The following is a 42,632-nucleotide window of genomic DNA, read 5'->3' on the forward strand; positions in this document are numbered from 1 at the left end:
GCAGATCAACCGCGAACAGCACCCCTCCCCAGCCCTCCCCTTGCCTGCGGCAAAGGGAGGGGGTGTAGTGCCGAGCCATGCTCGGCAGAGGACTTGCAGGCAATGTTGCAGGGGCTGCATATGCCGCGAAGCTGGCGTTGCATCCACCGCAGTTCAATCGCGAACAGCACCCCTGCCAATCCTCCCCTTGCCTGCGGCAAAAGGAGGGGCGTAGTGCCGAGCCATGCTCGGCAGGGGCTTTGCACGCAGTGCCGCAGCGCTGAAGCGCGCTTCAGCTCTGCTTGAACAGCTGGCGCTTGCCGGTCAGCGGCTTGTCGTTCGGGGTGAGCTTGGCGACGCCGGGAATCAGGAAGTCCACCGGGCTATGGCCGAAACGGATCTTGGAGGCCAGCCAGAGCGGCATCTTGCCGCGGCCGGTCCAGGTGTTCCACGGGCTTTCGGGGTCGCGGTACTTCGGCGCTACCTTGGGCCCCTTGCGGCGGCGGGGCTTGGCCTTTGCCGCAGAGGTGACCCCTTCGCCGAAGAGTTCCTCGATGGTGTAGCCAGACTTTTGTGCCAGTGCGGTCAGCTGGCGCCGGACCTTGTCCACAGGTTGCCGGCCATTGAGTGCTTTCTGCCTTTCCTTGGCGTCACGGATGAGGGTGGTCAGCTCGCGGAGCGAGAGAGGATTAAGGTCGATACTCATGGCCCTAGGGTTGTTTCTGAGGGCTGGGGTGTCAAGCGGAACAGCCAGGGGGACCCCGGTCCGGAACCGGGTTTCGGAACGGAATCCACGCTGTCCCCGCCTTTTGCTGCCGGTTCTGCTTTCGATCAGGAAGTTTCAAGGCATAGGCGCCAAACGTGTTGCCGATGAAGCCGCCTGCCGTGTCGGCGCTGAGCAGGCTGGCATCCAGGTCGCCGCCGATGCGCTGCCATTGATCAGGGCGGGGGGCGAACCAGGCCTGCGCCTTGGGGCCGTCCAGTACCAGGCGCAGGCCGACGGTGTTGGTGTCGGCAGCCAGCGGCACCGCCGCCAGCAGGCGACCGGTTGCCGGATCCTGGTCGCCGGCGCGCAGGTACAGGGCGAGCATGCGCTTGCCGCCACGTGCCTGCAGGCCCAGTACATAGTGATAGCGCTCGTTCTGTAGGAGCACCAGCCCGGCCAGTTCGTTGTTTGCCACGCTGGCGGCGTCCAGCTGCAGTTCCAGGGTGGCGGCGTGGTGCTGCAGGCGATGCGCCAGGTAGTGCGCCTGACCGCCGCTCTCCAAGGTTCCCAGCGCGGTATCGCCTGCCTGCAGTTGCAGGCCCTTGGCGCCGGTGCTGAACCATGCCGACTGTGGCGGGTGCAGGGTCAGCCATTGCGGGGGCAGGGTGGTGGCGGTGAAATCCTGTGTCCAGCTGAAGGCGGCACTGTCGCGTGGTGGCAGCGGCATGTCGGCGACGATGGGGCGGGGCAGCTGCGTGGGCAACCTGGCGCCGCGCGGCAGTACCTGCGGCCAGCCATCGTGCCACTGCACCGGCAGCAGGAAGGTTTCGCGGCCCAGGTTGTACTGGTTGCCGCGATAAGGGCGGGTGGCCAGGAACACCGTCCACCAACTGCCATCGGCCAGCTGCACGAACTGGGCGTGGCCGGCCGATGTCACCGGCTGCGGGCGATTGGGGTCGAGATCGCGTTGGGTCAGCACCGGGTTGGCCGGGCCGGGCTGGTAGGGGCCGGCCAGCTGGCGGCTGCGCCAGATCATCTGCGCGTGCTGCTCACCGGTGCCGCCTTCGGCGGCGGTCAGGTAATACCAGCCGTCATGCTTGAAGATGTGCGGGCCCTCGATGTGCTCGGGCCTGCTGGCCGGGTCGGCGCCGCCATCCACCAGCAGGCGGCGTGCGCCGATGGCCTTGCCGCTGGCCAGATCAATCTGCTGCAGCCAGATCGCGCGGTGGCCGTCGTAGCGCAGCTCGCCATCGGGGACGTCGTTGTGCACCACCCAGGTGCTGCCGTCCTCGTCGAACACCAGCGACGGGTCGATGCCGCGCACCTGCAGCCATACCGGATCGGACCAGGGGCCGGCGGGGTCCTTGGCGTGGACCAGGAAGTTGCCACCGTCGCAGTAGAAGCAGGTGTTGACGATGTAGAAGGTGTCGCCGTGGTGGCTGATGGAGGCGGCGAACAGGCCACGGGTCAGCTCGTCCTTGCCGTAGTTGATCTGGCCCGGGCGGTCGATGGCGTTGCCGATCTGCGTCCAGTTGACCAGGTCACGGCTGTGGTGGATCGGCAGGCCCGGGAAATAGCCGAACGTGGAATTGACCAGATAGAAGTCGTCGCCCACCCGCACCAGCGACGGGTCGGGGTAGAAGCCGGGAACGATGGGGTTGCGGAAGTTGCCCGGCTGCAATGGTGGCTGTGCGTCGTCGCCGTGGTAGCTGATCGCATGGATCAATACGTCGGCCGAGGCCGGCGCGGAAAGCGCGGATGCCAGGCAAAGGAGCAGCAGGGGCCAGGGTCTGGGTGAACGCATGCAGTGCTCCTTGTTCTTGCGGGCAAGGGGATGCGGGTCCGCCAGCTCCCGGCACGGGCCCGCTGCCATGGTGGGAAGGCTATGCGCGGTGCTGCCACAGCGCATGCATGCCGCGCGCGGCCAGGTCCTCGGGGTGGCGTTGCACGCCCACGCCCCAGGCGGTCAATGCCTGCGCATACAAGGCCAGCAGGCGGTCGTTGCCGATCAGATGCACCTGCGACAGGCGCGGGGTGTGCTCGAGTACGCCGCTGGCCAGGATCTCGTGACCGATCAACAGGCCCGACAGATACGACGGCAGCGCGCTGCCTTCCATCTGGTTGAACAGCCCCAGCGTGCGCACACCAAACAGATGGTGCAGCAGGCCGCCACCTTGGCGGCTGCGCTTGAGGCCGGTCTCGAAGGCCCAGGCGTCGAAGCGGCTGTCATCGGCAGGCATCAGTTTGCCGAGCAGGCTGTGGTTGCGCAGCACGGCATACAGTTCGCCGGTCATCGCCGTGCTCAGGCGCTGGATGCGGCCGTTGGCAATGGCCACCCACTTGCTGTGCGTACCGGGCAGGCACACCACGTGGTTGCCGCGCGGCAGCACCGCCAGCAGGGCGGCGAGCTGTGTTTCCTCACCGCGCATCACATCGGGCACGGCGTCGTTACCGGTGTCGCTGATGCCCGGCACGATCCACAGCGTGCGCTCGGCCAGCGTGGGGGCCTGCAGGGGCACCAGTGCGCCGGCAAGTTCGTCGATGCCGGTGGGGCAGGGCAGGTAGGGCACTTCGCGCCAGCCACCGCGGCTGCCCACCATGCCGGACAGCAGGATCAGTGCATCGTCCCAGCCTGCGATCTCCCGCGCCAATACTGCTTCGAACTGGCCGGCGCTGGCCTGCAGGCCCTGCTCGCTGCGGCGCCGCTCATAGACATGCCCTTCGGCATCCAGCCGGTACAGGCGCAGGCTGCTGGTGCCCCAGTCGACGGCGATCATGGCAGCTGCACCCGATCAACCCGCGCGCTTACGCCGCGCAAAGGCAGTTTGAAAACAGCGCCGGCAAGGGGCTGCTGTGCCAGCGCGGCGTCGTCCAGGCCGATGCGGGCGCTGGTGATGTACAACGCATCGCGGCCCAGCACGCAGCACGAGGCATGGCGGGCAGGCAGCAGCACCTGCGCCACGACGTCGCCGTTGTCGGTGTAACGCATGATCCGACCGGCGCCCCAGTGCGCATTCCAGAGATGGCCATCGTCATCGACCACCGCACCATCGGGTTCGATGCCCGGTTCGGCCAGCGTCGCAAATACCTCCACCTGCCCGGTGTGGGCATTGGCGGCACTGTAAGGCGCGCTCAGCAGGCGGCCATCGGGTGAATCACAGAAGTAGATGCGCTCGCCCCGCGGACTGAAGCAGATGGCATTGGGAATGGCGGCCGAGGGCAGGGGCAGCGGACGCAGGCCGTGGGCTGCGCTCCACTGGTAATAGCGGCCGGCACGGCGGCTGTCGGTATGCTCGCTTTTGGTGCCGAACACGAAGTTGCCATGGCGATCGACGCGGCCGTCGTTGATACGGGTGTGCGCGTCGTCGGTTTCTACCGGGCACAGCAGCTGCAGCGGCAGTTCATCCTGCTGCAGCGCGGCCTCGGGGTCGGCGGCATACAGGCCCTTGGCCAGGCCCAACAGCAGGCGGCCATCGGTGGCCAGGGCAAGGCAGCCCAGCGCCGCGGGCAGCTGCCAATACCGGCTGCGGTTGCTGTCCAGGTCGTGGCGCCACAAGTGGCCGGCAAGGATGTCCGTCCAGTACAGCACGTTGCGGCGATCACACCACAGGATGCCTTCACCCAGGCTGCAGCGGCTGTCCACCAGCAACTGCGCGGTGCTTGTCGTTACGTCCACTTCCACGTTGGCCGCACTCACCATTCGGCAACACTGCCGTCGCTGTGGCGCCACAGCGGGTTGCGCCAGCGCGGCGGTTGCCTGCTGGCTTCGACCAGGCGCGCCTCGTCTATCTCCACGCCCAGGCCGGGTTTGGGCAGGGCGGCAATGCAGCCCTGTGCATCACAGGCAAAATCGTCCTTGTTGATCACGTAATCCAGCAGGTCGGCACCCTCGTTGTAGTGGATGCCGATGCTCTGCTCCTGCAGCACCGCGTTGTGGGCGACAAAATCCACCTGCAGGCACGCAGCCAGCGCCACCGGGCCCAGCGGGCAGTGCGGGGCCAGTGCCACATCGTGGGCTTCGGCCATGGCGGCGATCCTGTGGCACTCGCTGATGCCGCCGGCATGCGACAGGTCCGGCTGCAGGATGGACAGGCCACCGGCGGCCAGCACCGGCTTGAACTCGGTACGCGAATACATGCGCTCGCCCGCGGCCAGCGGAATGCTGCTGACTTCCGACAGCGGGCGGTAATACTCCCATTGCTCCGGCAGCACCGGTTCCTCAACGAACAAGGGGCGGTAGGGCGCCAGCTCCTTCAGCAGCACGCGTGCCATCGGTGCGCTGACCCGGCCGTGGAAATCGATGCCGAAGTCGACCGTGTTGCCAAGTGCTTCGCGGATGGTGGCGACCTTTTCGATGGCCGCATCGACGGCGCGTGGGCTGTCGATCAGCTTCAGCTCTTCGGTGCCGTTGAACTTGAAGGTGTCGTAACCCAGGCCCTGGTAGTGACGCATCTGCGCCACGATGTCGGCGGGGCGGTCGCCGCCTACCCAGCGGTAGGTCTTCATGCGGTCACGCACCAGGCCGCCGAGCAGCTGGTAGACCGGAACGCCCAGGGCCTTGCCCTTGATGTCCCACAAGGCCTGGTCGATGCCGGCGATGGCGCTCATCAGGATCGCACCGCCACGGTAGAAACCACCGCGGTACAGCACCTGCCACAGGTCGTTGATGCGGGCCGGGTCCTTGCCGATCAAGTAGTCGCCCAGCTCATGCACGGCCGCTTCCACGGTGGCGGCGCGGCCCTCGATCACCGGTTCGCCCCAGCCGCTGATGCCCTCGTCGGTCTCGATCTTGAGGAACAACCAGCGCGGCGCGGCCTGGTAGGTGGTCAGACGCACGATCTTCATGCCGAGTAGTCCAGATAGGCCTGGCGGAAGGCACGCGCGTGCTCGCGCGTGGTCTGCACCGACTGGCCGGGTTGATAAAGGTCACCGCCGGTGCCCGCACCCTGACAACCAGCGGAAAGATAGCTGGCCAGGGTGGTGGGGGAGACGCCACCGACGGCGAAAAGGGGAACGGGCGGCAGCACGCTGCGCAGGGCGCGCACCAGGGCCGGGCCGTGGATGGAGGCAGGGAACAGCTTGAGCAGCTGCGCACCTGCGCGCAGTGCCTGGAATGCTTCACTGGCGGTGGCGAAACCGGCTGCCACCAGCAGCCCTTCGGCGACTGCACGCTGGATCAGCTGCGGGTCGGTATTGGGGGTGACCATCAAGCGCCCACCGCTGCGCAGCAGCGCATCGATATGCGCCGGCTGCACCACCGTGCCGGCGCCGATGCAGGCGTGCTGGCCGTGGCGGCGCACGCTGCGTTGCACACTCTGCTCCCAGTCCGGCGAGTTGGTCGGGATTTCGATGGCATCGAAACCTTCCTCGACCAGCGCATCCACGTGCGCGTCCACCTCGGCAGGGGTGATGCCGCGCAGAATGGCGATCAAGGGCAACTGGAAGGGCAGGGTAGTCATGTCAGTCGTGGTACACCTGTGAGCGGCCGCCATCGATCAGGATGTCGGTGGCGTTGATGAAGCGCGCTTCGTCGCTGGCCAGGAACAGGGCGGTATAGGCCACTTCTTCCGGCGTACCGATGCGGCGGGGGGGCAGCAGGGCGGTCTGGCGCTCACGGGCACCGGGCTCGCGCTCGAACCATGCCTCGATACGTGGCACCAGGATCAGCCCGGGCGAGATCGAGTTCACGCGGATGCCGTGCGCGGCGTATTCAATGCCCAGCGAGCGGGTCATGCCGATCAAGGCATGCTTGGCCACCGGGTAGGGGAATGCGCCGGGGATGATCTTGTGCCCGTGCACCGAGGCGATGTTGACGATGGCGCCGGCCTGCTGCGCCACCATGCCTGGCAGCACCGCGCGGCACAGCCGCCAGGCGCCGTCCAGGTTCAGCGCGAAGCAGCGCTGCCACTGTTCCTCCTGCAGTTGCAGGGGGTCGGAAAATACATCGGCACCGGCATTGTTGACCAGCACGTCGATGCGGCCGTGGCGGGCCAGGATGCCGTCGATGGCCGCCTGCATCGCCGGGCCGTCGGTGATGTCACCCTGCAGCAGTTCGACGCCGTCGATGCTGGCCGGGTGCAGGTCGATGCCCACCACCTGCGCCCCTTCGCGGGTAAACAGCCGGGCAATGGCGGCGCCTATGCCGCTGGCGGCACCGGTGACCACGGCCAGCTTGCCGGCCAGGCGACCGCTCATCGGCGGCCTCCCGCCAGTCTGGTGTTGCCGCGCGTGTCCCGGCCTGCGCGGTTGGCGCCGGCTGGCAATGCTGCCCTCATCCCGTTCTCCCGTTGGCGTTCTGTCGTTGCCGGCCCTGCAGCCGGGGGGCGGCAGGGGCGGTGACGGAAGCGTGGCATAGCCTTGCGTGAGAACCTATGCGCGACAAATGAAATTTTTGTCGTAATGTATTCGCTGGGCGAATAGCTACTCAGCCGAGGGGATCGGCACGCATGGTTCAACCCACCACCGGCTGGTTCAATGCCACCCGTTTGAAGACCCGCCACCTGTTGCTGCTGCTGCACCTGTACGAGCAGCGCTCGGTGCTGCGCGCGGCCGAGGCCGCCAACATGACCCAGCCGGCCGCGTCCAAGCTGTTGGCGGAAATGGAGGACCTGCTGGGCGTGCCCTTGTTCGAGCGGCACGCGCGCGGAGTGGAGCCGACCTGGTACGGGCAGGTCCTTATCCGCCGTGCGCGCTCGGCGCTGTCGGAGATCGGCCGCGCCCAGGACGAGATCGCCGCGCTGCGCAGTGGCCGCACCGGCCAGGCAGCCATTGGCACCGTGGTCAACCCCGGCACCAACCTGGTGCCGCAGGCGGTGGCCGCGCTCAAGCGCGACTTCCCCGACATCCTGATCCGGATCGAGATGGACTACAGCCGCCCGCTGGTGGCCAAGCTGCTCGATGGCCAGTTGGACATCGTGGTCGGCCGCATCATGGGCGCCGAGGGCAGCAGCGAGCTGGAGTTCGAACCGTTGGCCGACGAGCCGCATTCGGTGATCGTGCGTGCGGGGCATCCGCTGGCCGGGCGCAGCCGGGTCAGCTACGGCGACCTGGTCGAGCACGGCTGGATCATGCCGCCGGACGGCAGCGTGCTGCGCTCACGGCTGGACGCGGTGTTCCTGGAGCATGGCCTGGTGCCGCCGCAGAACATCGTCGAGACCACCTCGCTGCCGGTCACCATCCACCTGCTGCGCCACAGCGACCTGCTGACCGCCTTGCCGGCCGAGTCGGTGGCGCCCTACCTGCAGACCGGGCAGATGCTGGTGCTGCCGATCGCGCTGGACGTGCGCATGGAGTTCTTCGGCATCATCCGCCGCCGTGACCAACTGTTGTCGCCGGGTGCCGAGCGCGTGCTGGAGGCCCTGCGGCAGACCGCGCGGAGGTTGTACCCGCCGGCCGGCTGAAGCGGGGTATTCGCTTCCGATATACATCCTGCGCATTTTTTCATTGGTCGGGAATGAGTACCCCCGCCTATGCTCGCCGCCGTGGCTGTCATTGGTCACCGGTATCAGGGCCATGGCCTGCGTGCGCCAAGGGGGGCATGCGGCTCCATCGGCAAAGGATGTGGAGTGCGGTAAGTCGAGTGCCCGGTTGTGGCTGGGTGCTTTGGTACGCGGTTTTCAACCTGCTTCACCTGGTGCCAAAGGCGCAACGACGTCGGTGCTGGGACAACTCAATCGTCGCCATGTGTCCTGGGAGGGAACACTCATGTCAACGTTCCAGAGCCGCCTTACGGTGGCCAATAGCGCGCGTCGCCGCGCCGGTACTGGTCTGCACCCCACTGTCCTTGCGCTGAGCGTGGCGCTGCTGCTGTCGGCCGCCGCTCAAGCACAGGATGCCACCACCACTCCGAAGGCCACCGACCTGGATACGGTCGAAGTCACCGGTACCCGCGGCAGCCTGACCAAGGCCCAGATCATCAAGGAACAGTCCGACCAGATCGTTGATTCGATCGTGGCCGAGGACATCGGCAAGCTGCCCGACAACAACGTTGCCGAAGCACTGCAGCGCATCACCGGCGTGCAGATCACCCGCAACAAGGGCGAAGGCAGCGGCATCATGGTGCGCGGCCTCACCCAGGTGCGCAGCGAGCTCAACGGCCGCGATATCTTCACCGCCAACGCCGGCCGTGCATTGAGCTGGGAAGACGTGCCAGCCGAACTGCTCGGTGGCGTGGACGTCTACAAGAACCCCAGCGCGGAGATGATCGAAGGCGGCCTCGGTGGCCTGGTCAACCTGCGCACGCGCATGCCCTTCGACCAGGACGGCATGAAGGTCTCCGGCAGCTTCACTCTCAACAAGTGGGACCTGCGCGACTCGCTGCAGCCCTCGGCATCCATCCTGTTCTCCAACCGCTGGAACACCGACGCCGGTGAATTCGGCGTGCTGTTCAACGTTGCCCACCAGGAAGGCCAGTACCGCGAAGACCGCATCAACATGGGCAGCTACCTGTCCTATGACGATGTGCCCGGCTACGAAGGCCAGAGCGTTGTCATTCCCAGCGAAGTCGGCATGTACAGCCACTTCGGTGACCGTGAGCGTGACGGCCAGTACGTGGCGCTGCATTGGAAGCCGAACGACGACGTCGAGATCTACGGCACCGTGCTGCGCTCGGACTACAAGTTCCGCAACCGCGAATACAGCGTGCGCGTGGGCAACCTCAACAACAACACCCAGGACCTGGTGAACTGGTCCAACAACGGCTGGGGCTTCGTTTCGCCGAGCATCCCGGGCTATGAAGCGTTCAACGACCCGTTCGGCTTCGACGGCAACGGCGAGTTCCAGCACGGCACCTTCAACAATGCGCTGATCACCACCACCGCGCGCATGGACTGGCGCAACTCGGTGACCACCGACTATGCGCTGGGCGGCAAGTGGCAGGTCAATGACAACCTGCACCTGTCCACCGACTTCCAGTACATCGATGCCACCACCGAGAGCGTCAACTACTGGGTGGACCTGCTCGCCGGCCAGGTGGATCCGGATGACTGGCGTGGCTGGTCCGGCCTGTACGGCGTGCCGCCGGTGCGCGTGGACATGAGTGGCCGCTATCCGTCGGTGACCGTCCTGGACCGCGAGACCGGCCAGCCGATCAATGGCTATATGAGTGACATCAGCAACTACGGTGGCTGGTACTCGCACCTGGACAAGCGTGACAACAACGACGCCGACCAGTTCTCCTGGCGCGCCGACCTGCGCTGGGATTTCCTCGACAGCGACCTGCTCAACGACCTGCGCATGGGCGTGCGTTACACCGACCGCAGCGCCATCACCCGCAGCTCGGGCTGGAACTGGCAGAAGATCGCACCGGCCGGTACCGACAATGCCTGGGGCAGCTTCACCCCGGCGCCGTTCGGCGACTATCCCGATGCCTGCTACCGGCTGTTCCCGTTCAGTGACCACTTCCGTGGCAACAGCGGGCTGCCGACCGGCTACGTTGCCTGCGACGAGATGGTCGCCGACTACGAGAACACCGTGCGCATGTTCGGCCACGAGCCGATCGCCTACAACCCGATCACCGACATCCGCGAGTACACCGAGAAGACCTACGCCGCATACGCGATGCTGCGCCTGGGCAACGACTCGGCGCGCTTCCCGTGGGACGTCAATGTCGGCGCGCGCGTCGTGCGCACCGAAACCACGGTCAACGGTTATGAGCTGGCGCAGAATTCGGCCACCAATGACACCAACCAGGTCAACGCCAAGCACTCCTACACGGACGTGCTGCCGAGCCTGAACTTCCGCATATTCCTGACCGACAACCTGCAGTGGCGCGTGGCCGCTTCGCGGGCGATGTCGCGCCCGGACTTCAATCTGATGGACCCCTACGTCTATCTCAACGACACGTTCTTCGACTTCAACACCGGTGGCGTCTCCTACGCCAGCCGCGGTAATCCGAACCTGGACCCGATGTATTCCAACCAGTTCGATACCTCGCTGGAGTGGTACTTCGGCCTGGGCTCGATGATCTACGGCACCGCGTTCTACAAGCAGGTTGACGGCTTCTACTACTACGACACGATCGCCGCCAACTACTTCGATCCGAACTTCGACATGCCGCTGGAAGGTTCCACCACTGGTGAGACCCGTCCATGCGTGAGCATGGAGTGCGTGCGCGAGTTCCAGCTGCAGACCCGCGCCAATGGTCAGGATGGCAAGATCAAGGGCTTCGAAGTTGGTTACCGCCAGTTCTTCACCTTCCTGCCGGGCGCGCTGGACGGCCTGGGCTTCGAGGCCAACTACACCTACGTGGATAGCAAGGCGCCGGCACCGGATGCCGCCAGCACCGACGGCATCGAGATTTCCTACCTGCCGTTGGAAGGCCTGTCCAAGAAGAGCTACAACGTGGTGCTGATGTACGAAAAGGAACGTGTGTCGTTCCGTGCCGCCTACAACTGGCGTGATACCTGGCTGGTCACCACGCGGCCGCCGAACGCCGGCCACGTGCCGCAGTACCACGACGCAACCGGCCAGCTGGATGCCTCGCTGCGCATCAACCTCAACAAGATATGGTCGGTGACCCTGGATGGCACCAACCTGCTGGACGAGGTGCGCTCGGATTACTACGGCAGCAGCAGCCGTCCCAACGGCTGGTACGTCAATGATCGTCGTTATGGATTGAGCATCCGGGCCAACCTGGATCTTTGAACGGAGGTGCGGTGATGGCAGGTGTCGGGCGCTTCACTACAGGTGGTACGCAGCAACACGCGGCCACGGGCGCCGGGCTTCTGCGGCGGTGGATGCTGGCGGCGGCGATGCTGCTGCCAGCGACGGTCGCGCTGTCCGCACCCGCGGTGGCGCCAGCGGAGTACCAGTGGCACAACGTCGCCATCGGCGGCGGCGGCTTCGTAACCGGGCTGGTCTTCCACCCGCAGCAACAGGGGCTGCAGTACGCGCGCACCGATATCGGTGGCGCGTACCGTTGGGAGCCGGCGCAGCAGCGCTGGCAACCGTTGCTGGATTGGATGGATGCCAGCGACCAGGGCCGCTTCGGCGTGGAAAGCATGGCCGTTGATCCGGCCGATCCCGATCGCCTGTACATGGCGGTGGGTACCTATCTGCATGCGCGTGGCAGCAATGGCGTGATCCTGCGTTCGAGCGACCGCGGGCAGAGTTTCCAGCGCACCGAACTGCCGTTCAAGATGGGCGGCAATGAACTTGGCCGCGCCAATGGAGAGCGCCTGGCGGTGGACCCGAACGACGGCAAGGTGCTGCTGTTTGGCACCCGTGCAAACGGCGTCTGGCGCAGCGGCGACGGAGGCATCAGCTGGAGCGAGTTGAAGTCGTTTCCGGCAATCGCCAAATCCTCGGCGGCCACGGCACCGAGCTGGAACGGTGCGCAGGCCATCGGCGTGGCCTTCATCAGTTTCGAACCAGACAGCAAGGGGGGCGACGGTGCATCGCGCACGGTATACGCCGGCGTCTCCACCCAGCAGACCGCGCTGTACCGCTCCGACGATGCAGGCAGCAGCTGGCAGGCAGTGCCGGGCCAGCCGACCGGCTTGCGCCCCAACCACATGGTGCGCGACAGCCTGGGCCGCTGGTTGCTGAGCTACGGCGACCAGCCCGGCCCCAACACCATGAACAACGGTGCGCTGTGGCGCTTTGATCCGCGCGACGGTGCATGGACCGACATCACCCCGGCACCGCAGTCCAGCGACCTGCAGGGCGATGGTTTTGGCTGGGGTGCGGTGGCGGTGGACCCGCAGGACCCGCAGCGCATTGTCGCCAGCACCTTCAACCGCTTTGCGCCGCACGATGACATCTTCCGCAGCGTCGATGGCGGCCGCAGCTGGACTGCCTTGTCCACACGTGCCGACTTCGATCATTCGTATGCGCCGTGGACCGCGGAGGCGCGGCCGCATTGGATCGGCGTGCTGGCCATTGACCCGCACGATGCCGGCCACCTGCAGTTCGTCACCGGCTACGGCATCTGGGATACGCGCGACCTGCGCAGCTTCGACGAAGGCAAGCGCCTGACCTGGCGTTTCCCGCTGGCCGGTTTCGAGGAGACCGTTCCGCTGGCGCTGGTCAGCCCGCCGCAGGGTGCGCATCTGGTCAGTGGCCTGGGCGACATCGACGGCTTCGTGCATGACGATCTGGACACACCGCAGCAGCGGTTTGCCGGCGTGCGCTTCTCCAATACCGAAAGCCTTGCCTATGCCGGGCAGGCACCGCAGCTGATGGTGCGTACCGGCTACTTCCATGACCGCCCCGAAGGCGCGGTGCGTGCGGCCTGGTCGAAGGATGGCGGCCGCAGCTGGACGGCATTCGCGCACGAACCGCCCGATGGCGAGGGTGCGGGCCGCATCACCCTGGCCGCCGATGGCAAGCGGGTGATCTGGCAGACCCGTAATGGCGGCCATTGGCTCAGTGCCGATTTCGGCGGCCGTTGGCAGGCGGTGAAAGGCCTGCCGAAGAATGCGGTGGTGGAAGCGGACAAGCGGGAGGCCGGCGTGTACTACGGCTTCGATCCGGTCAGCGGCGCGCTGTATGTCAGTGGCGACGGCGGCGTGGAATTCCGTCAGGCCGAGGCCGGCGTCGGGGCGGTGGGTGATTGGTTCCGTGCCGAGATCCGACCGAATCCGTGGCAGGCCGGTGAGGCCTGGGTTGCCGCTGGTTGGCGAGGCCTGTTGCACTGGTCGCCGGGCAAGCTGCGTCGAGTGGAAGGCCTGGACAACGTGTTTTCGGTCGGGCTGGGCAAGCCGCTCAAGGACGGTGACACGCCGGTGCTGTTCGCATTCGGCGAGATGGCCGGCAAGCGTGGCCTGTACCGCTCGGACAACGGTGGCCGCCGCTGGACCCGCATCGACAACGACGCGCAGCGCTTTGGCGGCGTGATCCGTCACGTCACCGGTGATACGCGTATTCCCGGCCGCGTCTATTTCGGCACCGAAGGCCGTGGCATCTGGTACGGAGAATCGAATTGAAACCGTTGTTCGCAGTGATTGGCCTGGCAGCGCTTGCCAGCAGTGCACAGGCAGTTGAGCTGCCGCGCGTGTTCGCCGACGGCATGGTGCTGCAGCGTGACCAGCCCGTGCCTGTATGGGGCAAGGCGGCACCGGGTGCACAGGTACGCATCGATTTCGCGGGCAGACAGGTGACGGTGAAGGCCGCTGCCGACGGCAACTGGCGTGCACCGTTGGCCGCGCTACCGGCTGGCGGCCCGTATGTGCTGAGCATCGACGACAAGGCTGCGCCAAAGCAGTTGCATGACGTCTACGTCGGTGAAGTGTGGCTGGCCTCGGGCCAGTCCAACATGGAATGGCCACTGGCCCAGACCGATGGCGCCGAGGCAGCGATAGCAGCTGCCAATGATCCGCTGATCCGCCATTTCAAGATTCCCAAGTCGTGGGCTGGCGCACCGCAGTGGCAGCTCACTGGCGGTGACTGGCGGCAGGCAACGCCGCGTACCGCCGGCGACTTTTCGGCTGTGGCCTATTACTTCGCGCAGCAGCTGCGCGCGCGCACCGGTGTAGCGGTCGGCATCATCGACAGCACCTGGGGCGGCAGCACCATCGAAGCATGGACCGACGCAGCAACGCAGGGCCTGGACAGCGCCGCACTGGCCGCGCAGGCGGCCGCACTGCGCGACGCCGATGCCAAGGCCTTGCAGGTAACCCACGCCAACCTCGCGCGCTGGCCGCAGCTGCCGGCCGATGCCAGCCACTGGCATGAGGCTGATGTCGATGCGGCGCAGTGGACCACCATCACTGTCCCCGGCCTGTGGGAAAGCCAGGGCTGGAATGGCATGGACGGCGTTGCCTGGTACCGCGCCAGCTTCCGCCTCAGCGCCGATGAAGCTGCCAGGGGCGTGACCCTGGGCGTTGGCCGCATCGACGACAGTGATACCACCTGGGTCAACGGCCAGCAGGTTGGCGAAACCAAGTTGCAGTACAACCTGGCGCGTCGCTACAGCGTGCCCGCGTCCGCTTTGCATGCCGGCCTCAACCATGTCGCGGTGCGCGTGCAGGACTTCGGTGGCGGTGGTGGCATCCACGGCGAGGCCAGCGAAGTGTTCGTACAGCCGCAGGGCGCGGCCGCGCGTGCGCTGGATGGCTGGAGCTTCCGCGTCGAGAGCGCACAGGTCGCGCTGGTCGATGACAAGAACCAGCACCCAACCCTGCTCTACAACGCGATGATCCATCCACTGCAGGACTACGGCGTGCGTGGCGTGCTCTGGTACCAGGGCGAATCCAACGCCAACACCCTGCCGCAGGCACAGAAGTACCGCCAGCAGTTCCCGGCCTTGATCGGGCAGTGGCGTGCGCAATGGCATGCACCGGACCTGCCGTTCCTGTGGGTGCAGCTGGCACCCTTCTCGTCCGGCGCGGACAGGCGCGATGCCGACGATGTCGCTATCGAAAGCCCTTGGGCACTGCTGCGTGAATCGCAGAGCGCGACGCTGTCGCTGCCAGCCACTGCACAGGTGGTGATCACCGACGTGGGGGATGTGCACGACATCCACCCGCGCAACAAGCGCACCGTTGGCGATCGCCTGGCGCTGGCCGCAGGAAAGCTGGTTTACGGCGATGACACGGTCATCGCCTCCGGCCCGGGCTACGTTGGCCATGACGTACAGGGCAGCAACGTGGTGCTGCGCTTCGACCCCGGTGCTGCACCGTTGCAGGCAGGTGGCGGCGGTGAACCCAAGGGCTTTGAAGTTGCAGGCAGTGATGGGCGTTTCCATCGCGCGCACGCACGCATAGATGGCAACCGGGTGATCCTGCAGAGCAGTGCAGTGAAGGCGCCGGTAGCCGCACGTTACGGCTGGAGTGATACCGCGCAGGCCGCGAATCTGACAGGCGCCACCGGCTTGCCGGCGTCGCCTTTCCGCACCGGGCCATGAGGGCCCGTGTTCCCTGCAAGAAGCAAGAGGAAACGACCATGAAGTTGACTATCCAACGCACCCCGTCGATCAACACCGGCTTGTTTGCCGCTGCAATGGCCATGCTGTTGGCGGCCTGCGGCGGTTCGAGCCCGAATGCGTCCGTGCCGCAGGCTGGCGACGTCAAGGCTGCAGCGGCAAGCCCGGCGAACACGACGGAACTGCCCAGGCTGGTTACGGAAAACGGTCGTCATGCGCTGTTTGTCGATGGCAAGCCGTTCCTGATCCTCGGCGCACAGGTCAACAACTCCAGCAACTACCCGCAGGCGCTGGACGACGTATGGCCGGCGATAGAGCTGGTCAAGCCAAACACGGTGATGGTGCCGGTGGCCTGGGAACAGGTGGAAGCCAAGGAAGGTGCGTTCGATTTCGCCTTCGTCGATACCCTGTTGGAGCAGGCCCGCGAAAAGAAGGTGCGGCTCATCCTGCTGTGGTTCGCCACCTGGAAGAACAACGGCCCGAACTATGCGCCGGAGTGGGTGAAGCTGGACAACCAGCGCTTCCCACGCGTGATCACCGCCGACGGCCGCACCCTCAACTCGCTGTCACCGCATGCACCGGCGACCCTGGAGGCCGATCGCAAGGCCTTCGTGCAGCTGATGCGTCACCTCAAGGCCAAGGACCCGCAGCACACGGTGATCATGGTGCAGCCGCAGAACGAGCCGGGCACCTATGGCAGCGTGCGCGACTTCTCGCCGCTGGCGCAGAAGGACTTTGATGCGGCCGTACCCGAGGCCCTGCTGAAGAAGCTGGGCAAGCAGCCGGGGACGTGGCGTGACGTGTTCGGCGCCGATGCCGACGAGTTCTTCCATGCCTGGCATATCGCTCACTACATCGACCAGGTCGCCGCCGCCGGCAAGGCCGAGTACAACCTGCCGATGCTGGTGAACGCTGCGTTGCGTGGCCCCTTCAATCCCGGCCAGCCCGGCCAGTACGCCAGCGGGGGCCCCACCGACAACGTGCTGGACGTGTACAAGGCAGCAGCGCCGAACATCGATCTGCTGGCGCCGGACATCTACATGCCCGAGTACACGATGTACACCACGGTGCTGGAACGCTATTCGCGCGCCGACAATCCGCTGTTCGTCGCCGAAACCGGCAACCGCGAGGAGTACGCGCGCTACTTCTTCTCCGCGTTGGGTCACCAGGCCATCGGCTGGTCGCCGTTCGGCATCGACTACTCCAAGTACTCCAACTATCCGCTCGGCGCACGGGCCATGAACCCGGAGACGCTGGAGCCTTTCGCGCTCAACTATCGACTGGTGGCGCCCGCTGCCGGGGTCATCGCCAAGGCCAGTTTCGAGGGCAAGGTGCGTGCCACCGCCGAGCAGCCAGGGCAGGCAGTGCAGACCCTGAAGATCGATGACAAGTGGAACGCGGTGATCACCTATGGCGTGCCGCAGTTCTGGTTCCAGGGCGAGCCGCCGGGCAACCCCGAGCCGATTGGGCGGGCGCTGGTGGTGCAGTTGGGCGCGGATGAATTCCTGGTCACCGGCGCCCACGCACGCATCAGCCTGGTCGCCGCCGATCCGGCGGTTGCCGAGCGGCAGATCTACCACTCGGTGGATGAAGGCACCTATGTCGACGGCGAATGGACGTTCCGCCGCCGCTGGAACGGTGACCAGACCGACTACGGCCTCAATTTCTCCAGCGCCCCGCAGTTGCTGCGGGTGAAGCTGGCCACGTACTGAGCAGTCGCATACAGCAAGGCGCCAACCAGGCGCCCCGACGGAGGGAGATCCAATGAGTTTGCAGAACAAGCCCGCGCGCCTGCGCACCCGCCTGCTGGTACTGGCCGTGGCCGCCGCGATGGCGCCGCTGGCCGGCGCGCAGACCGTGCAGAAGCAGGCCGATGGCGTGGTGGTTGCGCCCGCCGATGCCAAGGCGGCCAAGGTCCGCCTGCAGTTGGTGGACCAGAACATCATCCGCGTCAGTGCCGACGTGGACGGTGACTTCCAGCGCAGCCCCAGCCTGATGCGGGTGGCCAGCACCACCCCGGTGCCCAGCTTCGATGTCAGCCAGGACGCCACTGCGGTGACCTTGAAGGCCGCCGGCATTTCCGCCCAGGTGGCCTTGGCCGATGGCCGCGTCAGCTTCTTCGATGCGGCCGGCAAGCCGCTGCTGGCCGAGTCTGCTGCCGCCCGTGGCTTCAGCGCCGAGCAGGTCGAAGGCAAGCCGATGTACAGCGTGCGCCAGCGCTTCGATTCGGTGGAAGGCGAGGGCCTGTACGGCACCGGCCTGCACCAGCAGGGCTGGATGAACCTCAAGGGTCGCGATGTCGAACTGCTCCAGCACAACATCGACAACGCCATTCCGTACCTTATCTCCAGCCGCAACTACGGCATTCTCTGGGACAACAACTCGATCACCCGTTACGGCGATCCCAAGGGTCTGCGACCGCTGCAGGAAGACCTGGTGGTCTATGACGCGCAGGGCAAGCCGGGGGCATTCACCGCGACCTATTCCTTCGATGGCCAGCAGCGTGTGGTACGCCGCGAGAACGAGATCAACTACCAGTACATCAAGGACCTGAAGGCGCTGCCCACCGAGGGCTGGAACACCGCCCAGGGCGGCCGTACCCAGGTGGTGTGGGAAGGCGCCATAGAAGCGAAGCAGGGCGGTCGCCACACGTTCTCGATGTACAACAGCGAGTACGCCAAGGTCTACATCGACGGCAAGCTGGTGATCGACCGCTGGCGCCAGAACTGGAACCCGTGGCACCACGAGTTCGCGCTGGACCTGCAGGCGGGCCAGAAGCACCAGGTGAAGGTGGAATGGGATGCGATTGACCCGTCCTACATCGCGCTGCTGCACCGCGACCCGCTGCCGGCGGCCGAAGCCAATGATCTTTCGATCTGGTCCGAAGCCGGGCAGATGATCGATTACTACGTGGTAGCCGGCAGCAATGCCGATGAACTGATCGCCGGTTACCGCGAACTGACCGGCAAGGCGGTGCTGCTGCCCAAGTGGTCGTATGGCTTCTGGCAGAGCCGTGAGCGCTACAAGACCCAGGACGAGCTGACCGGTGCGCTGGACGAGTACCGCCGCCGCAAGCTGCCGATCGACGCCATCGTGCTCGACTGGTCGTATTGGCCGGAAGACGCCTGGGGCTCGCACGACTTCGACAGCAAGAACTTCCCGGACCCGACCGGCATGATCAAGCACGTGCACGAGCAGAACGCGCAGATCATGATTTCGGTGTGGCCGAAGTTCTACCCGACCACCGCCAACTACAAGGAACTCGACGCCGCCGGTGCCATGTACCACCGCAACGTAGAAGTCGGCGAGCTGGACTGGATCGGCAAGGGCTACCTGAATTCCTTCTACGACCCGTACTCGCAGAAGGGCCGCGACATCTTCTGGCGGCAGGTCAACGAGAAGCTCAACAGCCGTGGCATCGACGCCTGGTGGCTGGACGCCTCCGAGCCGGACCTGCACAGCAACATCGACATCGGTGAGCGCAAGGCACGCACCACGCCGACCGCGATCGGTAGCTCGGTGGAGTACTTCAACTCGTATCCGCTGGTGCATTCCGAAGGCGTGTACGAAGGCTCGCGCGAGGTCGATCCGGACAAGCGCGTGTTCATCCTCTCGCGTGCCTACTTCGCCGGCCAGCAGCGTGCGGGTGCCGCGTTCTGGAGCGGTGACATCGTGCCGCGCTGGGACGACATGCGTGAGCAGATCTCCGGCCTGGTCAATGCCTCAATGGCCGGTGCACCGAACGTCAGCTTCGACATCGGTGGCTTCTCGCCGGAGCAGCGCTTCATCGACAAGGACCCGGCGCACCTGCCGGAGTGGCGCGAGATGAGCCTGCGCTGGTTCCAGTACGGCGCCTTCGTGCCGGTGTTCCGCCTGCACGGCCAGTTCCCGTACCGCGAGATCTGGGAAATCGCCCCGGAAGGCACGCCGCACTACAACAGCTTCGTGCACTACCTGAAGCTGCGTTACACGCTGCTGCCCTACATCTACACCCTGGCCGGTGATACCTGGCAGAAGGACGGCACCATCCTGCGCGCGATGGCGATGGACTTCCCGGCCGACCCCAAGGTGCGTGACATCGCCGACCAGTACCTGTTCGGCCCGGCCTTCCTGGTTGCGCCGGTGACCGAGTTCAAGGCCACCAGCCGCCAGGTCTACCTGCCGGCCGGCACCAGCTGGATCGACTTCAACACCGGCGAGCGCCATGCCGGTGGCCAGACCATCACCGCCGCCGCGCCGCTGGAGCGCAGCCCGCTGTTCGTGCGTGCCGGCTCCATCGTGCCGCGCACCGTGGTCCAGCAGTACGTGGACGAGCAGCCCAACGCACCGGTCACCCTCGAGATCTATACCGGTGCCGATGGCAGCTTCTCGCTGTACGAGGACAACGGCCGCAACTACGGCTACGAGCGGGGCCAATCCAGCCGTATCCCGCTGCAGTGGGACCAGGCCAAGGGCGTGCTGAGCATCGGTGCACGTGAGGGCAGCTACCCGGGCATGCAGGACAAGCGCGAGCTGCGCGTGCGCTGGGTGGATGGTCCGCGTGACGGCGTGGGTGCGCTGGAGCCCAAGGCCGATGTCGTGATCCGCTACGACGGCAAGGCGCAGGCCATCACCCGGCCGACTGCCCGCTGACAGACGCCGACTAGTCCGGCATTATGGAAACCGGTGGACATTTGAGTCTGGGAGGGCCGGAATGAACGCTGCAAACGGTCCTGTCCCGGTCGTCGGGATGACCACTGAAAGCGCCGGGCTGGTACAGCCCGGCCGCCGTGCGCTGTTCAAGGGCGCGGCGGCCGCGTTGGCCGTCGGCAACCTGCCGCTGGCCGGCATGCTGCAGGCCGCGACGCCGGAAGCCGCGGCGTCGGCCGCCGACCTGCTGTGGTATCGGCAGCCGGCGCGCAGCTGGGTGGAAGCCTTGCCGCTGGGCAATGGCCGGCTTGGCGCGATGGTGTTCGGTGGCGTCGCCAACGAGCGCCTGCAACTCAATGAAGACACGCTCTATGCCGGTGGCCCGTACAGCGCGGTCAACCCGCGTGCGCGCGACAGCGTGCAGCGCGTGCGTGAGCTGGTCTTCGCCGGTGACTATGCCGCCGCAGAAGCACTGGCCAACGAGACGCTGATCTCGCGGCCGGTCAAACAGATGCCGTACCAGCCGCTGGGCAACCTGTGGCTGGAGTTCCATCGCCTGGAAGGCATCAGCGATTACCGCCGTGAGCTGGATCTGGATGCGGCCATTGCCCGCACCAGCTTCCGTGCCGGTGCCGGCCTGCATCGCCGCGAGGTGTTCATCTCGCCGGTCGATCAATGCCTGGTGTTGCGCTACTCCGTGGAAGACGGTGAGCCGATGGGCGGTTTCATCCGCACCGCCAACGAGCACGCAACCAGTACGACGGCCACCGACGATGGTTGGCTGGTCAGCGGCCACAACGTGTCGCGCGACGGAGTGCCCGGCAAGCTGCGTTTTGCGTTCCGTGTGCAGGTACGCCACGTTGGCGGCAAGCTGCGCATCAACACCGATCACATCGCCTTCGACGGCGTGCGTGAGCTGGAACTGCGACTGGTCGCCGCCACCAGCTACCGCGCCTTCGATGACGTCGGCGGCGATCCGGAAGCGATCACCGCCGCACAGTTGTCCAAGGCCGCAGGCAGAAGCGCCGCGCAGCTGCGCGCCGATCACCTGGCCGAACACCAGCGCCTGTACCGGCGCATGCACCTGGACCTGGGCCGCACTGTTGCCGCCGACAAGCCTACCGATGAACGCATCGCGGCTTTTGCCAGCGGTGATGATCCGGCACTGGTCGCGCTGTACCACGCCTATGCCCGTTACCTGTTGATCTGCAGCTCGCGTCCCGGCACCCAGCCGGCCAACCTGCAGGGCATCTGGAACGATCTGATGGACCCGCCGTGGGAGAGCAAGTACACGCTCAACATCAACACGCAGATGAATTACTGGCCGGCCGAAGCGGCGGCCTTGCCCGAATGCGTGGAGCCCTTGCAGCGGATGATCGGCGAACTGGCCCGCAGCGGCGCGCTCACCGCGCAGCAGATGTACGGCGTCGATGGCTGGGTGGTGCACAACAACACCGACCTGTGGCGCGTCAGCACGCCGCCAGATGGCGCGCAGTGGGCACTGTGGCCGACTGGCGGCGCGTGGCTGCTGCAGCAGCTGTGGGACCGCTGGGACTATGGCCGCGACCCGGCTTACCTGCGCCAGGTCTGGCCGCTGTTCAAGGGCGCGGCGCTGTTCTTCGCCAACAGCCTGCAGCGCGATCCGAACACCGGCCACCAGGTCACGGTGCCGTCGATCTCGCCGGAGAACCAGCATCCGCACGGCGCGGCGATCTGCGCCGGGCCGACCATGGATGCGCAGCTGCTGCGCGACCTGTTCGGCCAATGCATCGAAGCCGCCCGCCTGCTCGATACCGATCACGCCTTCGCCGCACAACTGGACACGCTGCGTGCGCAGCTGCCGCCGAACCGGGTCGGCCGCGCCGGCCAGTTGATGGAATGGCAGCAGGATTGGGACATGCAGGCGCCGGAGCTGCAGCATCGGCACGTCTCGCATCTGTACGGCCTGCACCCGTCCAGCCAGATCAACCGCCGCGACACACCCGAGCTCAGCGCCGCCGCACGCCGCACCTTGGAACTGCGCGGTGACGAAGCGACCGGCTGGGGCATCGCCTGGCGCCTGAACCTGTGGGCGCGGCTGGGCGAAGGCCAGCGTTGCCTGCAGATCCTGCGCCTGCTGCTGGCACCGCAGCGCAGCTATCCAAACCTGTTCGACGCACATCCGCCGTTCCAGATCGACGGCAATTTCGGTGGCGCCGCCGGCATCGTCGAGATGCTGGTGCAGAGCTGGGGCGGGGCGGTGTTTCTGCTGCCTGCACTGCCGGCCGAACTGGCGCAGGGCACCTTGCAGGGCGTGCGTGTGCGCAATGCCGGCGTGCTCGACCTGCAGTGGAGCGCAGGCCGCCTCCAGCAGGTCAGCCTGCTGGCCGAACGCGGCGGCGCCTTCAACCTCGTCTACCAAACCCACGAACTGAAACTGGACCTGCGTGCCGGCCAGCGCATCACCGCGCAGCTGCACGACGGTCAATGGAGTCTTGCATGATTCACCTTGCTTCCCGTTGGTGCGCGGCATGAGCATCGTCGCCGGTATCGACGCGGGCACGCAGAGCCTGAAAGTCGTGGTCTACGACGCCGCGCAACGGCAGTTGCTGGCCACGGCCAGCGCGCCGCTGCAGCTGCACAGTGCCGATGACGGCAGCCGCGAGCAGGAGCCGGCCGCCTGGGTCGCGGCGATGGAGGATTGCTTCGCCCGCATCGACCCGCAGCTGCGCCAGCAGGTGCAGGCGCTGGCGGTATCGGGCCAGCAGCATGGCTTCGTCGCGTTGGATGCGGACGGCAAGGTGCTGGCCCCGGCCAAGCTGTGGTGCGACACCAGCAGCAGCGCCGAATGCGCACAGATCATGGACGCGGCCGGCGGCGCGCAGCGCTGCATCGAACTGGCTGGCAACCCCATCCTTGCCGGCTACACCGCCTCCAAGCTGCCATGGACGGCCAAACACCGGCCGGATGCCTACGCAAAGCTGGCGCATATCCTGCTGCCGCACGACTACCTGAACTTCGTGCTGACCGGCCAGTACTACTGCGAGCACGGCGATGCCTCGGGCACCGGCTGGCTGGATGTGCGCACGCGCCAGTGGTCGCCGGAACTGCTGAAGGCGACCGATGCCAACCGCGATCTCGCTGCCTGCCTGCCGCCACTGGTGGACGCCGATGCCCTGTTCGATATCGCGCCCGGGGCTGCAGCACGCCTGGGCTTGCCGGCCACGGTCAAGATTGGCGCGGGCGGCGGTGACAACATGATGGCTGCGATCGGCACCGGCTGCGTTGCGCCGGGCAAGCTGGCGATGAGTTTGGGTACTTCGGGCACCTTGTTCGCCAGTTCCGATGTGCCGGTGGTGGATGCCGGTGGCGCATGGGCGGCATTCTGCTCATCCAGCGGCGGTTGGTTGCCGCTGATCTGCACGATGAACTGCACCGTGGTCACCGAGCAGGTGGCGCGTATGTTCGGCTTCAGCAGCCGCGACGGCGATGCGCATATCAATGCGACCACGCCGGGCGCAGATGGGCTGGTGATGCTGCCTTTCCTCAATGGCGAGCGCACCCCCGACCTGCCGCTGGGCAAGGGTGTGCTGGCTGGCCTGGACGCCACCACCATGAACCCCTCGCACTTCTACCGCGCAGCGATGGAGGGAGCGACCTATGCCCTGAAGTACGGCTTTGATGCCTTCGTCGGCGCCGGCATGCGCTTCGACCGCATCGTGCTGACCGGTGGCGGCAGCAATAGCGCTGCCTGGCGACAGATGGTCGCCGATGTGTTCGGCCTGCCGGTGGAAGTGCCGCAGCAGTCCGAAGGCGCCGCATTCGGTGCGGCCCTGCAGGCGCTGTGGGCATTGCAGCGCAGCGCCGGCAACGACGCATCCCTGGCCACACTCGCGGCCACCCATGTAACCCCCGATGCCGCAGCCACCGCCACGCCTGACGGCGCGCGCAGCGCGGCCTATGCGCTGGCCTACCAGCGCTACCTGCAACACCTGCACGCCGTCATGCCGCTGTACCGCGGTTGATTCTTTCCCCGTAGTTTGTCGACACAGGAATTCGCACCATGAGCAAGCAGCCCTTCATCGGCGCCACCGAGTATTTCCCCGGCATCGGCCAGATCCCGTTCGAGGGTCGCGACTCGGACAACCCCTTGGCGTTCAAGGTCTATGACGCGGACAAGCTGGTTGGTGGCAAGAGCATGCGCGAGCACCTGCGCTTCGCTGCCTGCTACTGGCACACCTTCTGCAACGCCGGTGCCGATCCGTTCGGCCCGGGCACGCGCCGCTTCCCGTGGGAGAAGGGCGATGCCATGGCCACCGCCGAGGCCAAGGTCGATGCGGCGTTCGAGTTCTTCACCAAGCTCGGTGTGCCTTACTACTGCTTCCATGACGTCGACATGGCGCCGGATGCCGATGACATCGGTACCTACGAAAAGAATCTCAAGCACGTGGTGGCGCTGGCCAAGCAACGCCAGCAGGCCACCGGCACCAAGCTGCTGTGGGGCACCGCCAACCTGTTCTCGCACCCGCGTTACATGAACGGCGCGGCGACCAACCCGGATTTCAACGTGGTCAGCCGCGCCGCGGTGCAGGTCAAGGCTGCGCTGGAAGCCACGGTTGAACTGGGTGGCGAGCACTTCGTGTTCTGGGGTGGCCGCGAAGGGTATGCCAGCCTGCACAACACCAACATGAAGCGCGAACTCGAGCATTTCGCACGCTTCCTCAGCGCCGCGCGCGACTACGGCCGCAGCATCGGCTTCACCGGCAAGTTCTTCATCGAACCCAAGCCAATGGAGCCGATGAAGCACCAGTACGATTTCGACTCGGCAACCGTCGCCGGCTTCCTCAAGGCCAATGGCCTGCAGGACGACTTCATGCTCAACATTGAGGCCAACCACGCCACGCTGTCCGGCCACACCTTCGAGCACGACCTGCAGGTCGCCTCCGATCACGGCCTGCTCGGCAGCATCGATGCCAACCGTGGCAACGCGCAGAACGGCTGGGACACCGACCAGTTCCCGACCGACCTGTACGACACCGTCGGCGCGATGCTGGTGGTGCTGCGTCAGGGCGGCCTGGTCGGCGGCCTGAACTTCGATGCCAAGCCGCGCCGCGAATCCACCGACATGGAAGACCTGTTCATTGCCCACATCGGTGGCATGGATGCGTTCGCACGCGGTCTGGAAGTGGCCCACGGCCTGCTCAATGACTCGCCGTGGGAACAGTGGCGCGCACAGCGTTACGCCAGCTTCGATGCCGGCGCCGGCAAGGACTTCGCCAGCGGCAAGCTGGGCCTGGCCGACCTGGCCAAGCTCGCGGCCGGCAACGGCGAACCGGTGCAGGCCAGCGGCAAGCAGGAGCGCTACGAGAACCTGCTCAACCAATACCTGCTGCGCTGAGCACCAGGCCGACGACATAACCAGACAAAGAGGGTGAGGGGATGGGGCAGTCAGCAGCAAACAAGGAAAACACCGCCCTGATCGTATTGATCAGCGTGGTGGCGACGATAGGCGGGTTCCTGTTCGGTTTCGACAGTGGCGTGATCAACGGCACCGTCGATGGCCTGAAGCAGGCCTTTGGTTCCACCGAGGCACAGCTGGGCTTTGAAGTGGCCTCGATGCTGCTGGGCTGTGCGATCGGCGCGTTCTTCGCCGGCCGCCTGGCCGATCGGCTGGGCCGGCGCTCGGTGTTGATCATCTCGGCGGTGCTGTTCCTGCTGTCGGCCTTGGGTGCCGGTGGTGCGCACAGCTCGCTGGTGTTCATCGCCGCCCGCGTGGTCGGTGGTTTCGCGGTGGGTGCGGCCAGCGTGATGTCGCCGGCCTATATCGCAGAGGTTGCACCGGCGCGTTACCGCGGTCGTCTGGCCACGGTGCAGCAGATCGCGATCATCTCCGGTCTGTTCATCGCCTTCCTCAGCAACTACCTGCTGGCCAAGGCCGCCGGTGCCTCGACCGAGCCGCTGTGGGCTGGTCAGGCGGCATGGCGCTGGATGTTCTGGATGCAGGCGATCCCGTCGCTGCTGTTCCTGCTGCTGTTGCTGTTCATCCCGGAGAGCCCGCGCTTCCTGGTGGTCAAGCGCCGCAAGGATGAGGCACTGGCCGTGCTGACCCGTTTGTTCGGTGCAGAGCAGGCGCAGGCCACGCTGGACGAGATCGACGCGTCGTTGTCGCAGGACCACCACCGCCCGCAGCTGTCGGACCTGGTCGACAAGGCCACCCGCAAGATCCGCCCGATCGTCTGGGTGGGTGTTGGCCTGGCGGTGTTCCAGCAGCTGGTCGGCATCAACGTGGTGTTCTATTACGGCGCGGTGCTGTGGCAGGCGGTGGGCTTCTCCGAGAGCGATGCGCTGCTGATCAACGTACTGTCTGGCGCGCTCAGCATTGGTGCCTGCATCGTCACCGTGTTGTTGATCGACAAGATCGGCCGCAAACCGTTGCTGTGGATCGGCTCCAGTGGCATGGCGGTATCGCTGGCGCTGGTGGTCTACGCGTTCGCCAGTGGCTCGATGGTGGATGGCCACCTGCAGCTGCCCGGCCGCATGGGCACCTTGGCGCTGGTTGCGGCCAATGCCTACGTGGTGTTCTTCAACGTGTCCTGGGGCCCGGTGATGTGGGTGATGCTGGGCGAGATGTTCCCCAACCAGATCCGCGGTTCGGCGCTGGCGGTTGCCGGTGCGGCGCAGTGGACGGCGAACTTCATCGTCACGGTGACCTTCCCGATGCTGCTGGCCGGCATTGGTCTGGCCTCGACGTACAGCATCTACCTGGTGTCGGCGGTGATCTCGGTGTTCTTTGTTATCAAGTTCGTGCGTGAGACCAAGGGTCGTTCGCTCGAGCAGATGGAGGGTTGAGGATGACGACGTTTTCGACACGCCGCGCTGCCCTGGTGGGCGCGCTGGCGGTAGGCCTGGCGGTACTGGCAGGCTGCAACAACGCGGACAAGGGCGCGCCGCAGGCGGCCACCAAGGCCGATGCCGCCTATGACGGCACCATCCATCCGGAGCAGTGGCCCAGCGTGGCCTGGCCGCTGGCCGAGGATGCGGCGCTGGAAAAGCGCGTCAACGATCTGTTGGCGACGATGACGCTGGAAGAAAAGGTGGGCCAGCTGGTGCAGGGTGACCTGGCCAGCATCACCCCGGACGATGTGCGCAAGTACCGGCTGGGTTCGATCCTGGCCGGTGGCAGTTCCGACCCGGGTGGCAAGTACAACGCACCGGCCAAGGATTGGCTGCAGGTGGCCGATGATTTCTGGGCCGCGTCGATGGATATCTCGGCCGGTGGCAAGGCCATCCCGATCCTGTTCGGCATCGATGCGATGCACGGCCAGAGCAATGTGGTGGGTGCCACGCTGTTCCCGCACAACGTTGGCCTGGGTGCCACCCGGAACGTTGAACTGCAGCGCCGCATCGGTGAGATCACCGCCGCCGAAACCCGCGCCACCGGCATGGAATGGGCGTTCGCGCCGACCGTGGCGGTGCCGCAGGACGTGCGTTGGGGCCGCGCCTATGAAGGCTATTCGGAGAACCCGCAGGTGGTGGCCGAGTTTGCCGCGGCGATGGTTGAAGGCCTGCAGGGCAAGGCCGGCGCGCCGGACTTCCTCGACGACAAGCACGTGATGGTGTCGGTGAAGCACTTCGTCGGCGACGGCGGCACCACCGATGGCAAGGACCAGGGCGATACCGCGGTCAGCGAAGCCGAACTGCGGGACGTCCACAGCGCCGGTTACGTCACCGCCATCAAGGCCGGTGCACAGTCGGTGATGGCTTCGTTCAACAGCTTCCACGGGGTCAAGATGCACGGCCACAAGCCGCTGCTGACCGACGTGCTGAAGGGCCGCATGAACTACGGCGGCTTCGTGGTCGGCGACTGGAACGGCCACGGCCAGATCCCCGGTTGCAGCACCACCGATTGCCCGGCCACCTATGACGCCGGCCTGGACATGGCGATGGCCACCGACAGTTGGAAGGGCATGTATGAGTCCACCGTTGCTGCGGTGAAGTCGGGCAAGCTCTCCAGCGAGCGCCTGGACGATGCAGTACGCCGCGTGCTGCGGGTGAAGTTCCGCATGAATCTGTTCGATGCACCCAAGCCCTCGCAGCGTGCCCTGGGTGGCAAGTTCGAGCTGCTGGGTGCCCCCGAGCACCGTGCGGTGGCCCGCCAGGCCGTGCGCGAGTCGCTGGTGCTGTTGAAGAACAACAACGGCATCCTGCCGCTGCGTGCCGACCAGAAGGTGCTGGTGGCCGGTGATGGTGCCAACAACATCGGCAAGCAGGCCGGCGGTTGGACCTTGAACTGGCAGGGTACCGGCACCACCCGTGCCGACTTCCCCAATGCCGACACCATCTGGGAAGGCCTGCAGCGCGAGGTCAGCGCGGCGGGCGGCAGCGCCGAACTGGCGGTGGATGGCAAGTACAAGGCCAAGCCGGATGTTGCCGTGGTGGTGTTCGGCGAGGAGCCCTATGCCGAGTTCCAGGGCGATATCCCCAACCTGCTGTACAAGCCGGGCAATGACGCCGACCTGGACCTGCTCAAGCGCCTGAAGAGCGAGGGCATTCCGGTGGTGGCGGTGTTCATCAGCGGCCGCCCGCTGTGGATGAACCGCGAGATCAATGCCGCCGATGCCTTTGTGGCCGCATGGTTGCCGGGTTCGGAAGGCGCGGGTATCGCCGATGTGCTGCTGCGCAAGGCCGATGGCAGCATCAACCACGACTTCAAGGGCAAGCTCAGCTTCTCCTGGCCGCGTACCGCGATCGACTCGGCGGTCAACAAGCCGGGCCACAACCCGCTGTACAAGTTCGGCTACGGCCTGAGTTATGCCGACAAGGGCGACGTGGCGGCCTTGCCGGAAGACTCCGGGGTGAGCGGCGAGCAGGCCGGCAGTGGCGTGTATTTCGCCAAGGGCCGCCCGGCCTTGGGCATGGCGCTGCAGTTGTCCAGCGCCTCGCAGCCTGACATGCCGGCCACCACCGTACCGACCGTGCTGGCCGACGGCACCTTGAAGATGACCGCAGTCGATCACAAGGCGCAGGAAGACGCCCGTCGCCTGCAGTGGTCGGGCACGGCACTGGCAAAGTTCGCGTTGATCGCGGCCACGCCGATCGATGTCACCCGCGAGAGCAATGGCGATGTGCAGTTGCAGCTCACCCTGCGTCGTGACGCGGCGGTAAGCGCGCCGTTGACGGTAGGCGTCGGCTGCGGTGCCGGCTGTGCGGCCAAGGTGGATCTGCAATCCACCCTGGCAGCGATCCCCGCGGGCAAATGGGTCAGCGTTGGCGTGCCGCTGAAGTGCTTTGCTGCCGGCGGCGCGGACCTGTCCAAGCTGCAGCGTGCCGCCGAGCTGGAAAGTGCTGCCGCTGCGGACATATCGGTATCGCGCATCGTTCTTGGCGCTGCCGGTGAGGCCGAGGTAAACGTAGACTGCGCAACACGCTGAAACGGCGAAAGCGCCGGTACGGGAGGGTACCGGCGCACCTGATGATTTGGCCCGTGAGGGTCGGTAGCGAAAGGGCGCAGGGATGACGGCCCGGTCGGTGCACAACAGGGAGTGGCAACATGGGTTTGGGTACGCTGGATATTGCGATCGTCCTGATCTATCTGGCCGGCATTTTCGTGCTGGCGCAGTGGGTATCAAGGGAAAAGGCAGGGCATAGCAAGGACGCCAAGGATTATTTCCTGGCCAGTAAATCACTGCCATGGTGGGCGATTGGTGCATCGTTGATTGCCGCCAATATTTCCGCCGAGCAGATCATCGGCATGTCCGGTTCGGGCTATGCGATTGGTCTTGCAGTGGCGTCGTATGAGTGGATGGCGGCGCTGACCCTGTTGATCGTCGGCAAGTGGTTCCTGCCGGTGTTCCTGCGCAACGGCATCTACACCATGCCGCAGTTCCTGGAGCAGCGTTATGGCAGCCGCATCCGCACGGTAATGGCGGTGTTCTGGCTGGGCCTGTACGTGTTCGTCAACGTCACCTCGATCCTGTGGCTGGGCGCGGTGGCGGTGAACCAGGTGACCGGCATCGACCAGATGACCGCGGTGGTGCTGATCGGCGTGTTCGCGCTGTTGTACCAGCTGTATGGCGGGCTCAAGGCGGTGGCGCTGACCGACATCGTGCAGGTCACCCTGCTGGTGCTGGGCGGCCTGTTCGTTGCCGGGCTGACCTTGAACCAGCTCGGCGATGGCGGCGGCATCGTCGCTGGCTTCAACAAACTGTGGCAGGCGCAGCCGGGCCACTTCGAGATGATCCTCAGCAAGGACAACCCGTTCTACAAGGACCTGCCGGGCCTGAGCGTGCTGCTGGGTGGCCTGTGGATCATGAACATCAGTTACTGGGGCTTCAACCAGTACATCATCCAGCGTGCGCTGGCGGCCAAGAGCATCGGCGAGGCGCAGAAGGGCGTGCTGTTTGCCGCCTTCCTCAAACTGCTGATGCCAGTGATCGTGGTGTTGCCGGGCATCGCCGCGGTGATGCTGGCACCGAACCTGGACAAGCCGGACCAAGCCTATCCGACCATGATGCGGATGCTGCCGACCGGCGTGCTCGGCCTGGTGTTTGCTGCCTTGGTGGCGGCGATCGTGGCCTCGCTGGCGTCCAAGATCAATTCGGTGGCGACCATCTTCACCCTGGACTTCTATGCCAAGCGCAACCCTGATGCCGACCAGGCCAAGCTGGTGCGGGTTGGACGCCTCGCGGCGGTGGTAGCGGTGGTGCTGGGTATTCTCACTGCCAAGCCGCTGCTGGGCAGCTTTGACCAGGCCTTCCAGTACATCCAGGAATACACCGGCTTTTTCACCCCGGGCATCGTGGTGATCTTCATGCTGGGTCTGTTCTGGAAGCGTGCCAACGAGGCCGGTGCCTTGTCGGCGGCGATTGGTTCATTCGTATTGTCGATCGCGCTGAAGCTGGCATGGCCGGCGTTGCCGTTCATTGATCGTGTTGGCCTGGTGTTCCTGCTGGCCTTGGCGTTGGCGGTAGGTGTGTCGCTGCTGACCCCGGCGGCGCCGCAGAAGGACATCATCAACACCCGCGACGTGGATTACCGCACGGGCGGTGTGTTCAACCTTGGTGCGGTCGCGGTGATCGCGATCCTGGTGGCGCTGTACGCCGTGTTCTGGTGATCCAGCGCTGCTGGAGCCCCTCTCCGGCAGGGAGAGGGGTTGGGGTGAGGGCGCTTTTGAAGCACGTAACGCAAAAGCTTTAAACGCTTCCCCTCATCCACCCCTTTCGGGACGCCTCGCTCGGCGCCCCGGCCCCGCGTAGCACGCGGTGCCTACGAGCAGTCACGCGCCGTTGGCTCGTAAACGTCTGTTCTTGACCCCGCAGGTGGGCGAAGGGACGCAAAGCAGAGCAAAGCAAAGCTAAAGCTAAAGCTAAGGCAGAGCAGAGCAAGGGATGCGTCAGTTGTAACTGGACATGGGCGAAGTACATTCCCTTCTCCCGCTAGCGGGAGAAGGTGCCCCGAAGGGGCGGATGAGGGGAGGCTTTTGCCGCTTTGCAAGCATTCCGCCCCCCAGGTCCGCTACCACTCCCCGGGCTGCAAACTGGAATCAAGCAACGACGAAATCACGGCGCGGCGGAAGGCGTCGCCGCCGCCACCCAGGTATCGATCTCGCCGGCCTTGAACGGCCCCAGCTTCTGCGCGAGCACGCGCCCCTGCGCATCGATCAACACGCTGTAGGGCAGCAGGCCCCGCGAATTGCCCAGCTTGACGCTGGCATCGCTCGGCCCCGGTGTCTCGATCACGATCGGGTAGTACACCGGCACGTTGCCAAGGAAATCCAGCACCGCCTCAGGCGTATCCAGCGCCAGCCCCACCACCTGCGGGCCGGTATCAGCATGACGCGCAGCAAAGCGCGCCAACTCGGGCATCTCCTCGATGCAGGGCGCACACCAGCTGGCCCACACATTGATCAACAGCGGCTTGCCCTTGAACTGGTCCGGGAACTTCACCGGCATGCCATCCAGGTCGGGCAGGGTGAAGGACGGCACCAACTCGCCGACCTGCACGCTCTGTACCGGTGTGGCCGACTGCAATGGCGTGGACGGCGTGCTCATCGAGGGCAGTGGCGTGGTGGCGGGCCGGGTCAGCCAGGCGCCGGCGGACAGCCCGGCCGCTGCGGCAATGCCCACCACCCACCACAATGCCCGCCGCATCAGCGTGCCGCGCGCAGCAGCGCGTCTTCGGCGATCGACTGGGTCAGCACGGTGGGCAGCACGCGCGGCGGCGCCCCGGGCCCGTAAACCACGTACAGCGGCACGCCTACCGCCTTGTGCTGGTCAAGGAAGGCGCTGATCTGTGGGTCCACATTGGTCCAGTCGCCATGCATGTACACCGCATCCACGCGCTTGAGCGTGTCGCGGAAGGCATCACGGTCCAGCACGTTGCGCTCGTTGGCCTTGCAGGTGACGCACCAGTCGGCGGTCATGTTGACGAACACCACGCGGTTGTCGGCACGCAGGCGGTCCAGCATTTCCGGCGAGTAGGCCACGGTGCCGGCGTGTGCGGCCTGGGTCTGCGGCGGCGCCATCCGGGTCACGCTCCAGATCGGGATCAGCGCCAGCACCGCCAGCACCGCGCCCAGCACCATGCCGACCTTGCGGCTGTGCCAGCGGCTGCGTTCGAACCACCACAAACCCAGGCCCAGCACGGTCATGCCGATCAGCATCAGCGCCATGGCATCGATGCCACGCTGCTTGCCCAGCACCCACAGCAGCCAGATGGCGGTGAGGTACATCGGGTAGGCCATGACCTGCTTGAAGGTTTCCATCCAGGCGCCAGGCTTGGGCAGGCGGCGGGCAAGCGTTGGGACGAAACCGATCAGCAGGAAGGGCAGCGCCAGGCCCAGGCCCAATGCCAGGAACACCAGCATCGCCAATACCGGCGGGGCGGTGAAGGCGTAGGCCAGGGCGGGGCCCATGAACGGGGCGATACAGGGGCTGGCGACCACGCAAGCCAGCACGCCGGTGAAGAAATCACCGGCCGGGCCACTGCGGTTGGCCAGCGACTGGCCCAGCTTGCCGGCGCTGCCGCCCAGGGTGAACACCCCCGACAGGCTCAAACCGACCAGGAACATCAGGTACACCAGCGCCGCGATGAACCAGGGGTGCTGCAGCTGGAAGCCCCAGCCTGCCGCCTGGCCGGCAGCGCGCAGGGCCAATACCAGTGCACCGATGGCGGCAAAGGCCAGCACCACCCCGGCGGTGTACCAGAGTGCGTGGCTGCGCGCGTGCGCACGGCTTTCGCCGCTCTGGGCCAGGCCCAGCACCTTCAGCGACAACACCGGCAGCACGCACGGCATCAGGTTCAGTACCAGACCGCCGGCCAATGCCAGCAGCAGGATCCACCACAGCGCGCCGGCCTGCTCGCTGTCGCCCGGTGGCTGGCTGCGCTTGCTGTTGTCGGCAGAGGCGTCGGGAGCGGCTTCGGCAAGGCTGGCGGCCTCGGCCGCCGGGCGCACCACCAGCGGCTGCGGTGCCGGTGGATTGGCCGGGTCGACCAGCGGCAACGGTGCCGGCTCCCCCTTCTTGCCGCTGGGCAGCGGCGGGATGACCAGCGGCGCGACCGTGGCCTCTTCCTTGACCGAGACCTCGCCGGCCGGCAGCGACAGCCGTACCCGGCGGGTCATCGGCGGGTAGCAGATACCGTCGGTCTGGCAGCCCTGGAAGGTGACTACCAGCGTGGCCGGGGTGGCACGCGGGTGGTCGCGGCGCAACGGCAACGGCACGTCGACCTGGTCGAAGTACACCACCACATTGCCGAAATGCTCATCGCGGTGGGACTTGCCGGCCGGCCATTGCGGGCGGCCGGTGCGCACGCCATTGGCGCCTTCCAGGGCCAGCGAGGTGCGGTCGCGGTACAGGTAATAGCCCGGCGCCGGCGAGAAGCGCAGCAGCAGGCGGTTGCCGTTGTCGACGATGGCTTCAAAGCCGAAGGCCTTTTCCGAGGGTAGCGGCAGGCCCTGTACGGCTGCGGTCTCGGTGCCCGGCAGCTTCAGGCCGCCGCCGTTGGCCGCCGCCAGCGGGTTGAACAGGGGGGCGGCAGGGGCGGCAGCGGCAGTTGGGGTGGCGCCCGGCAGCCTGACCTCGATATTGCGCTTCTGCGGCGGATAGCACACGCCGGCATCGGCACAGCCCTGGTAGCGCACCTCAAGGGTCACGCTGTCACTGCCGGGGGCGGCGCGACCGGGCAGGATGGCACGCAGCTGGCGGTGGTAGGTCTCCACATCGCCGAAGAATTCGTCGTGCTTCTTTTCGCCCTGTGGCATCTGCAGGGCCTCGGCGGTGAAGCCCGGCCCGGCCTTGACGCTGGTGCGGTGGTGGTAGAGGTAATAACCCGGGGCGATGTCCCACTGCAGTTCGATGCGGTCGCGGCTGTTGGCCTTGGCGGTCAAGGCGAAGGCCTGGTCAACCGGCAGCAGGTCTTTCTCGGAGACGGCCAGGGCCGGCAGGGCGGTCAGGCTGAGCAGGCAAAGGGCGGCAAAACGTCGCAGCAGCATCATCTATCTAGGTTTCCTCCCGGGTCTGCGCCCGGATCCAATCCAGGTACGGCGGCAGGCCGTCACTGGCCGAGATCGCAAGGATCTCAGGTACTTCGTAAGGGTGTTGGGCGGTGATGGCGGCGCTCAGCGCCTGCAGCCGGTCACCACAGGTCTTGATCAGCAGTTGCACTTCCTGCGCCTGCTCGATCCGGCCCTGCCAGCGGTACACAGACCGCATGGGGGGCAACAAGTTCACACAGGCGGCCAGCCGCTGCTCCACCAGGTGCAGGGCCAGCGCCTGCGCGGTTTGTTCGTCGGGGCAGGTGCAGAAGACCAGTTTTACGTCCATCCGGGCATTGTCGCAGAAGCGGATACGGCAACTTTCAGTTGGAAGTGTTGACATCGTTGTCATCAATTGTATATTGCGCCAGGTCACGTTTTTCACAAGAACTTCACTTAGGTGAAATTGGCGAAAAACCTGACAAGGCGCCGCAGGACGACGGATGCAGGCTTCAACCGGCTCTACAGGGGGGTCCAGGATGGAACGACGTCACAGCAAGGGTTTCACGCTCATCGAGCTGATGATCGTGGTGGCCATCATTGTCATCCTGGCGGCCATCGCGCTGCCGGCCTATGGCGACTACGCACTGCGCAGCAAGATCCGGGTCGCGCAGAGCGACCTGCTGGCCTTGTCCACCAATGTCGAGAATTTCCGCCAGCGCACGCTGGGGTATCCAGGCAGTGATGGCGTGGCCAAGAAAGGCTGGACCGCCGGCGGCAAGGCCAGCAATTTTTCCTATACCTATGCCACCACCAGTGGCGGCTACCAGCTCAAGGCCGTGGCCAGCAGCGCCATGGGCAAGGCCAGCGGCTGCACCCTGACCCTGGACGAGAGCAACAGCCGCGGGGTTTCCGGCAATTGCGCCGGCGTGAGCGACTGGCCATGAGGCGGCGCGGCGGCGGTTTCACGCTGGTCGAACTGATGGTGACCGTGGCGGTGATGGCGGTACTGGCAGCCGTGGGCACGCCCTTCGCGCGGCAATGGATAGACAGCAACCGGCAGATGCAGGCCCGCAACCTGATGTGGGAGGCCGTGTCGCAGACCCGTGCGCTGGCCCTGCGCAACCCGGGCCAGGTGGCGGGGCCCGCCCCGGCGGCACGGCTGCAATCCAACCAGGGCGCCCTGCAGGTGACCTGGGGTGAGGCCGACGAGGTGCATTGGCAGGGGCAACTGCCAAACGGTGCCGCGCTGCGGCTGACCAATACCGAGGATTTCTCCGACGCCCAGGCGCTGATGGATTCGGGCAGCCACCTCGATTGCGTCGCCTTTGGCAACCGCGGCCAGCGCCTGCCCGCTGCGACGGGTTGCAGCACCGCAGCCATCCATGGACGCATCGCCATTGGTCTCAACGATCAGGAGCCGCTGTATGTCGACCTGCTTTGATCGGCCTGGGCAGCAGCGCGGCGACGTGCTGCTGGAGGCCTTGTTCGCGGTACTGATCACCAGCCTGATCGGCGGTGGCCTGGCGCATGTGGCGGCACGGGTGATGAACAGCCAGCGCGACGCCAAGGTGGAGAACCTGGTGGTGGAGAACCTGCGCGCTGCCCTGCAGCGCGAAGGCGTGGGCCTGTGCAGCCGCAGTGCGGTGCAGATAGCCCTGCCGGGCGGCGGCAATGCTGAAGCGGCCATTGCCTGTGAGGCGGCCTCGGCGACCGTTGCCATGGCCGGCGTCAGCCGCGCGGTGGATGTGCCGCAGCGGGTGGACCTGACCGTGGCGGCCAGCGCGCTGGGCAGCAAGGGCGCTGCCGAGGGCGACCCCGATCTGCTGTTGTCGACGCGGCAATGATCGCCATGGCCCGTACAGTGCCCGCGTTCCCGCAGCGGCAGTCAGGCCAGAGCCTGATCAGCATGCTGGTCGGCGTGTTGATATCACTGGTCACCATTGCCGCGATGATGGTGCTGTACAAGACCATGATCGAAGTGTCGGCCAATGCCTCGCGCTCGGCCTTGCGCGACGGTCAGGTGTCGGCGGCACTGCTGGCCGCGCAGATGGATCTGCAGAACGCCGGTTTCGGGGTGGCGCCGGCCGATGCGATGTCCACCAAGCTGGTGGTGCGCGAATCCGGCAAGGCCGTGGTATGGCGCTACCGGCCGGATCTGGCCAGCAGCAGCTTCAGCTGCAGTGGCCTGGTGCTGGTCGACGCGCAGGGCCTTTACCGCTACCCCGCAAAAGCCTGCACCGATGCCGACAGTGTCAGCTGGAACGCCAATGAGCGCGAACCGCTGGCCGGCAGCGCGGCCTTCTTCACCCCGGCACAGAAGGGTGGGGCTGCCTATGACGCGGCGGAGGCCGAGGCCGGGGCAATGAGTCTGGCGCCGGGCTATGTGTTCACGCTGAAGACGCAGCAGCAGTGCCTGCCCTACATGCAGCAGGATTTTTCCAACGCTCCGTTGCACCCGGCTGCGCAGCAGCTGGCGCTGGAACGTGACGATGGCAGCAGCCATCTGTTCCAGCTGTGCCTTCCCAACCTCATGGTGACCAGCTGATGCGCAACGCAGGCAAGGGCAACAAGAGAGGCAACTTCTCCGCACCGCGCCAGCAGCGCGGCATCGCCACCTTGCTGGTGGTGTTGATGGTGGGGCTGGCGGTGTCGGTGACCGTGGCGGCGACGATCTATGCGTTGCGCGGTACCCAGTCACAGCAGTTGACCACCCATTCGGCCACGGCCGCGCAGGCCGCCGCCTGGCGCGGCGTGGAGGCATTGCGCTTGTACCTGCTGGCGGTGGGAAAGCCGGTATGGCCAGGTTGGGTGGGCAATACCCAGAAACCGGTCAGTGGGTTGGAGGCGCTGGGGGTCAGCAAAGCGGTGGTAACCGCGGTGGAAGCGACCGGCGCCAATCAGTACCGGGTGATCGCCGAGGTCACCGGTCAGGCGGGTGTCGGCTCGGGCCTGACCACGGCCACCGTGGAGGTCGTTTACGACGTGGTGCCGGGCAATGGCATGCCTGGCGTACCACCGGTATGCCATTCCATGCCCAATGCGCCGGTGGTGTTCAACGGCGACGTCAAGCTGGACGGTGAAGGCACCCAGGTGGTCGACGACAAGTACGACTACGAGAACATCGTCGTCTCCGGCAAGTTGACCATCGGCGCCGGCGGGCGCGGCAAGGTGTCCGGCTGCGCCAAGGGCGCGATCACGGTCACCGGGGGTGATATCGCCGACAACGGTCACCTGCATTCGGAAAGCCAGCTGGTCATCGGTGGCATGAGCTTCCCCGCCGGTGCACGGCTGTGGGCACGCGAGATCACCTTCAACGGGGGCAGTGGCGGCCCATTGGCCAGGGCCTGGGCCGGGGCCTACGACACCGTGGTGTACGCCAACGGCGTGGCGGTGGGTGAAGCCCGCGTGGGTGGCAGCCTGATTCCTTCCACTGTTTCCGGTGGCGTGCCCTGGACCCAGGGCACGGTACTGCCCACGGCGCTGGCGCGGGTCAAGGTGACGTTGACCCAGGGCAAGGGCACGCCGGATGAAGTGAACTTCCTGCTCAACCTGCCGGCCCTGGACATGACCAAGGCCGTGGATGCTGCCACCGGCGAACTGCGCGGCGCCGGGGCGGTGATGGAACAGCTCTCGGGGCCGGAGGAAACCGCCTTCCGCACGGCCGTGCTCAGCTTCAGGGCCAGGGCCATCCATGGCGGTGGATTCACCCAGGGCAGTGGCGCAACCACCGATATCGTCGATGCCTGGGGATGGAGCCTGGGCCTGGGCAGCGACAACCGCCGCTACGATCGGGTGCGCGCAGCCGGCAGCCTGGCGATCCAGCACCGGGGCGTACGCATCGGCGAATTTGCCGGCGGCGGTGAGATCTGGGCACAGAGCGGCAATGATGCCGGTGCGGGCTTTCCTGCGGTTGCTGGGCGTACTGCGGGCTATCGCTACTTTGGCGGCAGCAAGCAGCTGATGAATGAGGCCATGCAGCCCACAGGTTTTGAAGTCCAGGGCAGTCAGGGCAACTTTTCACCGGGCTTGCCGGGCCTGCCCTACTGCGATGTGCGCACCAACTACATCGATGCCGATGTCTATCGCGACCAATCCAATTACATCTTCGATGCCAACGGCGGCAAGCCGCAGCTGACCATCCGCAATGTCACCCGCGCCGATGGCGTGGTGATCGGTGCAGCCAGTGGAACCGTCTATCCGCTGACCAATCCCGATGCGGCGCAGCTCAAGGTGCTGGAAGACCTGTTTGCCTGTGGCAGCTGGGAAGGCGCGGACAAGGGCTGCCGGGCCATGTACAACAACGGCCGCTGGAACCTGCAGCCGCAGAAGACGCCGCCGGGGATCTTCTGGTTTGACGGCCCGCTGGAGGTGCGATCAGCCAACCCGATCGTTGGCACGCTGATCGTACGTGGCAGCCTGGGCTTGAGTGATGGTGGCGGCTACAAGCTGCTGGAAGCGCCGAACTTCGCCGGCGTGGCCAAGGTCTGCAGTGGCGCGTACTACCCCACCAACCTGTGCGCCAGCCGCACGGCCTTCGTGACCTGGGAGGACGCCGATGGCGTCGTCTACACCGGCGCGGCCATCGGCAACGCTGCGGTGATTGCCAGTGGTGGCTTGAACGCGCAGAGCTGGACCAGCATCCGTGGCTCGGTGGTGCTGGGCAAGAAGATCACTGTCGGCGGCGCCAAGGTGAACATCGAAGGCAGCCTGAGCGTTGGCAACAACGAGTTTTCGCAGATCGATATCGGTGCCACCGGCATGAAGGTGGAAACCCCGCAGGACTGGAAGAACCTGGGGCAGTTGCCGGTGTGCAGCAAGGGCAGTCAGTCCTTGCCGACAACACCGGGAACCGCCGCCGTGCAGTGGTCGCGCTATCTCTGAAACACACAATAAGAAATGCCGCATGGCGGCTGCTCTCTCTTGCTGGCGTGCCCCGCCGATCCCCCGGGGTGCGCCTTTTTTTTTATGGAGCAGGCTGGCTGTCAGCCTGCTCCACACCGCATCAGTTCAACTGGCAACTGGCCGGCTTTGCCGAGGTGAACAAGGCTTCGCTGGCCCATTCCGGATGGTCGATGAAGGGGTTGCGGTTGCCCTGGAAGCTGTAGACGACCTCGTTGCGCTCGCGTTCGCGGGCGGTGGGGGGATGGGCCTGGTGCCACTGCAGCAGGGTCGACAGCAGGCCCATGTAGGCCGGCGAGCTGGACGTCAGCACGATCTTGCTGCGGTCATTGGTCAGCTCCAGGTCCGGCTCGCCTTGGCCGGTAACCGGGTGTGCGTCACCTTCGTAGCGGATGGCCATATACAGCACGGCGCGCGCGATATCGCCCTTGCGGCCGTCCCAGGTTTCGAAGCTGCCGCCGTTCCCGTCCGGGCCGACGAACCAGTTCTTCTGCCCACGCGCGCTGCCGCCGCCGTCACCGGCATTGGCCTCGGTGGCCAGCGCCGTGCAGCCGCTGCTGCAGCCGGCCAGTGGCTTGTTGCCGCGGCTGGAGTTGAAATTGGTATCGCTCAGGTAAAGCATGTGCGCGTCGGTGTGTGGTGCGTAGGGCAGGCCCTTGTCACCGGTCGCCGAGGAGAAGCCCAGCGACTTGGGCCAGGTGTGCTCGCGGTTGTAGGTCAGCCCCGAGCCGGTGCCGGCGCGTGCCGATACCTTGGGATAGCTGCGGTTGCGGTAGATGTCCAGGATGTTGTTCGGGTTGTTGGGGTCCTCGTCGGCAATCTCCAGGATGGTCCAGGTGTTGGTGCCGCTGCCGCTGTAGGGGTACGACGTGTGGCCTCGGATGGTGGCGTGCAGCGAACAGCGCAGCTGCGAGGGACTGCTGGTGTTGACCTTGGACCAATAGCCGCCGGTGCTGTTGTTGGCAACGGTGAAGGACACCACCGTGTTGCTGGCCGGGGTCAGGCCATCGGCATCGGTGATACGGCTGGCGGTGACGGTGAGCTGGCAGCTGTCGCCGGCGCTGAGCAGGTTCTGCGGGCTCAGCGAGAAGCTGGTGCCGCTGCCGGGATAGGCAAGGCTGACCGCCCCGGCCTGCGTGCATTGCAGCGCGAACGCACCACTGGCGGCAGTGACTGCCTCGCTGAACTGCACCTGCAGATCGGCGGCCACGGCGACATTGCTGGCACCATTGGCCGGCAGGGTGCTGCTCACCGAAGGGCGTGTACCGGTACCCGTGCCGGCACCGGCGAAGGTCTGGTTGAGGTTGCACTGGCCAAAAGTCTGCGCCGCGGAGCTGCGCCAGCTGAAATCGCTGGCGGCCTTGCCGCTGCCGCCCAACTGCAGCGAAGTGCCTGCCGGTGTGCTGTTGGTTTCCGCCACCGGGATCGTGGTGCTGGTCATGCCGGCGGCAGGGCCATTGCTGGCCTTCAGCGATCCCTCGTAGCTGAGGAACTGCACCACCTGGCCATTGCCGTCTACCAGTGCGATGCCGTCATTGCCACCATTCTGGATCAGGTTGGTCGAGCGCAGGCTGGCGATGGACACCGTGCTGCCACAGCTGGCGGGGCTGCCGGCAGGCAGGCTGCGGGTGCTGTATGTGGTGCCGGCGTTGGCGTTGGCGCCGTTGTACAGCACCACCTGGTAGGTGGACAGGTCTTCGCCTGCGGTGGCGACGACTTCGATGCCCTCACCGACATCGCCGTTGCTGTTGTCGTAGTGCAGTTCGTTGACGAATACCGCGGCGGCGGCAGGTGCGCTGGCCAGGGCGGCGAGCAGGGCCAGCGATGCTGGCCGCATGATCGAACGGGTGGTCATGGCAATGGGTACCCCAATTGGATGGTGGATTCCCCCCGCCGACAAGGGTAGGCGTTGTAGATGACGGGTTGAAGCAAGTGCTTCCACATGCCCTTGGCCAGGTAATAGAAAAAGCCGAAAACGAAGGCCAGGGCGAAGCTGGCGATGGGCGGCTTGACGTCCTTCAGCGCCTCCCTGCGTTGCGGCCCCTTGGGCAAGGCCTTGTACAGCGGCATCTGCAGCCCGCCCCACTTCTGCACGCCCTTGAAGAACTGCTTCCAGTGGTCGGAGACGTCCAGGCTGTCGATGTCGGCCCCGTTCTGGGGGATGACCGGGGTGGAGCTGGTAGCGTAGGGATTCTGGTCCATGGTGGTTCCTTGGTGATCGGCGCGGGTCGGGTGTCTGCCCGTACCTGGGTAATCACCGGACAGGGCCGGAATGCGTCATTTATCTTCCATGGCCGCCCGCGTCAGCCCCACCGGACACGAACAGGCAATTTGCTTCCCGGCCCTTGAAAGCCCCGTGGCGGGCCCCAACCTCCCGAACAAGCCCGTTCGACGGGCCTTTTTAAGCGCGCCGCCCGCAGTCCTGGATTTCCCCCGCTGGCGTCGCCTGAATTTCAGGCCAATCAATTACTTAAGAGGTCTTTCATGAGCATCAAGCCGCTTCACGACCGCGTTGTGGTCAAGCCGATCGAAGCCGACGAAATCTCCGCCGGCGGTATCCTGATCCCGGATTCGGCCAAGGAAAAGTCCACCAAGGGTGAAGTCGTGGCCGTGGGCCCGGGCAAGCCGCTGGACAACGGTTCGGTGCGCGCCCCGTCGCTGAAGGTTGGCGACAAGGTCATTTACGGCCAGTACGCCGGTTCGTCCTACAAGGCCGAAGGCGTCGAGTACAAGGTGCTGCGCGAAGACGACGTGCTTGCCGTCATCGGCTGAGCCGCCGCGCTGCCTGTTCCTGTCATACCCCTTTCCCGATAAAAGCAGCCGAGCTTGGCTCGGCTCTACTCAGAGGTAATCGCAATGGCTGCCAAGGATATTCGTTTCGGTGAAGACGCCCGTTCGCGCATGGTGCGCGGCGTCAACGTTCTCGCCAATGCCGTCAAGGCCACCCTGGGCCCGAAGGGCCGCAACGTCGTGCTCGAGAAGAGCTTCGGCGCCCCGACCATCACCAAGGACGGCGTGTCCGTCGCCAAGGAAATCGAACTGGCTGACAAGTTCGAGAACATGGGCGCGCAGATGGTGAAGGAAGTTGCTTCGCGCACCAA

General features: G+C 65.9%; 31 protein-coding genes. 19 read left to right on the forward strand and 12 right to left on the reverse strand.

Annotated features, from left to right (window positions below):
- Positions 1-271: 271 nt before the first annotated feature.
- From B2527_RS02680 to B2527_RS02710, 7 genes are all read right to left on the reverse strand, one after another.
- Positions 272-685, reverse strand: coding sequence for an H-NS histone family protein (locus tag B2527_RS02680; protein ID WP_293706000.1), 414 nt, complete (start codon positions 683-685; stop codon positions 272-274).
- Positions 686-716: 31 nt separating this feature from the next.
- Complete coding sequence (locus B2527_RS02685; RefSeq protein ID WP_293706001.1) at positions 717-2,489, reverse strand: glycoside hydrolase family 43 protein; 1,773 nt, start codon at positions 2,487-2,489, stop codon at positions 717-719.
- A gap of 79 nt (positions 2,490-2,568) precedes the next feature.
- On the reverse strand, positions 2,569-3,462 hold the full coding sequence (locus tag B2527_RS02690; protein ID WP_293706002.1) for a 2-dehydro-3-deoxygalactonokinase: 894 nt from the start codon (positions 3,460-3,462) through the stop codon (positions 2,569-2,571).
- Positions 3,459-4,382, reverse strand: a complete 924-nt coding sequence (locus tag B2527_RS02695) for an SMP-30/gluconolactonase/LRE family protein (RefSeq protein WP_293706003.1) — start codon at positions 4,380-4,382, stop codon at positions 3,459-3,461. Before B2527_RS02695 ends, B2527_RS02690 begins: the two co-directional genes overlap by 4 nt.
- On the reverse strand, positions 4,379-5,530 hold the full coding sequence (gene dgoD, locus B2527_RS02700) for a galactonate dehydratase (protein WP_293706004.1): 1,152 nt from the start codon (positions 5,528-5,530) through the stop codon (positions 4,379-4,381). Before dgoD ends, B2527_RS02695 begins: the two co-directional genes overlap by 4 nt.
- Entirely contained in the window at positions 5,527-6,177 is a 651-nt protein-coding gene (locus B2527_RS02705; RefSeq protein ID WP_414716972.1) for a 2-dehydro-3-deoxy-6-phosphogalactonate aldolase, read from the reverse strand. The genes dgoD and B2527_RS02705 overlap by 4 nt, the downstream gene beginning before the upstream one ends.
- Entirely contained in the window at positions 6,146-6,880 is a 735-nt protein-coding gene (locus tag B2527_RS02710) for an SDR family oxidoreductase (protein WP_293706006.1), read from the reverse strand. Before B2527_RS02710 ends, B2527_RS02705 begins: the two co-directional genes overlap by 32 nt.
- A 251-nt stretch (positions 6,881-7,131) precedes the next feature.
- On the opposite strand from B2527_RS02710, the gene B2527_RS02715 reads away from it, so the two are divergent.
- The 12 genes from B2527_RS02715 to B2527_RS02770 all read left to right on the forward strand — a co-directional run bounded on the left by B2527_RS02715 (position 7,132) and on the right by B2527_RS02770 (position 31,269).
- Positions 7,132-8,085, forward strand: a complete 954-nt coding sequence (locus tag B2527_RS02715) for a LysR substrate-binding domain-containing protein (RefSeq protein WP_293706007.1) — start codon at positions 7,132-7,134, stop codon at positions 8,083-8,085.
- Between the two features lie 304 nt (positions 8,086-8,389).
- Positions 8,390-11,329, forward strand: coding sequence for a TonB-dependent receptor (locus tag B2527_RS02720; RefSeq protein ID WP_293706008.1), 2,940 nt, complete (start codon positions 8,390-8,392; stop codon positions 11,327-11,329).
- A 14-nt stretch (positions 11,330-11,343) separates the two neighbouring features.
- The gene (locus tag B2527_RS02725; RefSeq protein ID WP_293706009.1) at positions 11,344-13,611 is read left to right on the forward strand and encodes a sialidase family protein; all 2,268 of its coding nucleotides are present in this window, start codon (positions 11,344-11,346) and stop codon (positions 13,609-13,611) included.
- Positions 13,612-13,694: 83 nt separating this feature from the next.
- On the forward strand, positions 13,695-15,530 hold the full coding sequence (locus B2527_RS02730; protein ID WP_293706028.1) for a sialate O-acetylesterase: 1,836 nt from the start codon (positions 13,695-13,697) through the stop codon (positions 15,528-15,530).
- Positions 15,531-15,568: 38 nt separating this feature from the next.
- Positions 15,569-17,260 (forward strand): DUF5597 domain-containing protein, encoded by a 1,692-nt coding sequence (locus tag B2527_RS02735; RefSeq protein ID WP_293706010.1) that lies wholly within the window; start codon positions 15,569-15,571, stop codon positions 17,258-17,260.
- A 52-nt stretch (positions 17,261-17,312) separates the two neighbouring features.
- Entirely contained in the window at positions 17,313-20,180 is a 2,868-nt protein-coding gene (locus B2527_RS02740) for a TIM-barrel domain-containing protein (protein WP_293706011.1), read from the forward strand.
- Positions 20,181-20,277: 97 nt separating this feature from the next.
- On the forward strand, positions 20,278-22,659 hold the full coding sequence (locus B2527_RS02745) for a glycoside hydrolase family 95 protein (protein ID WP_414716976.1): 2,382 nt from the start codon (positions 20,278-20,280) through the stop codon (positions 22,657-22,659).
- Between the two features lie 28 nt (positions 22,660-22,687).
- Positions 22,688-24,181: a xylulokinase gene (xylB, locus tag B2527_RS02750; RefSeq protein ID WP_293706012.1), complete on the forward strand. Its 1,494-nt coding sequence runs from the start codon at positions 22,688-22,690 to the stop codon at positions 24,179-24,181.
- 38 nt (positions 24,182-24,219) lie between these two features.
- Entirely contained in the window at positions 24,220-25,554 is a 1,335-nt protein-coding gene (xylA, locus tag B2527_RS02755) for a xylose isomerase (protein ID WP_282267440.1), read from the forward strand.
- Between the two features lie 41 nt (positions 25,555-25,595).
- Positions 25,596-27,005: a sugar porter family MFS transporter gene (locus B2527_RS02760; protein ID WP_293706013.1), complete on the forward strand. Its 1,410-nt coding sequence runs from the start codon at positions 25,596-25,598 to the stop codon at positions 27,003-27,005.
- Between the two features lie 2 nt (positions 27,006-27,007).
- Entirely contained in the window at positions 27,008-29,587 is a 2,580-nt protein-coding gene (locus B2527_RS02765) for a glycoside hydrolase family 3 protein (protein WP_293706014.1), read from the forward strand.
- A 119-nt stretch (positions 29,588-29,706) separates the two neighbouring features.
- Positions 29,707-31,269 carry a sodium/sugar symporter gene (locus tag B2527_RS02770; protein ID WP_293706015.1) on the forward strand — a complete coding sequence of 521 codons (1,563 nt, stop codon included), beginning with the start codon at positions 29,707-29,709 and terminating at the stop codon, positions 31,267-31,269.
- Positions 31,270-31,714: 445 nt separating this feature from the next.
- On the opposite strand, the gene B2527_RS02775 is transcribed toward B2527_RS02770, so the two are convergent.
- Genes B2527_RS02775 through cutA form a run of 3 tightly spaced genes read right to left on the reverse strand, consistent with a single transcriptional unit; the run spans position 31,715 to position 34,978 of the window.
- A complete protein-coding gene (locus B2527_RS02775) occupies positions 31,715-32,305 on the reverse strand; it encodes a TlpA family protein disulfide reductase (RefSeq protein WP_293706016.1) in 591 nt (196 codons plus the stop codon).
- Positions 32,305-34,650, reverse strand: coding sequence for a protein-disulfide reductase DsbD domain-containing protein (locus tag B2527_RS02780; protein WP_414716974.1), 2,346 nt, complete (start codon positions 34,648-34,650; stop codon positions 32,305-32,307). The genes B2527_RS02775 and B2527_RS02780 overlap by 1 nt, the downstream gene beginning before the upstream one ends.
- A 4-nt stretch (positions 34,651-34,654) precedes the next feature.
- Entirely contained in the window at positions 34,655-34,978 is a 324-nt protein-coding gene (gene cutA / locus B2527_RS02785) for a divalent-cation tolerance protein CutA (protein WP_293706030.1), read from the reverse strand.
- Positions 34,979-35,168: 190 nt separating this feature from the next.
- On the opposite strand from cutA, the gene B2527_RS02790 reads away from it, so the two are divergent.
- Genes B2527_RS02790 through B2527_RS02810 form a run of 5 tightly spaced genes read left to right on the forward strand, consistent with a single transcriptional unit; the run spans position 35,169 to position 39,513 of the window.
- Entirely contained in the window at positions 35,169-35,576 is a 408-nt protein-coding gene (locus B2527_RS02790) for a type IV pilin protein (protein ID WP_293706018.1), read from the forward strand.
- Complete coding sequence (locus B2527_RS02795) at positions 35,573-36,073, forward strand: prepilin-type N-terminal cleavage/methylation domain-containing protein (RefSeq protein ID WP_293706019.1); 501 nt, start codon at positions 35,573-35,575, stop codon at positions 36,071-36,073. The genes B2527_RS02790 and B2527_RS02795 overlap by 4 nt, the downstream gene beginning before the upstream one ends.
- Positions 36,057-36,476 carry a hypothetical protein gene (locus tag B2527_RS02800; RefSeq protein WP_293706020.1) on the forward strand — a complete coding sequence of 140 codons (420 nt, stop codon included), beginning with the start codon at positions 36,057-36,059 and terminating at the stop codon, positions 36,474-36,476. The genes B2527_RS02795 and B2527_RS02800 overlap by 17 nt, the downstream gene beginning before the upstream one ends.
- A gap of 5 nt (positions 36,477-36,481) precedes the next feature.
- A complete protein-coding gene (locus B2527_RS02805) occupies positions 36,482-37,177 on the forward strand; it encodes a PilW family protein (protein WP_293706021.1) in 696 nt (231 codons plus the stop codon).
- Positions 37,177-39,513, forward strand: coding sequence for a hypothetical protein (locus B2527_RS02810; RefSeq protein WP_293706022.1), 2,337 nt, complete (start codon positions 37,177-37,179; stop codon positions 39,511-39,513). Before B2527_RS02805 ends, B2527_RS02810 begins: the two co-directional genes overlap by 1 nt.
- 121 nt (positions 39,514-39,634) lie before the next feature.
- On the opposite strand, the gene B2527_RS02815 is transcribed toward B2527_RS02810, so the two are convergent.
- Together B2527_RS02815 and B2527_RS02820 are read right to left on the reverse strand one after the other, a co-directional pair.
- A complete protein-coding gene (locus B2527_RS02815; RefSeq protein WP_293706023.1) occupies positions 39,635-41,386 on the reverse strand; it encodes an endonuclease in 1,752 nt (583 codons plus the stop codon).
- Complete coding sequence (locus tag B2527_RS02820) at positions 41,383-41,733, reverse strand: hypothetical protein (RefSeq protein WP_293706024.1); 351 nt, start codon at positions 41,731-41,733, stop codon at positions 41,383-41,385. The genes B2527_RS02815 and B2527_RS02820 overlap by 4 nt, the downstream gene beginning before the upstream one ends.
- A 282-nt stretch (positions 41,734-42,015) precedes the next feature.
- Here B2527_RS02820 and B2527_RS02825 point away from each other — a divergent pair, with 282 nt between their 5' ends.
- Both B2527_RS02825 and B2527_RS02830 read left to right on the forward strand, forming a co-directional pair.
- Entirely contained in the window at positions 42,016-42,303 is a 288-nt protein-coding gene (locus B2527_RS02825) for a co-chaperone GroES (protein WP_057626824.1), read from the forward strand.
- 84 nt (positions 42,304-42,387) lie between these two features.
- On the forward strand, positions 42,388-42,632 hold a 245-nt coding region (locus tag B2527_RS02830; protein WP_293706025.1), incomplete at its 3' end, for a TCP-1/cpn60 chaperonin family protein.

This window comes from Stenotrophomonas sp. UBA7606, assembly GCF_002477705.1.
In the GTDB taxonomy this organism is placed as follows: domain Bacteria; phylum Pseudomonadota; class Gammaproteobacteria; order Xanthomonadales; family Xanthomonadaceae; genus Stenotrophomonas.

Bases quoted from the DNA above. Each gene is read 5' to 3' on its own strand.
- B2527_RS02680 (WP_293706000.1), bottom strand. From the start codon at position 685: ATGAGTATCGACCTTAATCCTCTCTCGCTCCGCGAGCTGACCACCCTC.
- B2527_RS02685 (WP_293706001.1), bottom strand. From the start codon at position 2,489: ATGCGTTCACCCAGACCCTGGCCCCTGCTGCTCCTTTGCCTGGCATCC.
- B2527_RS02690 (WP_293706002.1), bottom strand. From the start codon at position 3,462: ATGATCGCCGTCGACTGGGGCACCAGCAGCCTGCGCCTGTACCGGCTG.
- dgoD (WP_293706004.1), bottom strand. From the start codon at position 5,530: ATGAAGATCGTGCGTCTGACCACCTACCAGGCCGCGCCGCGCTGGTTG.
- B2527_RS02705 (WP_414716972.1), bottom strand. From the start codon at position 6,177: ATGGCGGCCGCTCACAGGTGTACCACGACTGACATGACTACCCTGCCC.
- B2527_RS02710 (WP_293706006.1), bottom strand. From the start codon at position 6,880: ATGAGCGGTCGCCTGGCCGGCAAGCTGGCCGTGGTCACCGGTGCCGCC.
- B2527_RS02715 (WP_293706007.1), top strand. From the start codon at position 7,132: ATGGTTCAACCCACCACCGGCTGGTTCAATGCCACCCGTTTGAAGACC.
- B2527_RS02720 (WP_293706008.1), top strand. From the start codon at position 8,390: ATGTCAACGTTCCAGAGCCGCCTTACGGTGGCCAATAGCGCGCGTCGC.
- B2527_RS02725 (WP_293706009.1), top strand. From the start codon at position 11,344: ATGGCAGGTGTCGGGCGCTTCACTACAGGTGGTACGCAGCAACACGCG.
- B2527_RS02730 (WP_293706028.1), top strand. From the start codon at position 13,695: ATGGTGCTGCAGCGTGACCAGCCCGTGCCTGTATGGGGCAAGGCGGCA.
- B2527_RS02735 (WP_293706010.1), top strand. From the start codon at position 15,569: ATGAAGTTGACTATCCAACGCACCCCGTCGATCAACACCGGCTTGTTT.
- B2527_RS02740 (WP_293706011.1), top strand. From the start codon at position 17,313: ATGAGTTTGCAGAACAAGCCCGCGCGCCTGCGCACCCGCCTGCTGGTA.
- B2527_RS02745 (WP_414716976.1), top strand. From the start codon at position 20,278: ATGACCACTGAAAGCGCCGGGCTGGTACAGCCCGGCCGCCGTGCGCTG.
- xylB (WP_293706012.1), top strand. From the start codon at position 22,688: ATGAGCATCGTCGCCGGTATCGACGCGGGCACGCAGAGCCTGAAAGTC.
- xylA (WP_282267440.1), top strand. From the start codon at position 24,220: ATGAGCAAGCAGCCCTTCATCGGCGCCACCGAGTATTTCCCCGGCATC.
- B2527_RS02760 (WP_293706013.1), top strand. From the start codon at position 25,596: ATGGGGCAGTCAGCAGCAAACAAGGAAAACACCGCCCTGATCGTATTG.
- B2527_RS02765 (WP_293706014.1), top strand. From the start codon at position 27,008: ATGACGACGTTTTCGACACGCCGCGCTGCCCTGGTGGGCGCGCTGGCG.
- B2527_RS02770 (WP_293706015.1), top strand. From the start codon at position 29,707: ATGGGTTTGGGTACGCTGGATATTGCGATCGTCCTGATCTATCTGGCC.
- B2527_RS02775 (WP_293706016.1), bottom strand. From the start codon at position 32,305: ATGCGGCGGGCATTGTGGTGGGTGGTGGGCATTGCCGCAGCGGCCGGG.
- B2527_RS02780 (WP_414716974.1), bottom strand. From the start codon at position 34,650: ATGATGCTGCTGCGACGTTTTGCCGCCCTTTGCCTGCTCAGCCTGACC.
- cutA (WP_293706030.1), bottom strand. From the start codon at position 34,978: ATGGACGTAAAACTGGTCTTCTGCACCTGCCCCGACGAACAAACCGCG.
- B2527_RS02790 (WP_293706018.1), top strand. From the start codon at position 35,169: ATGGAACGACGTCACAGCAAGGGTTTCACGCTCATCGAGCTGATGATC.
- B2527_RS02795 (WP_293706019.1), top strand. From the start codon at position 35,573: ATGAGGCGGCGCGGCGGCGGTTTCACGCTGGTCGAACTGATGGTGACC.
- B2527_RS02800 (WP_293706020.1), top strand. From the start codon at position 36,057: ATGTCGACCTGCTTTGATCGGCCTGGGCAGCAGCGCGGCGACGTGCTG.
- B2527_RS02805 (WP_293706021.1), top strand. From the start codon at position 36,482: ATGGCCCGTACAGTGCCCGCGTTCCCGCAGCGGCAGTCAGGCCAGAGC.
- B2527_RS02810 (WP_293706022.1), top strand. From the start codon at position 37,177: ATGCGCAACGCAGGCAAGGGCAACAAGAGAGGCAACTTCTCCGCACCG.
- B2527_RS02815 (WP_293706023.1), bottom strand. From the start codon at position 41,386: ATGACCACCCGTTCGATCATGCGGCCAGCATCGCTGGCCCTGCTCGCC.
- B2527_RS02820 (WP_293706024.1), bottom strand. From the start codon at position 41,733: ATGGACCAGAATCCCTACGCTACCAGCTCCACCCCGGTCATCCCCCAG.
- B2527_RS02825 (WP_057626824.1), top strand. From the start codon at position 42,016: ATGAGCATCAAGCCGCTTCACGACCGCGTTGTGGTCAAGCCGATCGAA.